The organism is Komagataeibacter rhaeticus, from assembly GCF_011611525.1.
In the GTDB taxonomy this organism is placed as follows: Bacteria; Pseudomonadota; Alphaproteobacteria; order Acetobacterales; family Acetobacteraceae; genus Komagataeibacter; species Komagataeibacter rhaeticus.
In genome coordinates this window covers 2004795-2061265 of sequence record NZ_CP050139.1, presented here as the reverse complement: position 1 = coordinate 2061265, position 56471 = coordinate 2004795, and the positions used below count along the sequence as shown (strand labels likewise).

Sequence of the window (56471 nt, the reverse complement as noted above, 5' to 3'; positions counted from 1 at the left end):
CACCAGCCCCGTACAGCCCAGCGCCATGACCCGGCCAAACCCGGGTTCTGCCACGCACCGCGCCAGCAGGCAGGCCAGGTAGCACACCAGCAGCACGCTGGCGGGAAAGGACACGCGGGCGGCCAGCGCCTCACGCGGGAACATGAGCAGGCAGGCCATGTAGGCCAGTGCCAGCGCCCCGAACATCCAGCCCCGTCCCGCGCGCAGGCAGGCGGGGAACGGGGTGTGCCCCCGGCCCATGCACAGCCCCACCCCGACCAGCAGCACGAAGGGCAGCCAGAACGGGTCAAACAGGCTGCCCAGGTTGCCCAGCAGCCCGTCCAGCCGGTCGGTCAGCGGGCTGGGGGTCATGGTGCGCATGCGCACGTAATTGCCCGGTGCCACGCCCAGCACCAGCGTGCCCGCCGCATGCGCCCCCAAAAGCGCCCATGGCAGGCGGCGCGCCTGTCGCCATGCCTGCACGGTAACACCCGCCAGTACCAGCGTGAGCAGCAACGACAGCGGCTCCAGGAACGTGGCGATCAGGAACACTGCCGCGTACTGCACGCCGCGCATGTCCATCCGCCCCGACACGATGCGTGCCAGCACCCACATCTCGCCCGCCACCGGCCACAGGTAGCCAATGGCCCCGGTCTTCCACAGCGCCACTTCGCCAATCGTGCGCGGCAGCCACCACAGCATGAGGAAGACCACAAGGCACTGCGCCACCCCGTACCCCGCGCGCGGCAGGGCGGGGCGGCCCGCCACGCGCCAGCACAGATGGCCCACCACATGGACCAGAAAGGTGAAAAGCCCCGCATTCACCACCGCAAAGGCCACAAGCCCGCCATAGGGCCGCAGGTCCAGCACCACGAAGGTGACCAGCGTGGTGAACCACCGTCCGGTCCAGAAATTGTAGTTGCCCCATACAATGCGCGCGATGGTGGGCAGGCTGAAGGGCATGCTCCGGCAGTAGTCATCCGCCCAGAGCGGGGTGATGGCGTTGGCCCACAGCAGGAAGACGAAACAGAGGACCAGCCCCGCGCCCTCGCCGGGGAACAGGCGGTCGCGCGCTGGAATGTGTGGTGGCGCCTGTGCGTGCATGGTGTAACTGGCCCTGTCCGGTGCAGCCCTGGCCATACCATATGGCCCTGCCCATGGAGACCGTTTCACTGAAAAGAAGTTTCTGGTGAAGTTTTTTTCCGGAAGGCCCTGGAAGAACGCCGCTTTATCCGGAAAATTTTATCGCTTTTTCGTCAACGGGTTGTGCTGAATCGGCCGCTAATCGGCCCGGACCGGGGTTGTGTCATGGATTGGGGGCGGGGGCATGGCCTATGCTTCCCGTCCGGGTGGCCCCGTCAATCTGGACGGTGCCGCGGAGCAGGGGATGGAATGACGTGTCGCAGCCTGTAAATTCGTCCGGTTCGCCTTTTGCCACTACGCCCGCCGCCCCGCCCGCGGGTTCGGGACGGGCCGGGCGCGCGGCGCTGACCACGGCATGCGCGGGGCTGCTGGTGGGACTGGATACCGGGCTGATTGCCGAAGCCCTTGGCTTTATCGGCCGTGATTTTCACGCCAGCGCCCGCATGCAGGAATGGATCGTGTCGGTGCTGATGCTGGGCGCGCTGCTGGGTTCGCTGGGGGCGGGGGTGTTCTCGCGCCGTTTCGGGCGGCGGATGGCGCTGGGCACGGCCACGCTGCTGATTGCGGTGGGGGCGCTGCTCTGCGCCACGGCGCCCGTGATCGGGCAGATCCTGGTCGGGCGGTTCCTGATCGGGGGGGCGATCGGCATCTGCACCTTTACCGCGCCACTGTATATTTCCGAACTGACCACCGGGCGCATGCGCGGCACCATGGTCACCACGTTTTCCATGCTCCAGTCCGCCGGTATCCTGCTGGGGTATCTGGCGGGGGGCATTTTTTCGGGCGGGGGGCACTGGCGGCTTATGGTCGGGCTGCCGCTGGTGCCCGCGGCCATCCTGTTCGCGGGGTGCGCCTTCCTGCCCTCCAGCCCGTCATGGCTTGCGGCGCGGGGCCGGTTCGAGGAGGCGCGCGTCGTGCTGCGCAACCTGCGTGGCGATGCGGCGGCGGCGGATCGGGAACTGGCCCATATCCGCACCGAACTGGACACGGACAGGGGGGTGGGCGGTTTTGCCCTGCTGCGCGCGCGGGGGTATTTCCGGCGCTCGGTGGCGCTGGGGGTGGGGCTGCAGGTCATGCAGCAGCTGACCGGCATCAACGTAGTGATGTATTACGCGCCCAAGATACTGGAGGGTGCGCATTTCGGCACATCCGCCGCTGCCTGGGCCACGGTGCTGGTCGGCGCGGTCAATGCGCTGGTGGGGGTTGCGGCCATTTTCATGGTGTCGCGCTGGGGGCGCAGGCCGCTGCTGATGACAAGCTGCGTGATCATGGCGCTGGCGCTGGGGGCGGCGGCGGCCATCGAGGGGCTGCATCTGGAGGGTATGGGGGCGACCCTGTCACTGATGGCGTCCCTGCTGGTCTTTGTCGCGGGTTTTGGCATGGGGGCGGGGCCGCTGGTGTGGACGCTGTGCTCCGAAATCCAGCCCATCGAGGGGCGCGATTTTGGCGTGGGCTGTTCCACGCTGGCCAACTGGGGCATGGACTGGGCGGTCAGCAACACGTTCCTGAGCATTGTGGCGGCGGTGGGTGCGGGCTGGACCTTTGCCGGCTTCAGCGTGCTGAACGTTGTCTTCGTGCTGTTTACCCTGCTTCTGGTGCCCGAGACGCGCGACGTGCCGCTGGACGAGATCGAGGCGCATCTGGAATCCGGCCGCCCGCTGCGCCAGATCGGCCGCTAGCGCGCCGGTTCAGCCCATGGGCGGCGTGCGCGCGCAGTACAGAAGCAGCGCGCCCACCGCCGCCATGTGCGTACCCGCCCCCAGCACCACCATCACATGCCACAGCACGTTGGAAAACGGCATGCGCGGGCGCATGTAGAACACCACCCCGATACAGTAGAACACCAGCCCCAGCACCAGCAGCGGGAACGTCGTGCCCGGCAGGCGCCAGACCGGCGGGTCGGGGCAGAGGAAGAAAACCCACGCCACGCACAGATAGGGCATGACATGGAACCGGCGCGACCAGGTGAAGAACCCCATTTTCAGCACCACGCCCGCCAGTGCCATGGCCCACAGCAGCCCGCAGAACCACCGGCTGGCCATACCGCGGCCCCCCAGCAGGATGAAGGGCGTATAGGTTGCGGCAATGGCGATGAAGATGACCGACTGGTCCACCCGTTGCAGCCCCCCTTTCAGCCGGCAGGACGGGCAGAAATTATAGGCGGCCGATGACAGGCAGGTGCCCAGTATGCCCCCGCAGTACAGCAGCGTGACCCCGGTTTCCACCGTCGCGTGCGACAGCAGCGCCGTATGGACCAGCCACATCACGCCACAGCCCAGCGCCAGCAGCCCCAGGATGTGCACAAGCAGGTCGGCCGCGCGTTCCAGCAGGGAATAGACGGGGAAACGTGTGTCGATCATCATGTCTGCGGGCAACGGGTCCTGTTTTCCGGGTGGTGCGCGGGGCACCGTTTTCCCGTGACGCGGGCAGGGAGAACCGGCGGCGCGGGCGTGTGGCGGGAAGGCTGGCCTGCCATCCCGCCGCGCCGTGGTTTCAGCGGGCCTTGCGTTCACCCGTGATGTGGGCGCACAGGGCCTGGATTTCGGCGGCGCTTACGCCTTCGGGGTTGTGCTGGGCCTTTTTGGCGATTTCATGCTCGGTGCCCGTGGCACGGCCATGTTCCTTGCCAACATGCTCGGCCAGGGCGATGACTTCTTCCTTCTGGAGCAGCTTGGGCTCCTTCAGGCCGCGTTCGGCCAGCTTGTGCAGGTGCTCGCTTGCGGCGGCGGTGGGTTTGTCGGTCATGTCAATCCATCCTGTCTGATAAGGGCGCGGTATGCGCGTGGCCGCACGTTATAACTTATGGCGCGGCACGAAAACCGATAGGATGCATGGGCTTGCATCGTATTTAACATATCTGGCCTGCCCCATCCGGCCCGCACCGGGTGGCGGAGGGGGAGAAACATGACCGGACCCACACCACCCGCCCGCCCCGACAGCGCGCTGGCCCGCCTTGCCCCCACCATGGAACTGACGCAGGGCCAGACGGCGCTGAAGGACGCAGTACTGGCCTTCTGCCGCGCCCACCGGGCGGACGCGCATGCGCTGTTCATCATCGAGGGCGATGCGGGCACCGGCAAGAGCCTGCTGCTCAACACCCTGTTCACCGCCATACAGGATGCCGCGCGCGGGGATGACGCCGCGGACCCGCTGCATGGCAGCGACAACCGCCTGCTGGTCAACCACCCGGAAATGATCAAGCTGTACCGCAACATTTCCGAAAGCGCCAGGAACCTGCGCAAGAAGGATTTCGAACGCCCTACCACCTTCATCAACCAGATGGACGGCACCGGACGGCGCGCCGATATCGTGCTGGTGGATGAGGCACATCTGCTGCTGACCCGCAGTGACCCTTACAACCGCTTCCGCCACGAAAACCAGCTGGCGGAAATCATCCGGCTAGCCCATGTGGTGGTGATCGTGTTCGATGCCCGGCAGGTGCTGAAATTCAAGAGCCTGTGGAACGATGCCACGCTGGCGCGTCTGGTGGCGGGCTACCCGGTGGTGACCCGCAGGCTGGAGCGGCAGTTCCGCATGCATGCCCATGCGGATGTGATGGCGTGGGTCCATGCCTTCCGTGACGGTATCCTGCGCCCGCTGCCCGCGCCGCAGGAATTCGACTTCCGTATTTTCGATGATGCGCAGGCCCTGTACGAAGCCATAAGGCAGCGTAACGCGCAGTATGGCCTGTGCCGCGTGCTGGCGACCTATGATTACCCCTATACCCTGAACGGGCGGGACCATTTCATTACCGAAGGGCGCTTCCACCTGCGCTGGGACCGCGCCATGCCGCAGGCGCGCCTGCCATGGGCCGAACGGCCGGATACGATTGACGAGGTGGGGTCAGTCTACACCATACAGGGATTCGACCTGAATTACGCGGGCGTCATCCTTGGCCCGTCGGTCACGTACGACCCGCACACCGACCGTATCGTGATCGACCCCGCGCGCTATGAGGACCGGGCCGCCTTTACCGGGCGCGACGGGGTGGCGGAGCCGGATGCGGTGATGGCGCGGATCATCCTCAATTCCATCAACGTGCTCATGACCCGTGGGGTCAGGGGGCTGTATGTTTACGCCAGCAACGCCGCCCTGCGGGCCAGACTTGCCACGCTGTGGGCGCGGCGGCAGGGGGCGTAACCACGGTGTGGACCATAAGGACGTGCCCGGCGCGCCGCCCTTTTTAAAAAAGGCGGCACCCGGAAATGTCTATCCGCGCTGGCCCAGCTTCTGCAGGTAGGGCAGGATTTCCGGTCCGGATTCAATGGCATGGCCCAGAACCGTTTCCACCAGTGTCGCCAGATGGGTTGCATCCATCCGGGCCAGTGTCACGCTCAGGTCATGCTTTTCGGCATCGGAGAGCTGGGGGGACTGGATGATGCGCCGTTCAATGGCCGACTTCATGGCGTCGGTGGTGAAGGGCATGTCGATGATCTGGTTCTGGGGCATGGCCACTGTGTCCTGTATCGTTAGGTAACAGGGGCCATGGTATGGACTGGCGGTTGCACGGCAACCACCTTTGCACGCGATGCGGTTATGCGTTCGCGCCCGGCGGGGCAGGGCGTGGGGTCAGCCCTGTTCCGCCGGTTCGGCGGCCGCCATGCGGTGCAGCCGGGCGGTCTGGGAAAAGCCACGCATTTCCTGCGCAATGCCCTGGCGTTCCAGCCGGCGCAGGCCCGTCGCATAGCCGATTTCCTGCTTGAGCTGGCCCATCAGCATGTTGGTCCGGCCGCGGAGCATTGTCTTGAAACGGTTCATGTCACATCTCCCGCTGGATGATGAAGGAAGGTGCGTCATACGCATGTCAGATAAAACCACAATGCATGGTCATGTGCAATGATTAATGCATATCTGCCCCACATTGAATGCATGCTGCGCGGCAGGCCGCCCGCATGGGGTCAGGTGTCGTGTCCCCGCAGATGATGGCCCGGCGCGTCACGGCGGCTGCCGGTGCCTTCTGGCGGCGGGGGGCGGCCTGTTATGACAGGAACCGCGCCCGGTCGCCGCGGCGGCATGGCGGGAGGTGACTGGTCGGTGGGAATGTTCCATGTCATTATGAACACGCAATAAACCAGACAGGAAGAGTTCCCGCATGCATAAAGTCCTTGCTTTCCTTGCCCTTGCGGCAGTTCCCGCCGTGGCGTCATCCACCGCGCTGGCGGATGTGGTGCCCCATCCGCAGGCGGACGGGCAGGCACTGGACCTGGCGCGCAAGGCCATCGCCCTGCGTTCGGTCGCAGGCCCCGGTGACAGGACGGCGGATGTGGCAAGGCTGTTCCGCAAGACCCTGCTGGCCGGTGGTTTTGCCAGCAGGGACATCACCATCACCCCCTTCAGGGACACGGTCTACATGACCGCAACATGGCCCGGCACCAATCCGGCGCTCAAGCCGCTGGTGTTGCTGGGGCATATTGACGTGGTCGAGGCGAAGCCTGCCGACTGGCAGCGCGACCCGTTCACCCCGGTGGTGGAGAATGGCTACCTGTTCGGGCGCGGATCGACGGACATGAAGCTGGATGACGCGATGATCATCGCCGCCGTGCTGGAACTGAAGCGGGAGGGATACAGGCCGGAACGCTCGATCGTGCTGGCCTTCTCCGGCGATGAGGAAACGGAGATGCGCAGCGGCGAGGCCCTGGCCGACAGGCTGGCGAACGCGGAGATGGTGCTCAATGTCGACCTGGCCAGCGGTGTGCTGGACGAGCAGACCGGAAAACCCAAATACTTCACATGGACCGGGGCGGAAAAGACCTGCATCGACTACCAGCTGACCGTAACCAACCCCGGTGGCCATTCATCCGAACCGCGGGCGGACAATGCGATCGACGTGCTGGCGGCGGCCCTGCTGCGGGTGCAGGCGCACCGCTTCCGCCCGGAGGTGAATGACCTGACGCGCAGGTACTTCACGCAGGCGGCCGACCTTCAGCCCGCCCCCATCGGGCAGGCGATGAAGGCATTTGCCGCCAACCCGGCGGACAGGAAGGCAATTGCCACCCTTTCGGCCGATCCCGCCATGGTGGGTCGCCTTGGCACCACCTGCGTCGTGACGATGGTCCAGGGCGGGCATGCGGTCAACGCGCTGCCCCAGCGCGCCACGGCCACGATCGACTGCCGCATTTTTCCCGGCCATTCGGCGCAGGACATCATGGCCGAACTGCAGCAGGTGATCGCGGACCCGCAGGTCAAGGTCACCAACGTGACGGCGGGCTCCGCCGTGACCGCGCCGTCGCCCATGCGGCCTGATTTTGTCAATGCGGTGACAAAGGCGGTGGACAGTGTCTATCCGGGCCTGCCGGTCATTCCCTCCATGCTGTCGGGCGCGACAGACAACATGTGGTTCCGTGCGCATGGCGTGCCCAGCTACGGGGCCAGCCCGCTGTTCATCAAGCCATCGGAAAATTTCTCCCACGGGCTGAACGAACGCACGCCGGTTGCCTCCATTGCGCCGGGCATGGACTATCTCCTCTCCATCATCAGCGATCTGTCGCATTGAATTGGGCGGCTGCCTGAAGGGGCCATTCAGGAAACGCCCTGTTGAAAAAGGCGTGCGGGCCGTGTCCCGCCTGGGGCATGGCGGAAGCGTGGGGGGCCACCTCCATCACGCGCGCGATTGCTGGTAGGAATGGCGGCCTATCCAGAACCATGCAGGAAGCCGTGATGCCCTCCACCCCCGTTCTCCATTCGCCCGATGACGTGCGCAGGCTGGCCGCCAGTGGGGATGCCGTCGTGATTGACGTGCGTGACCCGGCCGATTTCGCGGCCGGTCACATTCCCGGCGCGGTCAGCATGCCCGACATCTTCACCTACCTGGCGGAAACCACGCCAGAAGGGCTGAAGACCCTGCAGCAGACCTTCGCCACCCTGTTTGCCGACATGGGGCTGGATGGCAAAAAGACCGCCATCGTTTACGAGGACGCGCTGCACACCCGCTATGGTGCCTCGTGCCGGGGGTACTGGATCCTGCGCTATCTGGGCTATCCCGCCGTGGGCATACTTGATGGCGGGCTGAGTGGCTGGCGCAGGGCAGGGGGCACGCTTGTCACCGATGTCACGCATCCCACCCGCACGGAATTCCCGCTGCGCATCAATCCGGCCCTCATGGCCACGTATGCGGATGTCCGGGCCGCGCTGGGCAATCCCGCCATCCGCCTGCTGGACAACCGGGACCGGGTGGAATGGCTGGGCGAAAGCTCATCGCCCTACGGCGTGGATTTTGCCCCGCGCAAGGGCCGCATTCCGGGTGCGGTCTGGATCGAGTGGTATGATTTCATGAAGGTTACGGACGGCCACGCCGCCTTCCGCACCGCCGATGAAATCCGCCAGCTTGCCGCCAGTCGGGGCCTGACGCCCGATGATGACATCATCATCTACTGCTTCAAGGGCGCGCGGGCGGCCAATACCTATGTCGCGCTGGCTTCCGCGGGCTTTACGCGGCTGCGGATCTATATGGGGTCGTGGAACGAGTGGTCACGCAATGAAGCACTGCCGATCGAGCCGGGCCTGCCCAAGGCGGCCGCGCCCTATTGTGGGGCTGCGTGAAGGGATTGCGCCCTTTTTCCTTTCTGTCCCGCAGTCATGCCTCTGATCCCGTGAGGCGGCAGGCTGTGGGGTGGACTAAAAGACTATGAATAATCTGGATTTTCACTGATGCGTTATGAAGTCTACGGGCCATTTCCTGCGCCGCGTGTGCAGTCAGAAGCGAATGGTGAAGCTCTCGGTCGTTTCTGGAAAGATATTGAAGCTGTGTATTCCGGCCTGTCCAGAGCGATTGGTATTTATATTTTTCTACCCTTCACGGGGAAAAATACACGCCGTGGTACGTTGGCAAGACAGATGCGAAAGCAGGTTTTCGTGGCGAAGTGTTCCAGACTCATAAGCTCAATCATTACATCAACGCCAGTCAACGCAAGAGGGGGGCGCCAATCATTCATCTGATTGCAAAGGTTGAACCGGAACGGGGCAATTACTGCCGGGCTTCGGCACGCTCCGGCCGTGAGATAGATGAACTGGAAACAGTGATGATTGGCATGGCATTGCGCGCCAACCCGAATGTCCAGAATTCAAAAAAGACATGGTTCAACAAGAACTGTGTTGTTCCCGGCATCATGGGTGCGCCCCTTGCCGGGCGCCCGTCCGAGGCGGTCTCAACGTTACGGCACGTACTGGATTTCTGAATTCAGGACGGTTTTCCGCAACACGAAACGGCTGATCTTTCTGGCGGCATGAGCCTGCGGGACCTGCATTGAGCACAAAGAAAGCAGCGGCCCTATGGCCCTGCATGTGACGCCAGCCAGTCGGGATGATCGCGCCTGAAGCTAGGCACGGCTTTGTCCTGCTGCCGTGCCGATGGGTCGTAGAACGCGGTCTTTTGCATGGGCGACACGATGTCGCAGGCTCATCAAGGATTACGAGCGTTACACATCAATGCTTGCAAGTCTTCATAATCGCTTTTGCATGTTTCATGCTCGGAAACGCCACCATAGTCACTCACGGTGCATAATACCCTCTAGTTTTTTAATTCATGAAGCTGTGTTAGATTCTAACCCCATTGAACCGTTTTGGGGATAAGCATGATTAAACAACATCCGATTCTGGTGTTGCCGCCGGTTTCCCCGGTTGGCGATTATCCTCATTATTTTTGGGTCCTGCAAAAATGGCTGCATGCTTTTCGTTCTCAGAAATCAACAATTGTAATCCCAACCTGTTACATATCCGCATTTAAAGACAAAACGCGCTGGGAATACGGTCCATGGTCGGCCAAGTTTCATGGTTACAAACCAACCATGAAACTGGATGAGCAATTAATTAATGTGCAGTTTTATCCTTCTCTGCCAGAGGATGATGCCTTACGCAGTAATGTTCCTCCTGTTGCGCCGGCAGTGAAATTTTATGAAAGCGTCTATCATGAAGATGATGCACTCATATCTTTCTATAAGGACGTTTTCGAAAGTGCCAAGGATGAGGGGCAACCTCTGGCCATTGCATGGGTAAACAACACTTCCCTTCGACATGCTGCGTTTCAGGCTGGCGTAAAGCTGGTATTTAACGAAATCGGGCCACTTCGGCAGCCTTTTTATCGACAAACAGCCTATTGGGACTGTCATGGCGTAAATGGGGATACGTCCGTTGTATCGCGTTGGAACAAGGAGCGTCCTGCTTTCGAAGCCTGGCTTTCCGCACGGCAGGATTTGATATCTACTGATGATTTGCGTCATGTATTTACCGATTGGAATCCGCCGCCAGATGTAAAGGAAAAGGTAAAGGTCGGACTTGCGCTACAAATAGAAAGTGATTCTAACGCTTTATTATTCAGTCGAGGTTGGACAAACCTATCTCTTTCCGAACATCTTCGGGCTAATTACTCGGCTGATGATTACCGCATTCGCTATCACCCTAATGGAAAAGCTCTTTATGAGGGCATGACAGACCGCACAGAAAGTCCGTTGGAATTCCTGTTTCGTGTTGGCGAAATCTGGACGATCAATTCCAGCCTTGGAATGGAAGCCTTTTTCTGGGAACGTCCCGTGCGTTTTTTTGGTAAGAACCCGGTAGCTTCCATTACGACAATGACTGAAGAAGAAAGAAAATCTTTCAGATCATGGTTCTTTTTATGTTATCTTATTCCATGGCAATGTGTTTTTTCAATTGACTATTATATATGGCGACTAGAAGAACCATCCTGCGCAAAAATTGCTGAACGGCATCTCTTGCTCTATGCGCAGGAAGTTCAAACAACCCAATCCTCTAAAACAGGCATATCATCTGATATGAAGGATTTTGCAATTGCCAAGCCTTGGGAAATTATGGAAATGCTTGCTACCAATGGCGGAATGCTGAGCATTATCGAAAAGCAGCGTAAGCAGATACAGGATCGTGATGCCTGGATTTCAGAGCGAGACGAAGCAATCGCACTGATGCGTAGTCAAATTCAGGATCGTGATGCCTGGATTTCAGAGCGAGATGAAGCAATCGCATTGATGCGTAGTCAAATTCAAGATCGTGATATCTGGATTAAAGATCGAGATGGGTGGATTTCTGAACGGGATACATGGATTATTGAACGGGATGAAATAATAGCATTACTACAGAAGAAGAATAAGGAGGGGAGTTAAATTCTTTTTGACGTGGAAGATCAGGGAAAACCGTAAGTATTTTGGGAAATGATATGAATATTATAATGGTGTCCGATCCATAATCTCCATGCTCTTTTGTAGAATAATATGTCAATGCATCACGGGCACTACTTTGGCAGAAAATCCGGAATAAGGATTTCCAACAGAGTTTGGATGTTTAGTCCCGGAGGTTAATGCTGCATTATTTTTACGCGAGTGGAAGAACGCATTATGGGACAGGGGCGTCATAGCAGCGCCATGACCACGCACGCCATCCGGGCAGCAATACAGCGATCGCAGGCTTCGCTCTCGGCGCAGAGCGGAGAGTTCGGGATCAATCCAAAAACGGTGGTAAAATGGCGGAAGCGCCTCAAACGCTACCCGAGCGGGTTCTTCCACCTCGATATCGCCGAGGTCCAGACCGCTGAAGGCACGCTGTATCTCTTTGTGGCCATAGACCGGACAGGTAAGTTTGCGGTGGTGTAACCTGCGGACAAGGCCAACAGAAGAACGGCCTGGGCGTTTCTCGAACATCTTCTACGTGTCGTGCCCTATCGGATTCATACATCCTGACCGACAATGACATCCAGTTCGCCGAGCCGCCCCGTAAACCGGGGCATGGCATGGTCACGTTTCAGGCGTTTCGACATGCTCTGCGGGGCTAACGGGATCGCGCATAGCCAGGCCACCTGCAGGCCCTGCATGTCACGCCAGCCAGTCGGGACGATCGCGCCGAGGTCGGACGCCGTGCCACTGCCATTCAGGAGGCCACTGACGAAAGCGTCGTTGAACTGACCTATGTCGATCAGGGATACACGCGCCCAAAACCAGACGAGGCGGCTCGGAAAGAGGCGCAGCTTTGTCCTGCTGCCGTGCCGATGGGGTGTAGGACAGTCTTTCGCATATTTCATGCTCGGAAATGCCGCCATACTCGCTCACGGTGTATAACACCCTCTAAAAAAGAAACTATTGTTTCTGCAGGGGCTGTTGGGGATTATGCTTTTTTAAAGCATCTGAATGTGATTCAAAATCGGTATGGATCGCTTCATACTGACAGATGTGTAAATGCTGTTTCAAAATTCCCCACATGTGCTGTCGGAAAATTCCCCAGCACGGATATGGTGATCAGCCATTGAGGTGATCGATAGCTCCATGCTTTGGGGGCCTACCGCGGCGCTTTGGCGCTGCCGGTGGCATCAGATTGGCGTGGGCCCGTGTATGCTCGGGGATCAGATCGGCATGCTGGCGCAGGCGATAGCTGGCACCTTCGATGTGGACGACGACAGCATGGTGAAGTAGCCGGTCGAGCAGCGCGGTGGCGACGACCGGGTCGCCGAAGACCTCGCCCCACTCGGCAAAACCGCGATTGGAGGTCAGGATCATCGCTCCCTTTTCGTAGCGGGCATTGACCAGCTGGAAGAAGAGGTTGGCACCACCTGGCGTGATTGGCAGGTAGCCAATTTCATCGACGATCAGCAGCGAAGCCCGCGTGTAGAAGCGAATTTTCTCGGCCAGACGCCCCTCGCGTTCGGCTCTGGTGAGCGCCTCGAGCAGTTCTGCCAGAGAGCAGCGATAGACGCTGCGTCCGGCCCTGACGGCGGCCACGCCGATGGCTGTGGCCAGATGGGATTTTCCGGTGCCTGGCGGGCCCAGAAAATGCAACACCTCGGCCCGATTGATGAACTCGAGCTGGGCCAGCGCGGTGATGCGATGCCTGTCGAGTGAAGGCTGGAACGAGAAGTCGAAGCTCTCGATAGTTTTGATCGGCATGAGGCGGGCGGTGCGCAGTGCTACGCTGATGCGCCGTCCCTCGCGCAGGTTCAGTTCTTCGGCCAGCAGATCGTCGATGGCCTCGATGGCGCTGATCTCGCCCTTTTCCAGCCTGCCCAGCGTGTGATCAAGCGTTTCGAGGGCGCGTGCCATATGGAGAGCCAGCAGGCTTTGTCGGATGCGTTCGGTGACAGACATCATGCGGTCCCTTTGGCATTGATGTTGGCCAGGCGTTCACCCACCGCGCCGTAGAAAGCCAGAGGACGCTGGAGGATCGGCACCGCCGGTGTCGTCGGCAACATCTCGGCGTGTTGAACCGGTGGGGCCTTGCGGTGGCCTGGCTCGATCCGCTTACGGTTTTTGCCTTCCAGCACGGGATGCCGGGCGATGAGTTTCCCTTCCTCGAAGATCAGGACTTCATGTGTATGGTGCTGGATCTCGACCACGCGACGGCGGGCAGTGTCAGGCACACTGTAATAATTGCCGGCCACCGCCACCATCCCCTCGCGGCTGATCCGCCGCTCGACGCTCAGAACAGCATCGTAGCGCAGGGCAGGCAATGGATGCAGATGGGGCAGTCCGGGATAACTTGCCATCCGCTCCAACAGATAGGTTCGATAAGGTTCTGCTGCGCTGGCCACCGGTTTACGCGGTGCATAGGCTGGAGTCTCCAGCCCATTGGCCAGATACTTCTTCACTGTCTTGCGATCGAGCCCTGTCTGGCGCGCGATGGCGCTGATGCTGAGCCCCTGTCTTTTGAGTTCCTGGATCAAAACGACCTCCCTGAGTCCTATCACCTGCTCGCCCTTCCTTTGGCATCAGCAGGGATAAATGTGCCGCGTGATCGTCATGGGGGCATGCCCCCATGACGATCACGCACAGTCCTCAAACTGGGGAATTTTCAACCAGCACATTTGGGGAGATTACAACCAGCACTCACAAGATGTCCAATGGGCAAAGATGGAACCGTTATGCCTTGGGAAGAAGACGGATCGGGGACGCAGCGGGAAGGATAACCGCCTCTTCATCGAGGCGATCTTATGGATTGCCCGGACGAGCGGGCCATGGCGGGACCTGCCGCCGTATTTCGGACATTGGAACTCGGTCTACTCACGCTACAGCGACTGGACGAAAGTTGGCGTTTTCCAGAAGATTTTCGAGGCTGTCTCCGATGATGCGGACATGGAATACGTGATGATCGATGGCACGGTGGTCCGGGTTCACCGCCATGACCAGGGCGCGAAAGGGGGACCCGAAGCCAGGTGATCGGACGTAGTGTGCAGGGTGGTCCATCAGGATCATCGTCATGAGAAGCGATAAGACAGACAGGTCATTTGTAGCCATAGATCTGTCTTTCTGCTGCAATTATCAATTCACGATAATTCCCAGCAGGTCCCAATAAATCCATGTTGAAAATTGACCTATTGTAAGGTATGTAAGAGAACCTGTGTACAATTATTTACTATAATGGCGGCATAAAATGAATGAAATTAAATCCAGTCACACAGTGAAACTGCCTGTGAAAGATGGATGTGTATATAATAAAAGCATAGAAAAGTTTATTTCACACTTTGAAATTGTATCATTTGATGTGTTCGATACCCTCCTGTTCCGTAAAACATTACGCCCAGAAGGCATTTTTCATTATATTGAATGCAAAACAAATGATAAAGGCTTTGCCGAGCGCCGCATCAAAGCGGAAGAAATTGCACGTAATATCAATTTCATGCGTCATAAATCCCATGAGACGACGCTCACAGATATTTACCAAGTGCTTTACGAAGATTTTGTACAACAGACACAAGGTATGGAGCGTGAACTCGACGCCGAGCGCCATTTCTTGAGATGTTATACAAAAAATAAAGAAATTTATGATATAGCGCGCTCATTGAATAAAAAAATCATTGCCATTAGCGATATGTATCTTCCGGCCGAAACGATAAATGAGTTTCTTGAGGAAAATGGGATTTTTGTAGATGAAATTTTCTGTTCCTCTACATATTACAAAGAAAATATATACAAGGGAAATGGTAGTATTTATCCCCTTGTTTGCAGGGAACTGAACATATCGCCTGAGCAGATTGTTCATTTTGGTGATAATTATAATTCAGACTTGGCGCAATCTATATCATCCGGAATATCTGCTGTTCATACATCGACAGTAATGAAGGAATTGTTGTCAGATTCAAGATTGAATCTAGATACTATAAATATTATTAAAGATAAAAATAACTTTGAAAGCAATATCATTCTCGGCTTAATGGCAAAGCGCCATACTGAGGGATATTTTGACAAAAACCCTTCTATAAAAATGTTTGGCTATCTTTATAGCGGCCTACTTATGATAGCCTTTATAAAAAATATTCTTGAGATCAGCAAAAAAGAAAACATTAAAAAGATATTACTGATGACGCGCGATGGTTTTGTTATAAAGCGCGTCATGGATGCTCTGGGAATCTCTGATATTGATTATGAAATTTTCTGGTCCTCCCGTCGTATGTGTCTTGCTCCTCTGTTAAGTCAGCCCTCACAATATGATCTGGCATTTCCAATACTGTTCCCCTACAGGGATGGCGCCAGTTATAATCTGAAAAATGATCTAGAGCGACTTTATCTTAAGGTTCCAGTAGATTTTAAAAATATTGAAGAAGACGATTATGCAACTTATATTGATAAAATAAAGAATATGGATGTATTCTGGTCTCATGTAATTGATGATGAGCGTGATTGTTATTTAGGTTATCTGGAAGAGGAGATCGGTTCCACGCCATTGTCGCAGGTTGCTTTTGTTGATGTGGGGTGGGGACTATCTTCCCATCAGGCCATAGATGCTTTGTTAAACAAAGAAATCACAGGTTTTTATGTCGGTACCCGTGAGGGTGCCTACGCCACGCCCAAAATTCATGGCATTCTGTTTCAGGAAGGCAAGCCTACAGAATTGAGCAATGCGATCATGAGTGGTGTTGAACTGGTCGAATTGATGTTTTCTGATAGCAGTCCATCCGCCATCCGAATGAAAAAAGACGGTCAGAAATATTATCCTGTTCTTGAAACACGAAATGCTGCTGACGTATCGCGCGATTGGTATGTGCATGAAATCCATCACTATATGATGGATTTCATCTCGGATATTTCCCCTTATTTTTCAATTATGTCGGCTGATACGTTAAAAGACATGTCAGCTGAATCCATGTTTAACATCATCACCAATGCGACTTCAAATGAGCAGGAAGTTCTGGGGGAGATTCCCCATGCTCGAGAAGTCGGGCATAGCAATTTCCTTCCCATTTCCAATTGGTGGCGGATGGAAAAGCCACATGTGGAACCAGCAGATGAACCGCAGGACAATTCCCCTGATCCGCAGGCTGGCTGGACGCAGGCTGAAAAAGACAGCTTTGCATTGTATGGTCGAATTTTACCCAGATCAGAAAAAATCGGCCGTCAAGTCCTGAACCCGATTGTAGGTAAAAATCGAGCTGACTGGTTGATTAAAACATGGAATCGTAACAAAAGAAAAATTAAATCATATATGAAATAATTTAAGGGGCAGGCATAGGTAAGCCGGTAAAGGCTTGATATGTCCTATGAAAGCACGTCGTCGTAATCGGCTGCCTGTCAGCATCCAAAAACGGCTTCTGGAACACTTCGTTGCGGGCACGCCCGCGCGGAGTGCTGCTGACCTTGTGGGCGTCAATCGCAATACCGCGACCCTGTATTACCGCAAGCCGCGCGAAATCATCGCTGAACCGATAGCTCATGATGCGCCCTTTTCCGGTGAGATCGAAGTCGATGAAGGCTATTTCGGTGGACATCGCAAAGGCAAACGAGGCAGAGACGCTGCCGGAAAAGTCGCCGTCTTTGGTCTGCTGAAGCGGCCTGACCGCGTTCATGCGGTCATGATCCCCAATGCCGGGCACCAGACGCTGATGTCTCTCATCTGGGAAAAAATGATAAAATATTCAATTGCTTACAGTGATTTGTGGCATGCCAACGACAAGTTCGATGTGTATGCGTTCCATCACGAGCGCGTCGATCACAGCAGGCATTTCACCCAGGGAAGAAACCATATCAATGGCATCGAGAACTTCTGGAGCTTGGCCAAGCGTCATCTGCGACGATACAATGGAATACCACGCAAGGACTTCCATCTCTTTCTGGCCGAGTGCGAGTGGCGCTTTAATACCCGTTTTTCCGCAAAGCTCGTGAAAATCCTTACCGGATGGGCTAAGCTTTTCTCCTAAACTGTCCCAACACACGCTTACCTATGCCAGCCCCTTTTATTTATGACAGATTCCGCCCTCACGCTGGTCATCAAGGAAAGCATCACCAGTTCCGAAAAGCGGCCGTCGTGGGGTAGCCTGTCAGTCGCTGCGGCACATGCCATCCAGCAACACATCCAGCGAGGCCGGGACCGGCGCTGACCCGACTTTCTCCTCCAGCAACTGATTACTGATCGCCAGCATGGCCAGACCATGTACCTGCGCCCAACTGGCCGCTGCCAGCGCGCTGACGGCAACTGGCCGGAAGCTGCCGTCTTGCTGCCCGTCTCTCAGAAGCCGCAGAAGAATTCCGAATGTGTCCATGGCCGCATCATGCAACTGCGGATCTATCGTCTTGTCTGCATCGGAACTGAACATCAGGCGATAAAGACCCGGATTCTGACATGCAAATCTGATGCAGGCCTGCGCTGCGGCCGTGAAGCGCGCGCGCGTGGAAGCCAGGCCCAAAGACATGGCTTCTGTCATGCTCTCCCCAAGCCTGACGAAGCCGATCCGGGCCAGCTCCCGCAGCAGCATCTCGCGATCTCGAAAATGCTTGTAAGGGGCCGCATGACTGACACCCGTGCGCCGCGCCACTTCCCGCAGGGTGAAGGTCCAGTTCTGGTCCGTGGCCAGCATGTCCAGCGCCGTGCCGATCAGGGCGCGGCGCAGGTCACCGTGATGGTAGGGGCGGTTCTTGGTTTCACTCATTCGTGAGGTCCATGTTTACACAAGAAACTTTCATTGACAACAAATCATCATGCTCCATATCCTGCCCGCATAAGTTTCTCCTGTAAACATGGAGGACGCAATGTCCGATGCTACTCCCGCTGACCTGCACCACATTCTTGACAGCCAGCGCGCTGCGTTTCTGCAGGACGGGCCACCGGACCTGAAACAGCGCCGGGCCGATCTGCGCCGCCTGAAGGCTGAAATCCTGAAACGGCGCACTGAAATCGTGCGTGCCCTGAAAACGGATTTCGGCCAGCGGTCGGAGCGGGAAAGCGCGATTGTGGAACTGATTCCGCTGGTGCAGTCGATCAATTACATGATCGCGCATCTGGGGTGCTGGATGAAGCCGGAACGCCGCCATGTTTCGGCCTATTTCCAGTGCGGTCGTGCCTGGGTGGTCCGGCAGCCGGTGGGCGTTGTGGGCATTATCGCACCGTGGAACTATCCGGTCTCGCTGGCCCTCGTGCCACTGGCGACGGCGATTGCCGCCGGTAACCGGGCCATGCTCAAACCCTCGGAATTTACCCCGGCCACATCAGCTGTGATCGGCGAGATTGTGCAGGCCATCTTTCCGCCAGAACAGATTTCTGTCGTGACCGGCGGTGGCGATGTGGGAGCTGCGTTCTCGGCGCTGCCGTTCGATCATATCCTGTTCACCGGCAGCACGGCGGTTGGAAAGAAGGTGGCCGAGGCGGCTGCGCGCAATCTGACCCCGGTTACACTGGAACTGGGCGGCAAGTCGCCGGTGGTGATCGCGCCCGGCTTTTCCATGCAGCGGGTGGCGGACCGCGTGGCGTTCGGTAAGCTGACCAATGCCGGACAGACCTGCATCGCGCCGGATTATGTGCTGGTTCATGAAAACGACAGGGATGCGTTTGCCACGGCCTATCAGGATGCCGTGAAAAAGCAGCATCCGGGTGGTTATGTCGGGTCGCCTGATTATACGGCCATTCTCAACGCGCATCATTACGGGCGGCTGAGTGGTCTGATCGATCATGCCGAAGCACAGGGGGCAAGGGTGATCCGGCTGGGCAGTGATTCAGCTACGGATCACATCCTGGCCCCCGTGCTGCTGCTGGATGTAACGCCCCAGATGGCGGTAATGCAGGAGGAGATTTTCGGACCTGTCCTGCCCGTGCTGACTTATCGCACGCTGGAAGAAGCGATTGCCTTCATCAACGCGCGTCCCCGGCCTCTGGCCCTGTATTATTTTGGCGGCAACCGTGCTGAACGCGACAGGGTCTTGAAGAACACGGTTTCAGGAAACGTGACGGTCAACGGCACATTGATGCATTATGTGCAGGACGACCTGCCATTCGGCGGCGTGGGGGACAGTGGCATCGGGGCGTATCATGGCAAGGAAGGCTTCATGGCGCTCACACATGCCCGGGGTGTGTACCGACAGGGGCGTTTCAATGCGGCAACGCTGCTTCAGCCACCCTTCGGCAGGCTTGCCGACACCATCACAAATCTGATCCTGCGATGAATGACAACGCGCGTTCTGCTTACCCCGTCATAATGCCGAGACGATCCTGACCGGAGCAAACGGCAAGCCGTGGAAGATCGATCATTTCCGGCATGAGATGGGAGCGCAAATTCGCGCGGCCGGTCTTGAGGGAATTGTTACGCACGGACTGAGGACAACGGCGGCGAAATGGATGGCTGAGGCCGGATGCTCTGAACGTGAGATCATGGCAATTACAGGCCATACAAGCCCGGCCATGGTCAGTCGTTATGTGCGTGAAGCGGACCAGAAACGCCGGGCACAGAGCGCCGCAACAAAGGTCACCCGTTATCGTTTGGAACTGGAGAGTGCTAAAACGGGGGAATGTGGAGTGCTAAAACCGCTTTCGGCAGGTCCAGATAACGACCCGGAAAACGCCTGGAAATGTGAGGGAAATCAATCCTGACGCGGATGGTAGCGGTGGACGGATTTGAACCGCCGACCAAGGGATTATGATTCCCCTGCTCTACCGCTGAGCTACACCGCCATCGCGTCAGGATGAGTGGGGAGATACCCGCGCCGGGTGGGCAAGTCAACCCGTGTTTTGGGCACGGGCATGAAAAGACGCAAAAAATCCCCGCCATTTGTCACATTGCCCCAAAAGGGGGTACTGTCGGGCGCTCACCACAATACGGCATCAACCGGAAAAGGCTGCGCATCCTTCGTGAAAACCGAATTCCTCACCCTTCTTACCCATATCAGGCACCTGTTCGGATGGCTGCCGGGACTGCTGTCCTCCATCCTCATGCTGTGCGTGGCCGGTCTGGTTGCGGAACTGTTCAGCCGGTTCATCACGAAGCTGATCCTGCGCATTCCGGGGCAGAAGCGCGGGGCCTTCGTGCGCTCGTTCACCATGGCCATGCAGCGCCCGGTGCGCATCATGCTGGTCATTGTATTTGTCGGCACCGCGCTGCCGGTATCGGGCCTGCCGTATGACATCATGCAGGCCACCACCCACACGCTGGTGGTGCTGTTCGTGCTCATGCTGGGCTATGCGGCGGTGGTGGCCACGCGCATCCTGTCCGATGCCTATCTGAAGCGCATCAACGGCAAGGACGACAAGGACGACATCCTGCTGCGCACGCACATGACGCAGGTGCGCGTGCTGCGGCGCACGACGGATCTCATGATCGGGCTGCTGACCATTGGCGCCGCGCTGATGACATTCGAGCCGGTGCGGCAGTACGGGCTGAGCCTGTTCGCTTCCGCCGGCGCGGCGTCACTGGTGGTGGGGCTTGCCGCCCGCCCGCTGCTGACCAACCTGTTCGCGGGCATGCAGATCGCCATGACCCAGCCCATCCGCATGGAAGACCTGATCATCATCAACGGGGACTGGGCGTGGGTGGAGGAAATCACCTCCACCTATGTCGTGCTGCGGGTGTGGGACTGGCGGCGGCATATCGTGCCGATCTCGTATTTCCTGGAAAACACGTTCCAGAACTGGACCCATAATTCAGCAGCACTGATCGGGGTGGTGTTCATCCATCTGGATTTCAACGCGCCGATGGAGCGCATCCGCGCCCGCCTGCGTGAAATCGTGCATTCCGCCCCGCTGTGGGATGGCAAGGAATTCGCGGTGCAGGTGGCGGACTGCAACGCCCATGTCATGACCGTGCGCGTCATAGCCAGCGCGCGTTCGGCCATGCAGAGCTGGGACCTGCGCTGCGAGATCCGTGAGCAGATCATCGCCTTTCTGCGTGATGAATGCCCCGAGGCCCTGCCGCGCGACAGGCTTTCGCATGTGGCCTCTGTCTCGGGGCTGGATGTGATGGGCGATCCGGGCATGATGGTGCCGCCGGTGCGCCGCCCGCCGCCGGGTGCCTATACGGGCCCGCGCGATGGCACGGGGGGCGGCGGCATGGGTTCGGGTGATGGCGGCCAGGGACATGGCTGAATGCGCCCCGGCCTGATAATGGTTCAGAAGGACAGGTAGAGGAACGACAGCGCGCCCGCGCCAATGCAGTACCAGCCAAAGGGGCGTAGCGCCCAGTCCTCATGGTCATGGAAATAGCGCATCAGGATGCCGGTGCATACCAGCGCCACGACTGAGGCAACAACGGCTGCGATAATGGCCATGTGCATCTGCCCGGGCTGCGGCGGCGCATGGCGCAGCTTGAGCGCTTCCAGCACCGTTGCCGCCAGGATGACCGGCTGCGCCATGAGAAAGGCGAAGCGCGCCGAATTTTCATGCGAAAGCCCGCGCAGCAGCCCGCCCACGATGCACGCACCCGAACGGGACAGGCCGGGGAAGAACGCCAGGCACTGAAACAGCCCGATCAGCAGGGCTTCGCCAAACCCCAGCGAGGCCAGTGAACGTGCCCGTCCGGGCAGCAGGCCCGCGCGCATGCGGTCCACCACCAGCAGCATTACGCCATTCAGCGTCAGGAAGATCGCGGCATAGCGCGCCGTGCCGAACAGGCTGCGGATCGCGTGTTCAAACAGCCCCCCGATCACCACCGCCGGAATGGTTGCGACAGCCAGCAGCGCCAGGATACGGATGCTGTCCATCTGGGTGGCTTCGCCATGCCGGCCGGCCGCCCCGGTAAACAGCGCCACCCAGTCGCGCCAGAAAAAGACCAGAAGTGCCACGCATGTACCCAGGTGCAGCATGACCAGCAGGGGCAGGAACATCTCCCCATGCAGGTCCAGCGGCCAGTGCAGGATGGCGGGCACGATGGCCGCGTGCCCAAGGCTGCTTATGGGGAACTGTTCGGTCGAACCCTGTATGATTGCAATGATGATAGCCTGAAGGAGTGTCATTGTCCCCCCGTCCGTGACGCAGTAGAATAAAAGGATAAGGCAAGGCAGAGTGCCGCACCCCCATGGCCCGGCAATGCGGCGGATTTCGGGACGGTGCATGCGTTTATGGGGCAGGGGGCCGGTATGGCAAGGCAGAGAAGTGGCGCAATCATATCCAGCGGGCTGGTCCTTCTGGTTGCGGGCGGGTTCTGTATCTACGCCCGGGCATCGCAAAGCGGTGGATCACAAGACCGCTACCCCATGACCGCGCGCTTCGTTTCCGCCAACGGCCTGAAGGTGGGGGCGGATGTGGACATGGATGGCGTGCCGGTGGGCCGGGTGCTGTCCATAAAACTCGACCCCACAACCTACATGGCCAATGTGGGCTTCACGCTGGATCGCAACATTGCGCTGCCCGATGATACCAGTCTTGCCATCGGCAGCCCCACTCTTACGGCCGATACGGCGCTGCTGGTGCAGGCGGGGCAGTCGGCCGGGCGGCTTGCGCCGGGTGCCGTGGTGACCAATACGCAGGAACCGCTCAGCCTGGAACAGCGGATCAGCAACTACATCTTCGGCAATGGCGGCCTGCCGGACTGAGCGGCGCTCGCGCCCACCGCGTATCCTGCAGACCAGAAAAAGTTTCTGGTGAAGCTTTTTTCAAAAAGCTTCAGGAAACGCCGCCTTTTTGAAAAAAAAAGCGGCACCCAAAAACTTTTGTCTTTATTAATCAACATATTAATGAAGGCATTGCCTCAGTCATTAAGCGGGTAGGACGCCATCAGCCGGCGCTGGCGCAGCCACGCGCGCAGCATGGCCATGGCACCGCTGCTCTTCCAGCCCTCGCGCCGCTTCTTGGCGCCGATGCGGAAGGTCTCGCGGTAATGCATGAACTGCGTGGCATAGGCATGGCGCAGCGTGGTGCGCGCATCCCAGATATGGGTGGCTTCCGACCCCACGCCGTTGATCTCGATGATCTGGAAGTCCTCGCCCTCGCGCAGGGTTGCCAGGCTGCGGGCCTTGGCGTCGATCCGGCCGAAATGGAAGTCGGGTATGTCCCGCATGATCTCGTTCACGCGCGCTTCCAGCGCGGGGGTGATGTCGATGGCGCGGTCATGGAAGATCGAGCCCTTGCAGTGATTGCCCGCAAACACCAGCGGCAGTGACTGCCCCGCCGGCGGCACTTCGGCCAGGCGGGCGCGCAGGCGGGGGATGTAGATGTGGGGCACCAGCCGGGTCCGGGCATCGGCATGGAGCAGTTCCTCCACCGTGGAACGGCCATCGCCGGTCAGGCAGGGGACTTCCTTGTAGGTCAGGGACGTGATGCGGCCGTTTTTCTGGTCGGGGTGGCGGATGTAGAAAATCCCCACCTCATGCCCGTAGGGGATCAGGTGCTGGAGCATGACCGGCACCCCGCGCCCGAACGCCGCCATGCCCTGTGTCAGGCTGTCCACGTCGCGCATGATCCGCACGCCGGTGCCATTGCAGCCGATATCGGGCTTGAGCACGACGGGAAAGGACAGGCCCGCCCCGTCCATCGCCGCCAGCGCGCGCGCGGTGTCATCCGCGCCGGTGGTCAGCACGGCATAGGGGGCGATCCACCGGCGCGCCACGTCGCCCGCCATGTCCAGGATCGAGCTCTTGCTCTCCCCGCACAGGCCGCCGGTCTCGATACGCGGGTTGGCGGCGGTGGGCAGGCTGAAGTCACGGTACCACAGGCCCAGGATGATCCAGTACAGCACGATGGGCGTGTAGAAGATCCACCCCGGCCAGAACTCGAACGCGGAGACGGTGGGGGCGGCCTTCGTCGCGGCGGCTCTGCTGTCAACGGCTGTGGATACGTCGGTCATCGGGTCTCATTACTTTGCAAACGTGCGATCATGCGGCTGATCAGGAATATGGTCAGGACGAAACCGGCCATCCCCGCCCATTTCCATGTCCCCAGATGGTCGATCAGGAACTGCCCCACCTGCAGCGAGACAAGGAACAGCAGCGATGTCCAGATCAGCGTTGCCAGCACCGCGGCGATACAGAACAGCCCGAACCGCGCACGGAAGAAACCACACGCCGTGTAAAGCGGCAAGCGCGCGCCGGGCACGAAGCGGCTGATGAACACGATGCGGAACACGTTGCGGTCAAACCAGTGGCCTTCGCGCACATGGCCCGGCAGCGTGATCCAGCGCCGCGCGGGCGGCCACAGGGCGGCCAGCCGGCCCATGCCGTACAGCCCCATGTCGCCCACGACGATGCCGATATAAAGGGCGACCAGTGCGACACCCAGCGCCACATGGCCGGTGCGGACCTGCATGGCGGTCAGGATCGTTGCCGCGTCCTCCAGGATGAAGGTGCCGACAATGATCGCAAGCCCCTGCATGACGGGGGACGCGCCCGCCGCCGCAAGGAAGGCGGTCAGCGAGGGCATGCGGCGTGTTCCGGCGCGCCCTGGCGGGGCGGAAGGGGAAAACCGTAACTACGCAAGCACACGTCCTTCGCTCGGCCCGGCGCGCGGGCGGAAAAAACCATCGGCCATCAGGGTGAACGCGCCAGCGGCCGGTGGCGTTCTTGTGGCATGCTTCGCCCGCGGTCACAAACGCCAAATTATGTGGCATACTGTATCAGGCACGGGCGGGGGCGGGCTGTATGGCAAGTCAGTCATTGAAACGGGCGGGTGGCCGTGGCACAGCTTCGGGCATGCTCGTACGTCGTCGCTTCCTTCATGCCGCCGCCGCCTCCCTTGCCGGGGCGGGTGCGTTCGGGCTGCTGCCCGCGCGCGCGGCGCACCGCCACCCGGCCGCCGCGCGCCTGGCGGGTGACTATGCCGCCTTCGTGGCCGGAATCCGCCGCGAGGCGATTCGGCAGGGCCTGACGGCGGATGCGGTCAGCCACGCGCTTGACCTGTCCGCGCCCAACACGCAGGTCATCGCGCGTGACCGCAACCAGCCGGAATTCCACCTGACATGGGCGCAGTACCGCAGCCGCGTGCTGACCCAGCGCAAGATTGATGACGGGCGCGCCGCCTTTGCCGCCCGGCGCGCCATACTGGAACAGCAGGTCCTGACCCGCTACGACGTGGCGGCGGGCGCGGTGATGGGCATATGGGGGCTGGAATCGGCCTATGGCACGATCACGGGCAAATTCGCGGTGGTGGACGCGCTGTGCACCCTGGCGTTCGAGGGGCGGCGGGCGCAGTTCTTCCATGATGAACTGTTCCATGCGCTCACCATCCTCAACGCGGGGGACATTACCCCCGAACTCATGACCGGCAGCTATGCCGGCGCCATGGGCCAGCCGCAGTTCATGCCCAGCGCCTACCTGAAATACGCCGTCGACATCGATGGCGACGGGCGGCGCGACATCTGGCATTCCATGCCCGACATATTCGGCTCCATCGCCAGCTACCTGGCCGGTTCGGGCTGGGTCGCGGGCGAGACATGGGGGCAGGAGATCAGCGTGCCCGACAGCGTGGCCCAGTCCGCACTGGGGCGCATGCAGGTGCGCACGCTGGCACAGTGGATGCAGATGGGCATAACCCAGCCCGGCGGCGTGCCCTTCGCCCGGCCCGAGGCCACGGGGGCCGTGCTGCGCCCCGATGGGCCGGGGGGGGATGCCTTCATGGTCTATCGCAATTTCGCCGCGATCCGTCGCTACAATCCCTCTGATTTCTATGCGCTGGCCGTGGGCCTGCTGGGGAATGAAATCACGTGACGGACCACCCTGTCACGCCAGCCGGGCGCGCGTGCCCGGCCGGGACCTACCGGACCAAGGATGTAATGCACACCCGACGTTTCCTTCTGGCTGGGGCAACCAGCCTTCTTGTCTCCTCCACCGCGCTCGCGGCCCCCGCGGCCCGCCGCCGCCATCCCGTCGCCGCAGCCCCCGATGCGGCGGCGCCCGTCGTGCCCGCCACGCCGGCCAACAGCCTGATCGGCCCGATCGACACGCTTGCGCGCTGGGCATGCATCGTGGACTACACCACGGGGGCCGTGCTGCTGGAAAAGGCGGCCGACGAGCGCATGCCCCCTTCATCACTGACCAAGATGATGACGGCCTACATCGTGTTCGGCATGCTGCGCGCGGGCAGGCTGACGCTGGAACAGACCCTGCCGGTCAGTGAAAAGGCGTGGCGGATGCAGGGTTCGAAGATGTTCGTGCCGCTCAACGGCACGGTGGCCGTGTCCGACCTGATCCAGGGCATGGTGATCCAGTCCGGCAATGACGCCTGTATCGTACTGGCCGAAGGCATTGCCGGGTCGGAGGAGCAGTTCGTGGGCCTGATGAACGCCAAGGCGGCCGAACTGGGCATGAGCAACTCGCACTTCCTCAACGCCACCGGCTGGCCGATGGACGGGCATTACATGTCGGCGCGCGACGTGGCGACCATCGCCATGCACCTGATCCACGATTTTCCCGACTATTATCATTTCTTTTCTGAAAAAAGCTTCCGCTATAACAAGATATCGCAGGAAAATCGCAACGTGCTGGTGGTGCGCGGCGTGGCCGATGGGCTCAAGACCGGGCATACCGACGCAGGCGGCTTCGGCCTGTGCGCCAGCGCCGAGCGTGGCGGCAACCGCGTGGTCATGGCGATCAATGGCCTGCCCAGCAGCAATGCCCGCGCGCAGGAGGGCGAGCGCCTGTTCGAATGGTCGTTCGTCAATTTCGAGAACGCGACCCTGGTCCATAACGGCGCGGTGGTGGACAACGTGCCCGTATGGCTGGGGCAGGCCGCCACCGTGCCGCTGGTGGCCACCCGTGACATAACACTCACGCTGCCCCATGGCTGGCAGAACCGGGTGCATGTCAGCGTGGACTATACCAGCCCCGTGCCCGCACCGGTTGCGGCCGGGCAGCAGCTGGGGGAAATGGTGATTGCCAATACCGGCCTGGCCGAAATCCGCATCCCGCTCATTGCCGGGGCGGCCGTGGGCAGGCTTGGGCTGGTGGGGCGTGCCTCCGCCGCGCTGGGGCGCAAGCTGGGGCATGGCTAGCGCATGCGCGGGCTGTTCATCACGTTTGAAGGGGGCGAGGGGGCGGGCAAGTCCACCCAGGCCCGGCTGCTGGCCGATCACCTGCGCGCCCATGGCCACGATGTCGACCTGACGCGCGAGCCGGGGGGGACGGAGGCGGCGGAAGCGCTGCGCGACTTCCTGCTGTTTGGCGGCCATGACCTTTCGGCGCGTGCCGAGGTGCTGACCCATTTCGCCGCCCGGGCCGACCATGTGGACCGCCGCATCCTGCCGGCCCTGGCGCAGGGGCGGATCGTGGTCTGTGACCGCTTTGCCGATTCGACCGAAGCCTATCAGGGTTACGGCGTGAGCCATGCCGATACGGGGCTGCTGGACATGATCGGCCAGCTGCGCGCAATGCTGCCCGTGCAGCCAGACCTGACCTTCGTGCTGCAGGTGCCCCCCGACGTGGCCCGTGACCGCCTGCGCCAGCGCGCGGACGGGCGCGCGGACCGGTATGAGGCGGAGGATGCGGCCTTCCACGCCCGCGTGGCCGCCGGGTTCGACGCGATTGCCCGACGCGACGCCGCGCGCTGCCACCGTATTGACGCCAGCGGTGATGCCGGGGGCGTGCAGCAGGCCATCCGCGCCGTGCTGGCACCCCGCCTTGCGGGTCGGGGCGGTTGATGGAGGACCCGCGCACCTGTCGCCAGTTGGTGGGGCATGACGCGGCCTGGGCCGAATTCCTGTCCGTCATCCGCAGCGGCAGGCTGCACCATGCCTGGCTGCTGACCGGGCCGGAAGGGGTGGGTAAGGCCACGATGGCCTTCATGATGGCGCGTACGCTGCTGGGCGCGCGGGACCATGCCAGCGCCGTGGGCCGTCGTGTCAGCGCGGGCACCCATGCCGACCTGCTGGTCATTGCCCGGGGCGTGAACGAGAAAAGCCGCAAGAAAAGGAAGAAGGGCGCCCCGCCGCCCCTGCGGCGCGAGATCGTGGCCGATGACATCAGGCCCATCGGCACCTTCCTGCACCGCACGGCGGCGGAAGGCGGGTGGCGCGTGGTGATCGTGGATGGCGCGGACTACATGAACCGCACGGCGGCCAACGCCATTCTCAAGATACTGGAGGAACCGCCCGAGCGCGCGATCCTGATCCTGACCGCCGCCATGCCCGGCCGCCTGCTGCCCACCATCCGCAGCCGCTGCCGGGTGCTGAACCTGGCACCCATGGACAATGCGGCCATGCATGCGGTGCTGTCCGCCATGCCCGACGCCCCGCCCCCCGACCGGCTGGACGCCATCATACCGCTGGCCCATGGCGCGCCGGGCCGGGCGCTTGAACTGCTGCATGGCGGCGGTGCGGTGCTGGCGGGGCTGGTGGAACAGGTCATGGCGGGGCAGGTGACACCGGCCGGGGCCTATGACGTGGCGGCGATGGTACAGGAAGAAAATGGCTTTTCCGTCTTTTTCGATCTGCTCTGCGATGCCATATCTGACAGGGCCTGTGACCTGGCCCGCAATCCGGTCGCGCCGCAGGCGCGTGATCTGCGCCCGGCCCGCATGGCCCTGCTGTGGCAGGACATGGCCCGGTTGCGCGCCGAGACCGAACAATTCAATCTGGACGAACAGCAGGCGATCCTTACGGCGCTTGCACGGGTGAGTGAAACATGACACGGCGCTACTACGTCACAACACCGATCTATTACGTGAATGGGGCGCCACATATCGGCCATGCCTACACGTCCGTCGCGGCGGACGTGATCGCGCGCTTCAAGCGGCTGGCGGGGTTTGATGTCTTTTTCCTGACCGGAACGGACGAGCACGGGCAGAAGGTGGAGCAGGCCGCGCAGGCGGCAGGCATGACCCCCATCGCCTTTGCCGACCGGGTCGCGGCCGATTTCCGTGACATGTATGACACGATGGCCATTTCCTATGATGACTTCATCCGCACCACCGAACCCCGCCATGTGCAGGGCGCGCAGGCGCTGTGGAAGAAGCTGGAGGAAAACGGCCACATCTATCTGGATGCGTATGAAGGCTGGTACGCCACGCGCGATGAGTGCTTCTATGGCGAGGAAGAACTGATCGACGGGCCGGATGGCAAAAAGGTCGCGCCCACCGGGGCCGCCGTGGAATGGGTGAAGGAGCCGTCGTATTTCTTCGACCTGTCCAGATTCGGTGACAGGCTGCTCGAACTGTATGAAACCCGGCCCGGCTTTATCGAACCCGCCAGCCGCCGCAACGAAGTGATCAGTTTCGTAAAGCAGGGCCTGCGCAACCTGTCGGTCAGCCGCACCAGCTTCAGCTGGGGCATTCCGGTGCCAGGCGACCCGAAGCATGTGATGTATGTGTGGGTGGACGCGCTGGCCAACTACCTCTCCGCCGTGGGCTATCCCGATGCGGGGGCCGCGCGCTGGGGATTCTGGCCCGCCAACCTGCATCTGGTGGGCAAGGACATCCTGCGCTTCCATGCCATCTACTGGCCCGCGCTGCTGATGGCGGCCGGGCTGCCGCTGCCCGATCGCGTGTTCTCGCATGGCTGGTGGACCATCGAGGGCCAGAAGATGAGCAAGTCGCTGGGCAACGTGGTGGACCCGCGCGACCTGGTTACGGAGTTCGGCCTTGACCCGATCCGCTTCTTCCTGATGCGCGAGATGCCTTTTGGCGGGGACAGTGACCTCAGCCGCCGGGCCATCATCTCGCGCATGAATGTCGAACTGGCCAATGATCTTGGCAACCTGGCCCAGCGCACGCTGTCCCAGATCGCGCGCAACTGCGACGGAAAGCTGCCGCCGCAGGGCACCCACACGCCGGAAGACACGAAGCTGCTGGCCCCGGCCAGCCTGCTGGTGCAGATCATGCACGAACAGATCGACCGCCAGGCCCTGACCGATGCGCTGGAGGAAGTGTGGAAGCTGATCCGCGCCTGCAACGCCTATATCGACCATCAGGCCCCGTGGAAGCTGAAGAAAACCGATGCCGCCCGCATGGGCGACGTGCTGCGCGTGCTGGCCGATGCGCTGCGCATCATCGCCACCGTGCTTCAGCCCTACATGCCCGGCAGCATGGACAGGATGCTGACCCAGCTTGGTGTGGCGGAAGGCGAGCGTACCTTCGCATCCCTTGATGTCCCGCTGCCCGCGGGCCGCGCGCTGCCGGCGCCCCAGGGCATCTTTCCCCGTTATGTCGAACCGGAGGCTTCATGACCCGCACGGGACTGACCGACTCCCACTGTCACCTCGACCATTTTTCCGCCGGGGAAATGCCCGAAATCCTGGCCCGCACGCGGCAGGCCGGGGTGGATGGCATGGTGACCATCGGCACCCGCCTGTCGCACGCGGACCAGCAGAAGCGGCTGGCGGAACTGGACAGCCCGGAACTCAGGGTCTGGTGCACCATTGGCACCCATCCCGACCATGTGGATGAGGAAGTGCTGCCCGAGGTTACAGAACTGGTGGCGATGGCCGATGACCCGCGCGTGGTGGGCATCGGGGAAAGCGGGCTGGATTATTTTCACGGCCAGCCCGAAATCAGGCCGAAGCAGCACGAAAGCTTCCGCGTGCATATCGATGCAGCCCGCCGTACCGGCCTGCCGCTGGTCATCCACACGCGGGAGGCCGATGACGACACGCTGGCCATTCTGCGGGACGAGACGGAAAGCCGCGGGGCGTTCCCGTTCCTGATCCACTGCTTTTCCTCCGGGCCGGCGCTTGCGGCGGGCGCGCTGGAGCTTGGGGGGTATATCAGCTTTTCGGGCATCGCCACCTTCAACCGCGCGCAGGCGGTGCGGGACGTGGCGCAGGCGGTACCCGCCGACCGCCTGCTGGTCGAGACGGATTCGCCCTATCTTGCCCCCGTGCCCCGGCGCGGCAAGCGCAACGAGCCGGGTTACGTGGCCTATACCGCACGCAGGCTGGCCGAACTGCGCGGGATGGAGGACGCGGCCTTTGCCGAGATGACCACCCGCAATTTCAGCCGCCTGTTCAGCCAGGCGGTCTGACCGGCATGGAGATGATCATCCTTGGCTGTGCCGGTTCGGCTGGCGTGCCCATGCTGGGTGGCCCCGACGGGGCAGGGGACTGGGGTGAGTGCGACCCCGGCGAGCCGCGCAACCGCCGCACCCGCTCATCGGTCATCATAGATGACGGGCCGGGCCGCAGGCTGCTGGTCGATACCGGGCCGGACCTGCGTGACCAGCTTCTGGCCCAGCGGATCGGCACCGTGGATGCGGTGGTCTATACCCATGCCCATGCCGACCATATTGCCGGACTGGACGAACTGCGGACCATCAACCGCATCATTGGCGGCCCGCTGCCGGTTTATGGAACGGTGGAGGTAATGGACGAGATCAGCGTCCGCTTTGACTACGCCTTCCGTCCCTGGACACCGCCGCGTATTTTCCGCCCCGTGCTGGATGTGCATCACGTTGCCCTGCCGTCCACCCGCACCATGGCCGGGATGACGGTGCAGCTGTTTGCCCAGCGTCACGGCCGGACCGAGACACTGGGCCTGCGTGCCGGCCCCATGGCCTACTGTACCGACGTGGCGGAACTGGATGATACGGCGCTGGAGACGTTGCGCGGCGTGGATACGTGGGTGATCGGCTGCTTCCAGCGCGAGGTCCATCCCTCCCACGGGTGGGTGGCGCAGGTGCTGCGCTGGCGCGACATCATCCAGCCGCGCCGCACCGTGCTGACCCATATGGGGCCGGACATGGACTGGGGCTGGATGCAGGCCAACCTGCCCGATGGGGTGGAGGCGGCGTATGACGGTTTGCGCCTGCATGCATGAAAACGTGCCTGACGCAGCCAGATAATAAAAGGCTCCGGGTGCCGCCTTTTTTCAAAAAGGCGGCTTTCTTTGAAGCTTTTTGAAAAAAGCTTCACCAAAAACGCTTTTCTGATTTTAAGGGGGCAGGGGGCATTTTTGCCCCATCCGCACAATAAAGCGCATCGGGCATGCGCGTAAGGCTTGCAAGCGGGCACGCCGCCCCCTAAGAGGGAGCGCCAACGGTCGGTGACCCGAGGCGCGGGGAAGCCGCCATCTGCTGACGAGGCCCCTGCATCATGTCTTCCATACCGAAAAACACATCCGCCCCCCGGATCGAGGATCGCATTCGCGAGGCCCTCGCCTTTGATGACGTGCTGGTCGTTCCCGACGAATCGAACGTCCTGCCCGCGCAGACATCGACAAAAACCCGGCTGACCCGCACGATCACGCTGAACATTCCGCTGATCTCGTCCGCCATGGACACCGTGACCGAGGACAGCATGGCCATCGCCATGGCCCAGAATGGCGGGCTGGGCGTCATCCACAAGAACCTGACCGTTGAACAGCAGGCCGAGCAGGTCCGGCGCGTCAAGCGCTTCGAATCGGGCATGGTGGTCAATCCCGTCACCGTCTATCCCGACCAGACGCTGGCGGAAGTCAACGCCACCATGTCGCGCCACGGTATTAGCGGCCTGCCGGTGGTGGAACGTGAGACCAATCGGCTGGTCGGCATCCTGACCAACCGCGATGTCCGTTTTGCCACCGACCCCGCCCAGCGCGTGTATGAACTGATGACGCGCGAGAACCTGGTGACCGTGCGCAACAATGCCGACCGCGACCAGGCCCGCCAGCTGCTGCACCGCCACCGGATCGAGAAGCTGCTGGTTGTGGATGACGAGGACCGCTGCATCGGCCTGATCACCGTCAAGGACATGGACCGTGCGGTCCAGTACCCGCAGGCCAACAAGGACAGCATGGGCCGCCTGCTGTGTGCCGCCGCCACCGGCGTGGGAGAGGACGGCGTGGGCCGCGCGCGCGAACTGATTGCCGCCGGCGTGGATGTGGTGGTGATCGACACCGCGCATGGCCATTCCATGGGCGTGCTCAAATCCATCGAGCAGGTGCGCGCACTCAAGTCCGACATCCAGATCATTGCCGGCAACGTGGCAACGCCCGAAGCCGCGCGTGCGCTGATCGCGGCGGGGGCCGACTGCGTGAAGGTGGGCATCGGGCCGGGTTCGATCTGCACCACGCGCATCGTGGCCGGTGTGGGCGTGCCGCAGTTCTCCGCCGTGATGGAAACATCGGCCGCGTGCCATGAACTGGACGTGCCCGCCATTGCCGATGGTGGCGTGCGGACGTCGGGCGATATCGTCAAGGCCATTGGCGCGGGGGCCGACGTGGTGATGATCGGCTCGCTGCTGGCGGGCACGGAAGAAGCGCCGGGCGAGGTGTTCCTGTACCAGGGGCGGACCTACAAGTCCTATCGCGGCATGGGCAGCCTGGGTGCGATGTCACGCGGGTCGGCGGACCGCTACTTCCAGCAGGACATCAAGGACACGCACAAGATGGTGCCCGAAGGCATCGAGGGCCGCGTGGCCTACAAGGGCGCGATGGGTGCGGTTGTGCACCAGCTTGTGGGTGGCCTGCGCGCGGGCATGGGCTATACCGGCTCCGCCACCATTGCCGACCTGCAGCAGCGTGCGCGATTCCGTCGCATCACGGGGGCGGGCCTGCGTGAAAGCCATGTGCATGACGTGTCCATCACGCGTGAAGCCCCCAACTACCAGCAGGACTGATCCTGCCGGTCTTTCCACAGTAACGGTTCCCTGATCCATGACACCCAGCGCACGGCTTTCCGCCGCCATTGACCTGCTTGCCGCAATGGAGGCCACGCCGCAGCGCCCCGCCGATGCGCTGGCCAATGCCTTCTTCCGTGAACGGCGCTATATTGGCGGCGGCGACCGCCGGGCCATATCGGCGCGCGTGTGGCGCGTGCTGCGCCACTGGCGCAGGCTGCACTGGTGGATCGCGCGCGCGGGCGGCCAGGTCACGCCGCGTACACTGGTGCTGGCCATGATGGCGCTGGAACCCGATGGCCATGAAACCCCGCACACCCTGTTCACCGGGGAGCGGTACGCCCCGCTGGGGCTGATCGGGCATGAAAGCGCGCTGTATGACCGGCTGCGTGGTCAGGGAATGGTGCATGCGGATATGCCGCGCGCGGTCCGGCTGGAGGTACCCGACTGGCTGCTGCCCCGGCTGGAACGCACATTCGGCGACGGGCTGGAGGCCGAACTGGCCGCCATGGATGGCGAGGCCACGCTGGACCTGCGGGTCAACCTGCTCAAGTCCGACCGTGCCACCGCGTGCGCGGCGCTGGACAGGGATGGCATCCGGGCGGAGGAGACAGCCCTTTCACCCTGGGGGCTGCGGGTGGCGGGGCGCCAGCCGGTTACCTCCAGCACCGCATTCCGCAACGGACTGATCGAGATACAGGACGAGGGCAGCCAGCTTGTGGTTGCCGCCGTGGGTGCCCGTCCCGGCATGCGCGTGCTGGATTACTGCGCGGGGGCGGCGGGCAAGACGCTGGGCATGGCCATGACCATGGAGAATCGCGGCCACATCGTGGCGTGCGATGTATCCGAACCCCGGCTGGAGGGGGCCGTGCGCCGCCTGCGTCGTGCGGGCGTTCACAATGCCGAGCGCCACCTGCTGGTGGCGGGGGACCGCTGGGCGCGCAGGCGCAGCGGCAGTTTTGACCGCGTGCTGGTCGATGCGCCATGCACCGGCACCGGCACATGGCGGCGCAATCCCGATGCCCGCCTGCGCCTGCGGGAGCAGGACCTGCTGGAACTGACCGCCAAGCAGGCCGAAATCATCGACCGCGCGGCGGCGCTGGTCCGGCCTGGTGGACGGATGGTCTATGCCACCTGTTCCGTGCTGCGCGAGGAGAACGGGGACCAGATCGCCGCCTTCCTTGCGCGCAATCCCGCCTTTTCGCTGGTGGCCCCCGACGGGGCGCACGATGACCTGCCGCCCGGCCTGAGCACGGACGGACAGGTCAGCCTGACACCACGCCAGCACCATACCGATGGTTTTTTTGCTGCCATCATGCAGCGTGATGGCTGATATACATATCGGTTGAACGGATACGCCATGATCGCATTCCCTGCCCGTGAACGCGCAGCTGGCAGGCGGCTGGGGCGTTTGCAACAATGCGGGATACGGGCATGCAGGCAACCAACCTGGCAATAGGAATTCTGTGCGTTCTGGGCGGCGGGATCGCGGCCCAGTGGGTGGCGTGGCGCTTCAGGCTGCCGGCCATCGTGCTGCTGTTCGCCCTTGGGCTGATCTACGGGCCGGGGCTGGGGCTCCTGCACCCGGCGGCGGCAATCGGGCCTTATTTCCACCCGCTTGTGTCCATGGCGGTGGCCTTCATCGTGTTCGAGGGCGGGCTGGCGCTGGACCTGCGGCAATGGCGGGAGTCGGGCGAGGGCGTGCTGCGCCTGACGGCGGCGGCCCTGCCCATCAACTGGGTACTCGGTTCGATCGCGGCGCATTATATCGGCCACCTGCCGTGGGGCACGGCGTGGCTGTTCGGCGCGATCGTGGTGGTGACCGGCCCCACGGTGGTGCTGCCGCTGCTGCGCCATACCAAGCTGCGGCCACGGGTGGCGGCGTTCCTGCGGTGGGAGGCGATCGTCAATGACCCGATTGCCGCCATCCTGGCAACGCTGGTGCTGGAATGCCTGCTGCTGCGCCCGTCGCACACGGCGGGGATGTCGCTTGCGGCGGTCGAGATCGGGCCGCACCTGCTGTTCGCCACCATGTTCTCGATTGCCTGTGGCGTCTTTCCCGCCATGCTGATCAAGTTCCTGTCCGCGCGCGACCTGCTGCCCGAAATCCTGCGCATTCCCATCATCCTGGCCTTTGCCATGGGGGTCGCGGCATTCTGCAACCTGATCATGCAGGGGGCGGGGCTGATGGCCGCCACCGTGTTCGGCATGGCGCTGGCCAACCTGCAGGTCACGGGCATATCGGAACTGCAGCGCATCAAGGAATCGCTGGGCGTGATCGTGGTGTCCTGCCTGTTCGTGCTGCTGACGGCGGACCTGCAGCGCACGCTGCTGGCCCAGCTTTCGCTGCCCATCATGGCGCTGACATTCACGGTCATGTTCGTGGTCCGGCCGCTGGGCATCTTCCTGTCCACCATCGGGGCCAGCATGTCATGGCAGGAGCGGCTGTTCGTGGGCTGGATCGCGCCGCGCGGCATCGTGGCGGCGGCGGTGGCCGGTGTGGTCGGGCTGCAGCTGCGTGAAGCGGGCTATCCTGGCGCCAACCTGATCACGCCCGCCGTGTTCGCACTGATCGCGTCCACCATGATCCTGCACGGATTTTCGCTGCGGCCGCTGGCGCGCGCGCTGCGGCTGACACTGTCCGATGAACCGGCGCTGGCCATCATGGGGGCCAATGCCTGGTCCACCAACCTTGCGCGCGTGGTGCATGACCAGGGCATACCGGTGCTGCTGGTCGATACCTATGCGCCCGCGCTGAACAAGGCGGCAAAGCTTGGCGTGCCGATCCTGAGTGCCGAACTGCTTTCGGACGCGGGGCAGGAAAGCCTGGAGGAACGCCCGGCGGACTACCTGATCGCGGCAACGCCCGATGCCATCTATAACGGCCTTGTCTGCGCGCGCATGGCGCCCGATCTCGGGCGCCAGCGTGTGTTCCAGGTCAGTCCCGGCATTGCCCGGCTGGACCTGTACCATGGGCTGAGCCGGGATTCACGCGGCAAGGTCCTGGGGGAGCCGGGGTGGAATTTCTCGATGATCGACTCGCTTTACGCGCAGGGCTGGCGTTTCGCCAGCCACACCATGCGCGCCGATATGGGCGAGGAGCAGCTGCTCCAGGGTCCGGCCATGCTGTTCATGATCATCCGCAAGGGTACCGCGATCTGGATCTGCTCGGCCGAGGACGCGATTCCCGCCGAGGCCGCGGCGGGCGACATCATCATCCGCCTCGTGCCGCCCGATGCGGCGGTGGCCCGTCCCCCCGCCGGGCAGCGGGGCGTCATGCCGGCCTGACCTCGATCTCCCCCAGCCCCGCCGCCAGAAGCTGGCGCAGGAGCGCTTCGGCCACGGCAACGCAGCCTTCGGTCGGTCGGCCACCGCGTGGGGGCAGATGAAGGAAAATGGCCGAGCCCCGGCCCGATTGGACGGGATCGTCGTTATAACCAAGAACCACAAGAATGTCATAAACGTGATCATCGCGCCACAGCCGTTCGTGCCGGGCGGGGTGGGGCAGGGTGATGTGGCGGTTGTAGTCGGGATGCGCGGGGTCATCGCACCATCCATCGTGCGGACCCAGGGGTTCCACCGGCAGATGACAGACAGGTGATGGCACCCGGTCGGCGCGGTAGAAGACCCGCCGCAGCGGCCAGATCCCGGCAGGTGTGGCGTGATCCCCCTCGATCTTGTGGTTTTTTATGCCGCCCGCGCCGATAATCGCGGGCATGTCCGCACCCATGCAATGCAGTCGTGCATCCAGACCTGTATTCGTTTGTAAAATAGCGCGTATCATGAATTCCTCTGGATCGGGTCTTGTGTATGGTATCTGCAGCCTGATTCGACTGCACGCGGCATGATGGCCGTCGGGTCATGGGCCGGACGGGTTGCATGGCGGGGCATGAACGGCAAGACAGAAACCGGCCCGATAATGGGTCGGAACTAAAGTGATAAAGAGGGTTCGATGGCAGGAGCACGTCCCATACTGATAGCGGACGACGATCAGACTTTACGTCAAATGCTCGTTGAACAGCTACAGATTGATGGTGAATTTGAAGCGATCGAGGCAGGCTCCGTCGCCGAAGCGTGGGAAAAACTGCAGGTGCCGGGTGCCCGGTTCGATGCGATCATCCTCGACGTTTCCCTCCCTGACGGGGATGGCCGTGATTTCTGCGCCGATCTGCGGCGCAAGGGCAAGCGCATCCCCATCATCATCCTGACTGGCTCGGATGACGAGACGGATGTGGTGCGCGGGCTGGACGCGGGGGCCAATGACTATGTGGCCAAACCGTTCCGTATTGCCGAACTGCTGGCCCGCCTGCGCGCGCAGATGCGGATTTTCGAAAATAGCGAGGACGCGGTCTTCGCCATCGGGCCATACATCTTCCGCCCGTCCGCCAAGCTTCTGCAGGAAACGGCAAAGAACCGCCGCATCCGGCTGACGGAAAAGGAAGCGGCCATCCTGAAATTCCTGTACCGCGCGGGCACGCGCCCGGTGCCGCGGCAGGTGCTGCTGAACGAGGTCTGGGGCTACAACGCCGCCGTGACCACCCATACGCTTGAGACGCATATCTACCGCCTGCGCCAGAAGATCGAGCCTGATCCCACCAATGCGTCCCTGCTGGTGACGGAAGGTGGCGGCTATCGCCTGGACCCCGAAGGGGGCAAGCCCGCCCTGGCCTGATGGCAGGGATGGCGTGACGGCTTTTCATGACGGGCCGCCCGGTTTCGGGCGGCCCGGTCGTGTTTATGGGGCGTGCATCCTGCACACGTCCTGCCCGTCATGCGGACGTGTCCGGTGACGTGTTTTCCAGAACGCTACCGGCACCCGGGAACGTCCGTTTTTTCCCATGAATCGTTTTCAGACAATTCCCGCGGGGGCAGGACGCTCAGGCGTCCATATCGACAATGACCGGCACATGGTCGGATGGCTTGTCCCAGTCTCGCGCGGGGCGGAGCACCTGCATGCCGCGCAGCGCGTCCCTCAGGTCGGGCGTGACCCATACATGGTCCAGCCGCCGCCCCCGGTCAGAGGCACTCCAGTCACGGTTGCGATAGGACCACCAGGTGTAAAGCTTCTCCGCCGGGGGTACGAAGTGGCGCATCGCGTCGATAAAGCCGGTCTGCTGCCATGCCAGCAGGCGTTCGGTTTCCGCCGGGGTGTGGCTGACGATCTTCAGCAACTGCTTATGGCTCCACACATCGTGTTCCAGCGGGGCGATGTTCAGATCCCCCACCAGCACCGTACGCCGCATGGCGCGGGCGGAAAACCAGTGGCGTGCCTCTTCCACAAATGCCAGCTTGTGGGCGAATTTGGGGTTTTCATCCGGGTCGGGAATGTCACCACCGGCGGGCACGTAGAAATCATGCACGTCGATGGCCGTCTCCCCGCTGCCATGGCGTACGGCCAGGTGGCGGCAGTCGCCCCGCGCGCACCAGTCCGGCGTATCCTCCAGCACCTGCACCGGCTGGCGTGACAGGATGGCCACGCCATTATATCCCTTCATGCCGCGATAGGCGACATGGCCGAACCCCAGCGCCCGCACCGCCTCCAGCGGGAACAGGGCATCGGGCACCTTGGTTTCCTGCAGGCAGACCATGTCGGGCGCCGTTTCCGCGCAGAGACGGGCGAGCAGGGGCATCCGCAGGCGGAGGGAATTGATATTCCAGGTTACGATACGCATATCGGGTGCATTGCCGATCCGGGCGGGGCTGACAAGAATATTTTTCCGCCCCCGCCGGGCCGTGCAGGACAAAAACAGGAACGAATTGCAAAAGGCGGCTGATATTTCGTGCAAAAAGGAAACCGGACCCCGCCATCACACTGATGCCACAATTTGTCCACCTGTGGGGTTGACAGGCCTGAATCCGGCCAATCAGGGGTGGGATTTTTTTTCCGGCTGCGGGGTTCCCAAATATAATTGTTATAAAACAGTAGGTTATCTTTAGTGATGTTTTTTTGGGCAATCCAGTTGCAGGAAAGGAAAACCGCCATCCGCACGTTTTTTTCTGCTGCTGCTCCACAGACTTATCCACATCATCGGTGGATGAACGGCCACCAACCATGACAACGGCCATTTCAGCCCCCCCGACCCGGCCCGTGGGGGTGGCGGCGATCCACCATGCCCTGCAGACCATGCCGCAATCCCCCGGCGTGTACCGCATGCTGGGGGCAAAGGGTGATGTGCTGTACGTGGGCAAGGCGCTCAACCTGAAGAAGCGCGTGACGTCCTATACCCATGTCAGCCGCCTGACCGAACGGCTGCGGCGCATGGTGTCGGAAACCCACGGCATGGAAATCGTCACGACCCATACCGAGGCCGAGGCCCTGCTGCTGGAGTCCAACTACATCAAGCGCATGCAGCCGCGGTACAACATCCTGCTGCGCGACGATAAGAGCTATCCGTGGATCATGCTGACCGACCGGCATGAATTCCCCCAGATCAGCAAGCACCGGGGCAAGCCGGTGAAGGGGGCAAGCTACTGGGGGCCGTTCGCGTCCGCCTGGTCGGTCAACCAGACGCTCAACCTGCTCCAGCGCACCTTCCTGCTGCGCTCATGCTCCGACAGCGAGATGCAGGGCCGCACGCGCCCGTGCCTTCTGCACCAGATCCACCGCTGCTCGGCTCCCTGCACCGACCGCATAAGCCGCGAGGACTATGCCGGGCTGGCCGCCCAGGCACGCGACTTCCTGGCGGGCCGCAACCCCCATATGCGCGAACAGCTGGGGCGCGAGATGGAGGAGGCGGCAGGCGCGCTGGAGTTCGAGCGCGCGGCGGCGATCCGCGACCGCATACGGGGGCTTTCGGCGTTGCAGCAGGATTCCAGCGTCATCAATCCCTCTACCGTGACGGATGCGGACATCATCGCCATCTGGCAGATCGCGGGGCAGTCCTGCATTCAGGTGTTCTTCATCCGCGCCGGGCGCAACAACGGCAACCGGGCGTTCTTTCCCAGCCATGCGCGTGACGAGAACGCGCCCGACGTGCTCGCCGCCTTCATCGGCCAGTTCTATGACGACAAGCCGCCGCCGGCGCAGGTCCTGGTCAATCAGGACCTGCCGGAACTGGACGTGCTGACCGCGGCGCTGGGCCTGCGGCGGGGGCGGAAGGTGGAGATCATCCACCCCCGGCGTGGCGAAAAGCGCGGCGTGATCGAGCATGCCGAAATCAACGCGCGCGAAGCGCTGGAGCGCAGGATGGCGGAAAGCGCCGGCCAGGCCCGGCTTTTGCAGGGCGTGGCCGACCTGTTCGGGCTGGCGGAACCCCCGCGCCGGATCGAGACCTACGACAACAGCCACATCCAGGGCGCCAATGCCTATGGCGTGATGGTGGTGGGCGGGCCGGAAGGGTTTGACAAGCGGGCCTACCGCAAATTCTCCATCAAGGGGCCGGTCACGCCGGGCGATGACTTCGCCATGATGCGCGAGGTGCTGGAACGCCGCTTCCGCCGCGCGCTGAAGGACCGCGAGGAGGGCGTGCGCCCCGAGGACTGGCCCGACATCCTGCTGATCGATGGCGGTGCCGGGCAGTATACCGCCGTGCGCGGCGTGCTGGACGAACTGGGGGTCACGGGGGTGACGCTGGTGGCCATTGCCAAGGGGCCGGACAGGGATGCCGGGCGCGAATGGTTCCATACCGAAGGCCGCGCCCCCTTCCAGCTCCCGTCGCGTGACCCGGTGCTGTACTACCTCCAGCGCCTGCGGGACGAGGCACACCGCTTTGCCATCACCACCCACCGCGCGGGCCGTTCCAAAACGCTGGTGCGCTCGGAACTGGACGATATTCCGGGCGTTGGACCTGCACGCAAGCGTGCGCTGCTCAAGCATTTCGGCTCGGCCCGCAGCGTGCGCCAGGCGGGTCTGGGGGAACTGGAAAATGCACCCGGTATCAACCGTGACATGGCGCGTGCCATATACGGATATTTCCATCCCGACTGGACAGGGGACTGATCGGCTGTCATGCAGATGTGAGCGTAGAACCTGCCTGACAGGCGTTATCAGTATTTCGGCTTTTCCCCATCCTTGGCTATAGCAGTATCAGCATGCTTACCGACCTGCCCAATCTCCTGACCCTGTCCCGCATCATTGTGGTTCCCCTTGTTGTCGGGCTGGTTGTCCTGCACACCCCCCAGACCGACTGCGCCGCCTGCGTGCTGTTCATCCTGGCGGGGATTACCGACTACCTGGATGGCAAGCTGGCGCGGGCCTGGAACCAGAATTCCGACCTGGGCCGCATGCTGGACCCGATTGCCGACAAGCTGCTGGTCGGTGCCTCGCTCATGGTCATGGCGGGGCTGGGGCGGCTGCCGTACGGCTGCCTGTACCCGGCCATCATCATCCTCTCGCGGGAGATCCTGGTCAGTGGCCTGCGGGAATACCTGGCCGCAACCCGCGTGGGGCTGCCGGTAACCCGGCTGGCCAAATGGAAAACCGGATTCCAGATGACCGCCATCGGCTTCCTGCTGGCGGGCGACAGCACGGCGGGGCTGCTGCATATCGGCTGGCTGCCCGTCAACGCGCTGGGGGCCATCATGATGTGGATCGCCGCCGTCCTGACCCTGATTACCGGGTGGGACTACCTGTCCACCGGGCTGCGCCATGTCAGCGGCGCCGGGGCGGGGGCGACAAAATTATCGTCCTGATTACATGAAAAATTAACGCGCGGCGTGGTTGCTCTCTCCTGTGGGCTGACGGGTCCACCTTGTGCCGGACAGGCCGGGAAAGGGGAGAACACGGTGCGTAACGCCATGCTGCTGTCATTGCTGCTACTATGTCTGGCCGGATGTGGCGGCTTTGGCAAAATCCTGTCCGACAATACGGAACTGCCGGGCAGCCTGCCCAACACCCCGCGCACGGATGTGGAAAACATGCGCCGTGTAGCAGGCAGGGTTGCCCGGGTCCCGCCCATCGTGGCGCAGGAGCATAATATCTGGCCGGTCCTGCCGTCCGGGCAGATGGCGCTGGACGCCATTGGCGCGGGGCCGGACGGCCCGGGCAATGCGGCCGCGCGCTCCCGTCTGGTCGAGCGTGAGGTGGACCTGCCTGCCGGTGGCGAGATGCAGATCGGCAACGATCCGGCACCCGATGGCATGCAGGCGGAGGCACTGCCTGTTTCCGCATTGCCCTTGGCGGGGGAGGCGACGCATAAGGGCGTGTCGGATTCAACCATCATCGTGCCCAATGGCGATGGCACCAGTACCCTGGTTGGCGCCGATGGCACGGTTCACGAACAGCAGGCCCCCTGAGGGGTGGCTCCGGCCATCCGTCAGTCATGGCCCGCAGACAGGGAGATGAAACCGGAATGCTGCGCATTCTCTATTTTGCATGGCTGCGGGACCGGCTTGGCCGCCCCGGTGAGACACTGCCCCTGCCACCGGGCGTGGACTCCGTGGCGGGCCTGATCAGCCAGTTGCACGCCCGTGGCGGCGCGTATGCCGAGATCTTTGGCCGGCCGGAACTGATCCGTGTTGCCGTGAACCAGAGTTTCGCCACAAACGCGGCCACCATTGCCGCCAATGACGAGATTGCCTTCTTCCCCCCCGTTACCGGAGGCTGACCGCGCCATGTCCCGCGTTACGATCCGCGTTCAGGCGGAAGCGTTCGATTCCGCCCACGAGACCACGGCCCTGCTGGCAGGGCAGACGGAAGTGGGGGGAGTGGGCGCGTTTACGGGTTTTGTCCGGGGCGGCGGCGGCCTGGTGGCGCTGGAACTGGAACACTACCCCGGCATGACCGAGACCATGATGCGCCAGATTGCCGAATCCGCCTGTACGCGATTCGGGCTTGTGGGCTGCACCATCATCCACCGTGTGGGCCGGCTGGCGGTGGGCATGCCCATCGTGCTGGTGCTGTGTGCTTCGGCCCACAGGGGGGGCGCGCTGGGGGCGACGGAATTCATGATGGACTGGCTCAAGACCCACGCACCTTTCTGGAAACGCGAGGAATTTGCCGATGGAAGCACGGCCTGGGTCGCTCCGCGCGCCTGTGATGACGCGGCAACCGCGCGCTGGGGCACGCTGGGGGCGTGAGGGGCGGGCATGCCGAATTTAAAAAAATAAAAGATGCCTTTTGCATACTTGACGCAAGCTTGCCCGCTGATTCGGCGCAACGGTCCACATTTTGTCCCCACACATTATGTAGTGCAATCCACGGCAGTCTGATCCATATATGGGGTCATATTACAAATGGATGCTCCACCCGCACACAGGACCCGCCCGGTCCTGTGTGCGGCTGTGAGCGGGTTATGGAGAATGCAAATGGTCCTGGACGGTGTATCCGGCGGCATGGTCGATGGTGCTGCCAGCGGCGATGGAATCGTCCAGGGAAAGGACAGTGCCACGATGCCTGAAATGTCTGACATGCTGGACAATGTGGTCCAGTTGCCCGGCCACCATCCCGTGCGCGTGGACCACAGCCGCGACGCGCTGCTGACGGCGTTTGGCAAGGCCACGCTCGATAACCGCTACCTGCTGCCCGGTGAGAGCTATCAGGACCTGTTCGGTCGCGTGGCGTCCTATTACGGTGCGGACGCGGCCCACGCGCAGCGCCTGTATGACTACATCTCGCGCCACTGGTTCATGCCCGCAACACCCGTGCTGTCCAATGGCGGCACCACGCGCGGCCTGCCCATCTCGTGCTTCCTGAACGAGGCGAATGACAGCCTGCGTGGCATCGTGGACCTGTGGAACGAGAATGTCTGGCTGGCGTCCAAGGGCGGCGGCATCGGGTCGTACTGGGGCAACCTGCGCTCGATTGGCGAGAACGTGGGCCGCAATGGCAAGACTTCCGGCGTAATTCCGTTCATCCGTGTGATGGACAGCCTGACGCTGGCCATCAGCCAGGGGTCGCTGCGTCGGGGGTCGGCTGCCGTCTACCTGCCGGTCTGGCATCCCGAGATCGAGGAATTCATCGAACTGCGCCGCCCCACCGGCGGTGACCCCAACCGCAAGGCGCTCAACCTGCACCATGGGGTGCTGGTGCCCGACGCCTTCATGCGCGCGGTGGCGGATGATGATGAATGGGCACTGCTTTCCCCCAAGGACAACACGGTCATCCGCAAGGTCTCGGCACGCGCGCTGTGGATACGCATCCTGACCGCGCGCATGGAGCAGGGCGAGCCGTACATCATCTTTTCCGACCATGTGAACAATGCCCGCCCCGAACACCACAAGCTGGCGGGGCTGGAGGTCAAGACTTCCAACCTGTGCGCGGAAATCACCCTGCCTACCGGCATGGACCAGCATGGCCGCGAGCGCACGGCGGTGTGCTGCCTGTCCTCGCTCAACCTGGAGACGTGGGAGGAGTGGAAGGACAACCCGCAGTTTATCGAGGACGTGATGCTGTTCCTCGACAACGTGCTGCAGGACTTCATCGACCGCGCGCCGGACGACATGGAACGCGCCCGCTACGCCGCCATGCGCGAGCGTTCGGTGGGGCTGGGGGTGATGGGCTTCCATTCCTTCCTGCAGGCCAACAACGTGCCGTTTGAAAGTGTGGTGGCCAAGGGCTGGAACCGGCGCATTTTCAAGCATATCCGCGCGCAGGCCGATGCGGCATCACGCAAGCTGGCCGAAGAGCGCGGGCCGTGCCCGGATGCGGCGGATTACGGGGTGATGGAGCGGTTTTCCAACAAGATGGCCATCGCGCCCACGGCCTCGATCTCGATCATCGCGGGCAATGCCAGCCCCGGCATCGAGCCGATTGCCGCCAATGTGTTCCTGCAGAAAACCCTGTCCGGCTCGTTCACCGTGCGTAACCGCCACCTTGACCGCCTGCTGACCGAACGCGGGCAGAACACGAGCGAGGTCTGGTCCTCCATCACGCTGAACAAGGGCAGTGTCCAGCATCTGGACTTCCTGACCCGGCAGGAGAAGGACGTGTTCAAGACCGCGTTCGAACTGGACCAGCGCTGGGTGATCGAACATGCGGCCGACCGCGCGCCCTATGTGTGCCAGGCGCAGTCGATCAACATCTTCCTGCCCGCCAACGTGCACAAGCGCGACCTGCACCAGATCCATTACATGGCGTGGAAGCGCGGGGTGAAGTCACTGTATTACTGCCGCTCGCTGTCCATCCAGCGGGCCGATGCGGTCAGTGACGGGCAGGAGAAGCGCGACCTGTCGCACAGGGAGGGGGAGGACGCCGCCGGCACGGCGGGGCCCGCGACCACGACCGATTACGAGGAATGCCTGGCCTGTCAGTAACAGGCCAGGCAGCCCCATGCTCTCGCGGCCTGACGCGGGAGATTCCGATCATGCTTCCGCTGCCGGGCCTGTGCTTGGCAGCGTCATTTCCGTACAGGACAGCACGGCCATGACCGATACAGCCGCCCCCGTCGCACAGCCCCCCATGGAACAGAGCCTGTTGACGGCCAATCCCGTCTACAAGCCGTTCCGCTATCCATGGGCCTATGATGCCTGGCTGACCCAGCAGCGCGTGCACTGGCTGCCTGAGGAAGTCCCGCTGGCCGATGATGTAAAGGACTGGCACCGCACCCTGACCGAAAGCGAGCGGCATCTGGTGACCCAGATCTTCCGCTTCTTCACCCAGTCGGATGTGGAGGTGAACAACTGCTACATGAAGCACTACAGCCAGGTGTTCAAACCGACTGAAGTGCTGATGATGCTCTCGGCTTTTTCCAATATCGAGACCATCCATATCGCGGCCTACAGTCATCTGCTCGACACTATCGGCATGCCCGAGACCGAGTATTCCGCTTTCCTCAAGTATAAGGAAATGAAGGATAAATATGACTACATGCAGCAGTTCTCGGTCAGTGACAACTACCAGATCGCCCGCACGCTGGCAGCCTTCGGCGCGTTTACCGAAGGGCTGCAGCTTTTCGCGTCCTTTGCCATCCTGCTGAACTTCCCCCGGCACAACAAGCTCAAGGGCATGGGGCAGATCGTGTCGTGGTCGGTGCGGGACGAATCGCTGCACTGTGATTCGATGGCCCGCCTGTTCCGCGTGTTCGTGCAGGAAAACCCCGAAATCTGGACCGATACCCTGCGCGATGACATCCGCCAGATCTGCCGCGACATTGTCGAGCACGAGGATGCCTTCATCGACCTGTCCTTCGAGATGGGTGCTGTGGAAGGGCTGGATGCCGGACAGGTCAAGCGCTACATCCGCTTCGTGGCCAACCGCCGTCTGGGCCAGCTGGGGCTGGACGGGATCTATGACATCGCCACCAACCCGCTGCCGTGGGTGGATGAGATGGTCAATGCGGTCGAGCACGCCAATTTCTTTGAAAACCGGGCAACCGAATACAGCCGTGCCTCCACTACGGGCACATGGGATGAAGCTTTCGGCGACTGAATGACAGGGGAATAAAAGGCTTTGGGCGCCGCCTTTTTTCAACAGGGCGGCGTTTCCTGACGCTTTTTGAAAAAAGCGTCACCAAAAACTTTTTCCCGTTGTTTTTCAGGCACGAAGCGCTGCACCATCCTCCAACACCGCACGCGCGGCGGGGGTGAAGCGGCCATCCGTTTCATGCAGGATCAGGCCGGGCAGCATTTCGCTGCCCGCGCGCGTGTTGGCGCGTCCCTGTACCAGAACGATGCGCGCGGCCTGCCCGGTCCGGGGCCAGAACGGGAAAATCCTTATGCCACCCAGTCGCGCGGCCTCCATGGCGCTGATGCCTGTCGCCAGCAGGGCAGCGGGCAGGGCCAGCGTCAGCGTGCCATGATGGCGCAGCTGGGCCGCCAGCACGCGCGTCCACTCGCGCAGGGCACCGTCGGGCAGGCGGTGGGCCAGGTCACGCTGCCTGTGGGGCGAAGGCGTGGAATCGTGCCCGTGCCAGGGCGGGTTGGCAAAGGCGTGGTCGATCCGGCGCGTGCCGGGGCCGGACAGCAGCGGGTCATCGGGCAGGGCCGGCAGGGTGGCGGCGCGGGCCCGCAGGCCGTCGCGCGCATTGATCTGGAAATTATGGGCGGCAAGGCGGCCGGTGGCGGGGTCATGCTCCAGCCCGATTCCGGTCAGGTGTGGCACCCGATTCGCAAGGCAGAGCAGTCCGGCACCCGCGCCGCATCCGGCTTCCAACACCACCTGTCCGGGGCGTGCGGGCACAAAAGCAGCCATCAGGACCGGTTCCAATCCAGTCCGGTTTCCGGTCGGAAACTGGCGATAGAGCACCTTTCCTCCCAGCAGGGTGCCGGTTGTGACCGGGCCGCCATCCGTGGGTGGGGGGGGGAGTACCCGCGCTGTCGCACACCCCATGCCTGCGTGCTCCGGCTTGACCGTTATTCCAGCGCCGCCCATATACTCGTATCCATGTTGATACATTCGGAACCGGGAGAGTAACCTTTTGGCCCTAGCAGTTAGTCTGCCGGAATCCGACCAAACGGCAAGTCAGAAAGACAGAGGGGCTCGCCGCCCGATGGCAGATGGATCAGAAGTCGCCCTGCGCGATCTGGCGGAATATCTCGCGGATGACATGGCGGCGTGCAACCGCGCCATTGTCGAGCGGATGGACAGCCCCGTCGCACTCATTCCCCAGCTTGCGGCCCATCTGGTGGCCGCCGGTGGCAAGCGGCTGCGTCCGCTGCTGACACTGGCCTCCGCCCGGCTGTGCGGCTACCAGCCGGATGCCACGCACCAGCGCCATGTGGGGCTTGCGGCGTGTGTGGAGTTCATCCACACCGCAACCCTGCTGCATGATGACGTGGTGGATGAAAGTTCCCTGCGCCGTGGCATGGCCAGCGCGAATGCGGTGTTCGGCAACAAGGCATCGGTACTGGTGGGGGACTTCCTGTTCGCCCGGTCGTTCCAGCTCATGACGGATGATGGCTCGCTCAAGGTCATGAATATCCTCTCATCCGCTTCCGCCACCATCGCGGAAGGGGAAGTGCTGCAGATGTCCACGCAGAATGACCTTTCCACGCGCATTGATCAGTATCTGGAAGTGATTCATGGCAAAACTGCGGCGCTCTTCGCTGCTGCCTGCCGTGTGGGCGCGGTGGTGGCCGAACGGGACGAAACGGTGGAACGCGCCCTTGAATCCTACGGCACCAACCTTGGCATGGCCTTCCAGCTGGTGGATGACGCGCTGGATTACGCCGCTGACCAGGCCCGTCTGGGCAAGACGGTCGGCGATGACTTCCGCGAAGGCAAGATCACCCTGCCGGTGCTGGCCGCCTATGCGGCGGGATCGGAAGAGGACCGTGCATTCTGGCAGCGCGTGATCGAACGCAGCGAGCAGCAGCCCGAGGATCTGGATCACGCCCTGCAGCTGATTGCCCGCACGGATGCCATCCGCATTACCCTGGACCGGGCCACTGAATACGCCGATGCCGCGCGGGAAGCCCTGTCCATCTTCCCGCCCGGCCACCTGCGCCAGCTGTTGCAGGATACGGCCAGCTACACCGTCAGCCGCCTGCGCTAGCGCGGGGGCTGGCGTTATCCGTCAGCCCTTAAAGGCTGTCTGGAACAACGCATTGATAAAGGAATAAAAGCTTTTGGGTGCCGCCTTTTTTCAAAAAGGCGGCGTTCTTTGCAGCTTTTTGAAAAAAGCTTCACCAGAAACTTCTTTCAGTTTCCTATCGGGTGTGCGGCAGTGTTCTCCCCTGCCGTGAACACGGACAGGGCATCCGCCCCATAGCCCAGCCGGCCCAGGCCGGGCAGCAGGGCAGGGAAGTCGGGCGGCAATGCGGTAAAACAGACCCGTTCCCCCCCCGTGGCGCATGGTATGGCAGGTGCCTGCTCCGTCAGCACCCGTGCGGCCTGTCGTGCCACGGCGGGCGCAGGGTCCAGCCACGTTACGCCGGCTGGCCCGCTTTCGCGCAGGGCATCAAGGAGAAAGGTGTAGTGCGTGCAGCCAATGCCCACCACATCAATTGCCGCGCCGCCGGGTTGGCCGAACAGCCCGTCAAGCTCGATGGCAAGCTGCGTGCGGTCGGGGGGCAGGCCACGGAAGGCACGTTCCGCCATATCCGCAAGCCCGCGCGCGCCATGGGCCAGCAGGGTGCAGCGCGGGGCGAAGCGGGCGTGCAGGTCCTGCAGATAGGGCCTGCGCACCGTGGCGCGCGTGGCCAGCAGGCCGATGGTGCCGGTGCGGGTATGGTCCGCCGCCCATTTGATGGGGGGCACGCAGCCGACAAAGGGTATGCCATAAGTCGCGCGCAGGCTGTCCAGCGCCAGGGTGCTGGCGGTGTTGCAGGCAATGACCACAACGCTGGGCCGCAGGCGGGCAATGGCCTGGCCCAGCAGGGTGACGATCCGGTGCCGCAGCAGGGCATCGGGCTGCTCGCCATAGGGATAGACGGCGGTGTCTGCCAGATAGTCGATCGGTACACCGGGCAGCAGGGCACGAAGCTGGGCTACGACCCCCAGCCCGCCAATACCGGAATCGAAGGCAAGGATACGCGCCATCAACCGGCCTGCCGGTCAGGCCCCGGCGTCTCGTCTGGTTTTAAGTGCCAGGGCTTCCTCGGCACTGCCCACGCCGCCATGCTTTGCCGACCAGGCACAGGGATCTTCAAGGAAGCGGCGGACCTCGGCGGCGTCCTTTTCCGCGAAATAGGGCTTGCCCGCGCAGGCTTCCAGTACATCCCACCAGGTGCACAGCGCATGCAGGCTTATGTTCATGTCCGCCAGCGTGCGGTAGGCACCGGGGAACACGCCGTAGAAGAACACGACAAACGTGTGGTCCACGATCGCACCCGCGTTGCGCAGCGCGTTGGCGAACTGCACCTTGGACGAGCCATCGGTGGTCAGGTCCTCCACCAGCAGGGTGCGCATGCCTTCGGGCACATCGCCCTCGATCTGGGCATTGCGGCCAAAGCCCTTGGGCTTCTTGCGCACATAGGCCATGGGCGCCATCATGCGGTCGGCAATCCAGGCGGCGAACGGGATGCCCGCCGTCTCGCCGCCCACAACGGCGTCAATGCTTTCATAACCTACGTGGCGGCCGATCTTTTCCACCGCCAGTTCCATGATCTTCTGCCGCGCGCGGGGGAAGAAGATGATGCGGCGGCAATCGATGTAGACCGGGGATTTCCAGCCCGAGGTCAGGGTATAGGGATCATCGGGGCGGAAGTTGACAGCCTTGATTTCCAGCAGCAGGCGTGCCGTCATCAATGCGGCATCGCGGTCCCATGCGGTTGACCCTGTTGAAAGTCCGGCCCCGTTCCCCGTGGCGTCGTGCATACCCTATCTCCGGCCCAATAATGTCTACTGTCGTGAATGACTGCACAGACGATTAACCGCAACAGAGCCGAAAATCCATCTGTCTACGTCGGCCCGCCGCCGGAATTGCCAAAAAAAAGCCGGTATCGGAAATATAACGTGACCCGTTCAGCAGAGTGTGAGGCCACGCCTCCCTTGCCCCCACGGGGTATTCGCTCTAATATGCCAATACTGATAATCATTCTCACTAATGGATCATCGCATCGTGTCTGTTGAAAACAGTCGCATCCCTCGCAAGTGCGAGCGTGCCGTAATCACCGCCTACCAGGAACTGCGTGGCGTCGGGACCAGCGATGTGTCGGCCTTTCACGCCTGCACCACCCTGTATCGTATCCACCATCCCGAATCCTCGCTTAACGAGGCGCGGCGGCTGGTGTCGGAATGGATCGACCATCATGTCATCCAGCGGCGTCCCGGCCCCACTAACGGCTGCGAGTGCGACTGACCCGGCAGGGCCTTGCCGAAAAACCACCCTGAACAGGAAAAGGGGCAGGTCGCGGGTGCGGCCTGCCCCTTTTTATGTCTGTCCCGTTACGGGCCGTTACGCCCGGCACGGGTCCCGCCACCCGGCCGCGCGGTGCCGCCGGGTGGGGGTGCTGTCGTTATTCAGCCACGCTTGTCAAATGGCGTGAAGTCCCGCTGCGGGGAGCCGGTGTAAAGCTGGCGCGGGCGGCCGATGCGCTGTCCCGGCTCCTCGATCATTTCCTTCCACTGGCTGATCCAGCCGGTGGTACGGGCCACGGCAAACAGCACGGTGAACATGCTGGTGGGAATGCCCATGGCCTTGAGGATGATGCCCGAATAGAAATCGACATTCGGGTACAGGCTGCGCTTGACGAAATATTCATCGTGGATGGCGATCTTTTCCAGCTCGATCGCAAGGTCAAGCAGCGGATCGTCCTTGATCCCCAGTTCCCCCAGCACTTCATGGCAGGTGGCCTGCATGATCTTGGCGCGCGGGTCGAAGTTCTTGTACACCCGGTGGCCAAAGCCCATCAGGCGCACGCCGCTGTTCTTGTCCTTCACCTTGGCGATGAATTCGGGAATGTTGTCCTTGTGCCCGATCTCGGCCAGCATTTTCAGCACGGCCTCGTTGGCGCCACCATGGGCGGGACCCCACAGGGCCGCGATGCCTGCGGAAATGCAGGCGAACGGATTGGCGCCGGTCGAGCCCGCCAGCCGCACGGTGGAGGTGGAGGCATTCTGCTCGTGGTCGGCATGCAGGATCAGGATGCGGTCCATGGCGCGCGCCAGCACCGGATTGACCTTGTACGGCTCGCTGGGCACCGCGAACATCATGGACAGGAAGTTTTCCGCATAGGACAGGTCGTTGCGCGGATACACGAAGGTCTCGCCCTGGGTGTATTTGTAGGCCCATGCCGCGATGGTCGGGATCTTGGCGATGATGCGCAGCGCTGACTGGTAGCGCGTGGCGGCGTTCGAGACATCCAGCCCTTCGTGATAGAAGGAGGACAGCGCGCCCACCGTGCCGCACAGGATGGCCATGGGATGGGCATCACGGCGGAAACCGTTGAAGAAGTTGCGGATCTGCTCATGCAGCAGCGTGTGGTGCTTGATGGAGTTTACGAACGTGTCGTATTCCGCCTTTGCGGGCAGTTCGCCATTGAGCAGCAGATAGGCCACCTCCATGAAGGTCGCCTGTTCGGCCAGCTGCGCGATGGGGTAGCCGCGATGCAGCAGGATGCCCTTTTCACCGTCGATGAAGGTGATCTTGCTGGAGCATGAAGCCGTTTCGCCATAACCGGGATCATAGGTAAAGACCCCGGCCTGTGCCGGCAGCTTGCGGATGTCAACAACATCCGGGCCAAGCGTGCCCGACAGCACGGGCAGGGCAACATCCTTGCCATTCAGCGAGATTGTGGCGGTTTTCTCGGACTCGCTCATCTACAACACTCCTCTTGGGTGCCCCCGCTGCGTGCCCGTTGGCACGGGGCGGCACGTGTCTCCAACCTCCGGGCGGTCTGCCGTTCGTGCGGCAGTTTGTCAGTGTGCCCAAATTTTTTTACCCGGCTGCCGCTCAGGGCGCGGCTGGCATCGGGCCTCGGGACAGACGATAGGAACGAAACCCCTGCCGTGGCAATCCACCCAGCCCGCCCCGGGCAATGACATTATTGGCAATACAGGTCCCGCAGGTGAATTTCGCCATCCGTGGCGGTATTCCACGGTTTCTGTGTGCCCAGACAGGCAATCGAGGCGGGGGGAAAGCCCTGTTGCAGCGCTGGCTCCAGTGCCGCCGGGCACCGCCCGGCAGCCCAGTGCAGGACCAGTGCATACAGGCCGGGGTTATGGCCTAATATCATGATATTGCTGCATTTATCTGGAACTTCGTACAGCATGTCCCGAATGGTTGCGGGCAGTGCGTCGTACAATGCGTTCACATGTCGGATATCAGGTTGCCGATCGCCATAAAATGATCCGATCGCCTCCAGCGTCTGCACCGTGCGCAGTGCGGGACTGACCAGCACCAGGTCGGGTGCGAAGTGGCGCGCCCGCAGCCATGCCCCGCAGCGCGCGGCCATGTGCTGCCCATGGAGGGTCAGGGGGCGGCGCATGTCGGCATCCTGGCCCATCTCGCCAAACGGGGCAGGGGCGGCCTGGGCATGGCGCATCAGCACCATCTGGCGCGCGGGCAGGGCTTTCGGGTCGGTCATGGGCGGGTTCAGCCTTCCTTACCCGCGGCTATGGCCTCGTGGTGGCGGATCACTTCACGGATGATGAAGGCAAGGAATTTTTCCGCGAAATCCGGATCAAGCCGGGCGGTGGCGGCAAGCTGGCGCAGGCGGGCGACCTGCCGGGCCTCACGCGCGGGGTCGGCGGGGGGCATGTCGTTGGCGGCCTTGAGCCGGCCCACGGCCTGCGTGTGGCGGAAGCGCTCGGCCAGCATGTAGATCAGGGCCGCATCGATATTGTCGATGCTGCGGCGCAGGTCCTCAAGTTTCTGCTGCGCTGCCTCATGCCGGGCCTGGGTGCTGTTCATCGGTGTCGGTTTTCCTTTGCAAGATCGGATAAGGGGCTGGGTTTACAGGAGTGGCGGCAGGTCGATCCATGCCAGGTGGCCACCCTTGCCCGCCCCCGTATCGGTAAAGATGGCGCGGCCCCCCATGCGCCCGTGGCGGACCCATGGCCGCCCGTCGGTCGAACGGCGGTCATGCCCGCAATAGACCGTATAGCCCGCGGGAATATGGTCCACCCAGTTCAGCCTGCGCTCGGGGTAGCCATCCTTCTGCATCCGGCCCGTGGTCTCGCCAAACAGCGCGCGCGAAAGCAGGGGCGTGACCGTGCCCAGTCCCGGCGGTGGCGCCTCGCCCAGCATGCGGACATGAAAGCCCCCATGCACGAACACGGATCGCCCGATCACGATCCAGGCGGGGGCCAGGGCCAGATCGGCCAGGGCGCGCTGGTGCACGTCGGCATTTTCCTCGGCCATGAACTGGGCCAGCGTTTCCATGAGCGGGGGATCACGGCGCATCTTGCGGCCCTGCAGCGCACGGGCCAGCTTGCGGTCATGATTGCCCAGGATGAACAGGCCGCGCCGCTCGTCGATCAGCTGCTGCATGAGCCGGAACGCCCCCGCGCTGTCCGGCCCGTAATCAATCAGGTCGCCCAGCTGTATGACAAAACGGTCCGTGGCCGCCGCGTGGCGGAAGGCATGCAGGTCCCCATGCACATCGCCCACCACGCGCAGCTTCCTGCCCGCCAGCAGGTCCGCCAGCGGGTGCGCGGGCGTGATCAGGGGGGCGCGCGGCGGCGCACCCTCGCGCGCCGTGGGGGACGCGGTCGCGCCATCATGCGCCATGACGGGACGGGGAGAGGGAAATCGACGTCTCAAACGAAAATCCTCTCCTGTTGCTGCTGGCCGTGCCGTGTGCGCCGCTGCCCCTTGGCTGGGTCTGGTTTCCTATTATTCACAACATTGGCCGCCATGCACTAGGGGTATGGGCAAGAATGTAGCCCGGATGCCACAAAACGGTTGCATCCGGGGAACGACATTGTACAGGGGCGGCGCGCATGTTGCCAAAAATACATACCTAAAATACCCCGCGCACATGACCGGGACACGATGGAGCAAACGTGAAAGCATGAAGCGGAGTCAGGCCCGGGTGTCACACTCTTTTGTTGTGACGTAACCGGCGGGAGGGAGAACAGATGATGGCGTCATGCTGAAGTGGAACGCACGGTCGCGGCAAGGGGTGCAACGGGAATACCCACATCCGGCGCCGGGATGCGGGCAGGGCGGGCCGGTCCGGTTCATGATAGGGGAGACGTGCCCCGCCCGGGCGGCAGCGGCCAAGGCATACGACATATCCGGCGCAGGCTACGCCGGCTGGACATAACGATAAGAGTTTGAGGGAAAGTTCATGATCGACCACACCCGAATCCGGAATGCGGCGCTCCGGGCCAAGATCACCACCGCCGAGCAGGCGGCGTCCCTTGTCCGCCCCGGCAGCACGGTCGGCACCAGCGGCTTTACGGGCGCAGGCTATCCCAAGGCGGTGCCGCAGGCGCTGGCGGCGCTGATGGAGCGCGAGCATGCCAAGGGGAATGATTACCGCATCCGGCTGCTGACCGGGGCCTCCACCGGGCCGGAACTGGATGGCGCGCTGGCCAAGGTCAACGGCATCTCCTTCCGCATGCCCTATAATTCCGACCCCGGCCTGCGCGCGCGCATCAACAAGGGCGAGACGGAATACCTGGACATGCATCTCAGCCATGTCGCCCCCATGGCCTGGGCCGGATTCTTTGGCGAGATCGATACCGCCATCATCGAGGCCACCGCCATCCGCGAGGACGGCAGCATTGTCCCGTCCTCCTCCGTCGGCAATTCCAAGACATGGCTCGACACCGCCAGGCAGGTGATCATCGAGGTCAACAGCTGGCAGGACGCGGCACTCGAGGGCATGCACGACATCTGGTACGGCGCGGCCCTTCCCCCGCACCGCCAGCCCATCCCGCTGCTGCGCCCCGATGACCGCATTGGCGGCACGTCGCTCAAGGTGGACCCGGCCAAGATCGTGGCGATTGTCGAGACCGACGCGCCCGACCGCAACGCCCCGTTCTCCCCGCCCGACGAGACCGCGCGCGGCATTGCCGGCCACCTGATGGAATTCTTCCGCCATGAAGTGAAGATGGGCCGCCTGCCGCCCTCGCTCCTGCCGCTGCAGTCCGGTGTGGGCAACGTGGCCAACGCCGTGATGGGCGGGCTGGAGGAAGGCCCGTTCGATGACCTGACCGCCTATACGGAAGTCATTCAGGACGGCATGCTGGGCATGCTGGAAAGCGGCAAGATGCGGGTTGCCTCGGCCACCGCCTTCTCGCTCAGCCCGGAAGCCGCGGAATCGCTCAATTCCCGCATGCGTGAATTCCAGAAGAAGATCATCCTGCGCCCGCAGGACATCAGCAACCATCCCGGCCTGATCCGCCGCCTTGGCTGCATTGCCATGAACGGCCTGATCGAATCGGACATTTACGGCAACGTGAACTCCACCCAGATCATGGGTTCGAAAATCCAGAACGGCATTGGC

The 56471-nt window shown here is 62.2% G+C and carries 54 protein-coding genes, 1 tRNA gene and 3 pseudogenes (2 of these 58 cut by a window edge); 37 read left to right on the top strand and 21 right to left on the bottom strand.

What is annotated here, in order from left to right; all coding sequences use genetic code 11:
• Positions 1 to 1119, bottom strand: partial view of a DUF6056 family protein gene (locus GWK63_RS09375; protein WP_007400335.1) — the 5' portion only. The gene continues 258 nt to the left of window position 1, outside the view; only the first 1119 of its 1377 coding nucleotides appear in the window; its start codon is at positions 1117 to 1119; the stop codon falls past the left edge of the window.
• 257 nt (positions 1120 to 1376) lie between these two features.
• Between GWK63_RS09375 and GWK63_RS09370 the strand changes: the two genes are divergently transcribed.
• Positions 1377 to 2801 carry a sugar porter family MFS transporter gene (locus GWK63_RS09370; protein WP_050800810.1) on the top strand — a complete coding sequence of 475 codons (1425 nt, stop codon included), beginning with the start codon at positions 1377 to 1379 and terminating at the stop codon, positions 2799 to 2801.
• A 9-nt stretch (positions 2802 to 2810) separates the two neighbouring features.
• Here the strand turns inward: GWK63_RS09370 and trhA are convergent, their stop codons facing one another.
• Together trhA and GWK63_RS09360 are read right to left on the bottom strand one after the other, a co-directional pair.
• Complete coding sequence (gene trhA, locus GWK63_RS09365; protein ID WP_040000024.1) at positions 2811 to 3485, bottom strand: PAQR family membrane homeostasis protein TrhA; 675 nt, start codon at positions 3483 to 3485, stop codon at positions 2811 to 2813.
• A gap of 130 nt (positions 3486 to 3615) precedes the next feature.
• A complete protein-coding gene (locus GWK63_RS09360; RefSeq protein WP_007400339.1) occupies positions 3616 to 3867 on the bottom strand; it encodes a hypothetical protein in 252 nt (83 codons plus the stop codon).
• Between the two features lie 159 nt (positions 3868 to 4026).
• Here GWK63_RS09360 and GWK63_RS09355 point away from each other — a divergent pair, with 159 nt between their 5' ends.
• Positions 4027 to 5262 (top strand): DUF2075 domain-containing protein, encoded by a 1236-nt coding sequence (locus tag GWK63_RS09355; protein ID WP_007400341.1) that lies wholly within the window; start codon positions 4027 to 4029, stop codon positions 5260 to 5262.
• A 69-nt stretch (positions 5263 to 5331) separates the two neighbouring features.
• Here the strand turns inward: GWK63_RS09355 and GWK63_RS09350 are convergent, their stop codons facing one another.
• Positions 5332 to 5571 carry a hypothetical protein gene (locus GWK63_RS09350; RefSeq protein ID WP_034929778.1) on the bottom strand — a complete coding sequence of 80 codons (240 nt, stop codon included), beginning with the start codon at positions 5569 to 5571 and terminating at the stop codon, positions 5332 to 5334.
• Positions 5572 to 5691: 120 nt separating this feature from the next.
• Positions 5692 to 5880: a hypothetical protein gene (locus GWK63_RS09345; RefSeq protein ID WP_007400343.1), complete on the bottom strand. Its 189-nt coding sequence runs from the start codon at positions 5878 to 5880 to the stop codon at positions 5692 to 5694.
• Positions 5881 to 6214: 334 nt separating this feature from the next.
• Here GWK63_RS09345 and GWK63_RS09340 point away from each other — a divergent pair, with 334 nt between their 5' ends.
• The 7 genes and pseudogenes from GWK63_RS09340 to GWK63_RS17250 all read left to right on the top strand — a co-directional run.
• On the top strand, positions 6215 to 7615 hold the full coding sequence (locus GWK63_RS09340; RefSeq protein ID WP_007400345.1) for a M20/M25/M40 family metallo-hydrolase: 1401 nt from the start codon (positions 6215 to 6217) through the stop codon (positions 7613 to 7615).
• Between the two features lie 164 nt (positions 7616 to 7779).
• Positions 7780 to 8661 carry a sulfurtransferase gene (locus GWK63_RS09335; protein ID WP_040000026.1) on the top strand — a complete coding sequence of 294 codons (882 nt, stop codon included), beginning with the start codon at positions 7780 to 7782 and terminating at the stop codon, positions 8659 to 8661.
• Positions 8662 to 8981: 320 nt separating this feature from the next.
• Positions 8982 to 9296, top strand: coding sequence for a hypothetical protein (locus tag GWK63_RS17255; RefSeq protein WP_007400348.1), 315 nt, complete (start codon positions 8982 to 8984; stop codon positions 9294 to 9296).
• Positions 9297 to 9427: 131 nt separating this feature from the next.
• A pseudogene (locus tag GWK63_RS09325) lies at positions 9428 to 9622 on the top strand (transposase); the annotation flags it as partial.
• Between the two features lie 70 nt (positions 9623 to 9692).
• The gene (locus tag GWK63_RS09320) at positions 9693 to 11234 is read left to right on the top strand and encodes a GT99 family glycosyltransferase N-terminal domain-containing protein (protein WP_139064322.1); all 1542 of its coding nucleotides are present in this window, start codon (positions 9693 to 9695) and stop codon (positions 11232 to 11234) included.
• Between the two features lie 231 nt (positions 11235 to 11465).
• Positions 11466 to 11827 (top strand): annotated as a pseudogene (locus GWK63_RS09315) (hypothetical protein); the annotation flags it as partial.
• Positions 11828 to 11914: 87 nt separating this feature from the next.
• Positions 11915 to 12182, top strand: a pseudogene (locus tag GWK63_RS17250) (IS5/IS1182 family transposase); the annotation flags it as partial.
• 177 nt (positions 12183 to 12359) lie between these two features.
• Here the strand turns inward: GWK63_RS17250 and istB are convergent.
• The gene (gene istB / locus GWK63_RS09305; RefSeq protein WP_007396167.1) at positions 12360 to 13205 is read right to left on the bottom strand and encodes an IS21-like element helper ATPase IstB; all 846 of its coding nucleotides are present in this window, start codon (positions 13203 to 13205) and stop codon (positions 12360 to 12362) included.
• A complete protein-coding gene (locus GWK63_RS09300; RefSeq protein WP_166498081.1) occupies positions 13202 to 13801 on the bottom strand; it encodes a transposase in 600 nt (199 codons plus the stop codon). The genes istB and GWK63_RS09300 overlap by 4 nt, the downstream gene beginning before the upstream one ends.
• A gap of 34 nt (positions 13802 to 13835) precedes the next feature.
• Between GWK63_RS09300 and GWK63_RS09295 the strand changes: the two genes are divergently transcribed.
• From GWK63_RS09295 to GWK63_RS09285, 3 genes are all read left to right on the top strand, one after another.
• Positions 13836 to 14270 (top strand): IS5 family transposase, encoded by a 435-nt coding sequence (locus tag GWK63_RS09295; protein ID WP_112210038.1) that lies wholly within the window; start codon positions 13836 to 13838, stop codon positions 14268 to 14270.
• A 214-nt stretch (positions 14271 to 14484) separates the two neighbouring features.
• Complete coding sequence (locus GWK63_RS09290) at positions 14485 to 16542, top strand: HAD family hydrolase (protein WP_139064323.1); 2058 nt, start codon at positions 14485 to 14487, stop codon at positions 16540 to 16542.
• Between the two features lie 46 nt (positions 16543 to 16588).
• Positions 16589 to 17245 carry an IS1595 family transposase gene (locus GWK63_RS09285; protein WP_040000037.1) on the top strand — a complete coding sequence of 219 codons (657 nt, stop codon included), beginning with the start codon at positions 16589 to 16591 and terminating at the stop codon, positions 17243 to 17245.
• A gap of 120 nt (positions 17246 to 17365) precedes the next feature.
• Here GWK63_RS09285 and GWK63_RS09280 read toward each other — a convergent pair whose 3' ends face one another.
• Positions 17366 to 17974 (bottom strand): TetR/AcrR family transcriptional regulator, encoded by a 609-nt coding sequence (locus tag GWK63_RS09280; RefSeq protein ID WP_007400363.1) that lies wholly within the window; start codon positions 17972 to 17974, stop codon positions 17366 to 17368.
• Positions 17975 to 18074: 100 nt separating this feature from the next.
• Between GWK63_RS09280 and GWK63_RS09275 the strand changes: the two genes are divergently transcribed.
• The gene (locus GWK63_RS09275) at positions 18075 to 19481 is read left to right on the top strand and encodes a coniferyl aldehyde dehydrogenase (protein ID WP_007400365.1); all 1407 of its coding nucleotides are present in this window, start codon (positions 18075 to 18077) and stop codon (positions 19479 to 19481) included.
• Positions 19482 to 19524: 43 nt separating this feature from the next.
• Positions 19525 to 19905 (top strand): tyrosine-type recombinase/integrase, encoded by a 381-nt coding sequence (locus tag GWK63_RS17470; RefSeq protein WP_083824518.1) that lies wholly within the window; start codon positions 19525 to 19527, stop codon positions 19903 to 19905.
• A 6-nt stretch (positions 19906 to 19911) separates the two neighbouring features.
• On the opposite strand, the gene GWK63_RS09265 is transcribed toward GWK63_RS17470, so the two are convergent.
• A tRNA-Met gene (locus GWK63_RS09265) sits at positions 19912 to 19986 on the bottom strand.
• A gap of 177 nt (positions 19987 to 20163) precedes the next feature.
• Here GWK63_RS09265 and GWK63_RS09260 point away from each other — a divergent pair.
• Entirely contained in the window at positions 20164 to 21393 is a 1230-nt protein-coding gene (locus GWK63_RS09260) for a mechanosensitive ion channel family protein (RefSeq protein ID WP_007400367.1), read from the top strand.
• Positions 21394 to 21416: 23 nt separating this feature from the next.
• On the opposite strand, the gene GWK63_RS09255 is transcribed toward GWK63_RS09260, so the two are convergent.
• Positions 21417 to 22259 (bottom strand): undecaprenyl-diphosphate phosphatase, encoded by an 843-nt coding sequence (locus GWK63_RS09255; protein WP_007400368.1) that lies wholly within the window; start codon positions 22257 to 22259, stop codon positions 21417 to 21419.
• Positions 22260 to 22382: 123 nt separating this feature from the next.
• Between GWK63_RS09255 and GWK63_RS09250 the strand changes: the two genes are divergently transcribed.
• Positions 22383 to 22838, top strand: coding sequence for an MlaD family protein (locus GWK63_RS09250; RefSeq protein ID WP_007400369.1), 456 nt, complete (start codon positions 22383 to 22385; stop codon positions 22836 to 22838).
• 155 nt (positions 22839 to 22993) lie between these two features.
• On the opposite strand, the gene GWK63_RS09245 is transcribed toward GWK63_RS09250, so the two are convergent.
• Positions 22994 to 24088, bottom strand: a complete 1095-nt coding sequence (locus GWK63_RS09245) for an ATP-grasp domain-containing protein (protein ID WP_007400371.1) — start codon at positions 24086 to 24088, stop codon at positions 22994 to 22996.
• Positions 24085 to 24660 (bottom strand): DedA family protein, encoded by a 576-nt coding sequence (locus GWK63_RS09240; RefSeq protein ID WP_007400372.1) that lies wholly within the window; start codon positions 24658 to 24660, stop codon positions 24085 to 24087. The genes GWK63_RS09245 and GWK63_RS09240 overlap by 4 nt, the downstream gene beginning before the upstream one ends.
• A gap of 269 nt (positions 24661 to 24929) precedes the next feature.
• On the opposite strand from GWK63_RS09240, the gene GWK63_RS09235 reads away from it, so the two are divergent.
• The 10 genes from GWK63_RS09235 (at position 24930) to GWK63_RS09190 (ending at position 37043) form a co-directional block, all read left to right on the top strand.
• Positions 24930 to 25943 (top strand): lytic murein transglycosylase, encoded by a 1014-nt coding sequence (locus GWK63_RS09235; RefSeq protein WP_007400373.1) that lies wholly within the window; start codon positions 24930 to 24932, stop codon positions 25941 to 25943.
• On the top strand, positions 25940 to 27226 hold the full coding sequence (locus GWK63_RS09230; protein ID WP_007400374.1) for a D-alanyl-D-alanine carboxypeptidase family protein: 1287 nt from the start codon (positions 25940 to 25942) through the stop codon (positions 27224 to 27226). The genes GWK63_RS09235 and GWK63_RS09230 overlap by 4 nt, the downstream gene beginning before the upstream one ends.
• A 3-nt stretch (positions 27227 to 27229) precedes the next feature.
• Entirely contained in the window at positions 27230 to 27871 is a 642-nt protein-coding gene (gene tmk / locus GWK63_RS09225; protein ID WP_007400375.1) for a dTMP kinase, read from the top strand.
• On the top strand, positions 27871 to 28857 hold the full coding sequence (locus tag GWK63_RS09220; protein WP_034933740.1) for a DNA polymerase III subunit delta': 987 nt from the start codon (positions 27871 to 27873) through the stop codon (positions 28855 to 28857). Before tmk ends, GWK63_RS09220 begins: the two co-directional genes overlap by 1 nt.
• Positions 28854 to 30392: a methionine--tRNA ligase gene (gene metG, locus GWK63_RS09215; protein ID WP_007400377.1), complete on the top strand. Its 1539-nt coding sequence runs from the start codon at positions 28854 to 28856 to the stop codon at positions 30390 to 30392. The genes GWK63_RS09220 and metG overlap by 4 nt, the downstream gene beginning before the upstream one ends.
• On the top strand, positions 30389 to 31186 hold the full coding sequence (locus GWK63_RS09210) for a TatD family hydrolase (protein ID WP_007400378.1): 798 nt from the start codon (positions 30389 to 30391) through the stop codon (positions 31184 to 31186). The genes metG and GWK63_RS09210 overlap by 4 nt, the downstream gene beginning before the upstream one ends.
• A gap of 5 nt (positions 31187 to 31191) precedes the next feature.
• Positions 31192 to 31977 carry an MBL fold metallo-hydrolase gene (locus tag GWK63_RS09205; RefSeq protein WP_007400379.1) on the top strand — a complete coding sequence of 262 codons (786 nt, stop codon included), beginning with the start codon at positions 31192 to 31194 and terminating at the stop codon, positions 31975 to 31977.
• A 275-nt stretch (positions 31978 to 32252) separates the two neighbouring features.
• On the top strand, positions 32253 to 33755 hold the full coding sequence (guaB, locus tag GWK63_RS09200) for an IMP dehydrogenase (protein ID WP_007400380.1): 1503 nt from the start codon (positions 32253 to 32255) through the stop codon (positions 33753 to 33755).
• Positions 33756 to 33792: 37 nt separating this feature from the next.
• On the top strand, positions 33793 to 35088 hold the full coding sequence (locus GWK63_RS09195; RefSeq protein WP_007400381.1) for an RsmB/NOP family class I SAM-dependent RNA methyltransferase: 1296 nt from the start codon (positions 33793 to 33795) through the stop codon (positions 35086 to 35088).
• Positions 35089 to 35189: 101 nt separating this feature from the next.
• Complete coding sequence (locus tag GWK63_RS09190; protein WP_007400383.1) at positions 35190 to 37043, top strand: cation:proton antiporter; 1854 nt, start codon at positions 35190 to 35192, stop codon at positions 37041 to 37043.
• Here the strand turns inward: GWK63_RS09190 and GWK63_RS09185 are convergent.
• The gene (locus GWK63_RS09185) at positions 37030 to 37485 is read right to left on the bottom strand and encodes a L,D-transpeptidase family protein (RefSeq protein WP_083824519.1); all 456 of its coding nucleotides are present in this window, start codon (positions 37483 to 37485) and stop codon (positions 37030 to 37032) included. The two genes, GWK63_RS09190 and GWK63_RS09185, sit on opposite strands and share 14 nt — an antisense overlap.
• 222 nt (positions 37486 to 37707) lie before the next feature.
• Between GWK63_RS09185 and GWK63_RS09180 the strand changes: the two genes are divergently transcribed.
• Positions 37708 to 38427: a response regulator transcription factor gene (locus tag GWK63_RS09180; protein WP_034933727.1), complete on the top strand. Its 720-nt coding sequence runs from the start codon at positions 37708 to 37710 to the stop codon at positions 38425 to 38427.
• Between the two features lie 205 nt (positions 38428 to 38632).
• On the opposite strand, the gene GWK63_RS09175 is transcribed toward GWK63_RS09180, so the two are convergent.
• The gene (locus tag GWK63_RS09175; RefSeq protein WP_040000041.1) at positions 38633 to 39427 is read right to left on the bottom strand and encodes an exodeoxyribonuclease III; all 795 of its coding nucleotides are present in this window, start codon (positions 39425 to 39427) and stop codon (positions 38633 to 38635) included.
• 380 nt (positions 39428 to 39807) lie between these two features.
• Here GWK63_RS09175 and uvrC point away from each other — a divergent pair, with 380 nt between their 5' ends.
• The 7 genes from uvrC to GWK63_RS09140 all read left to right on the top strand — a co-directional run bounded on the left by uvrC (position 39808) and on the right by GWK63_RS09140 (position 47061).
• Positions 39808 to 41694 carry an excinuclease ABC subunit UvrC gene (uvrC, locus tag GWK63_RS09170; protein ID WP_040000042.1) on the top strand — a complete coding sequence of 629 codons (1887 nt, stop codon included), beginning with the start codon at positions 39808 to 39810 and terminating at the stop codon, positions 41692 to 41694.
• 92 nt (positions 41695 to 41786) lie between these two features.
• Entirely contained in the window at positions 41787 to 42386 is a 600-nt protein-coding gene (gene pgsA, locus GWK63_RS09165) for a CDP-diacylglycerol--glycerol-3-phosphate 3-phosphatidyltransferase (RefSeq protein ID WP_007400390.1), read from the top strand.
• Between the two features lie 93 nt (positions 42387 to 42479).
• A complete protein-coding gene (locus GWK63_RS09160) occupies positions 42480 to 42989 on the top strand; it encodes a hypothetical protein (protein WP_007400391.1) in 510 nt (169 codons plus the stop codon).
• A 56-nt stretch (positions 42990 to 43045) separates the two neighbouring features.
• Positions 43046 to 43300 carry a molybdopterin converting factor subunit 1 gene (moaD, locus tag GWK63_RS09155; protein WP_034933718.1) on the top strand — a complete coding sequence of 85 codons (255 nt, stop codon included), beginning with the start codon at positions 43046 to 43048 and terminating at the stop codon, positions 43298 to 43300.
• Positions 43301 to 43307: 7 nt separating this feature from the next.
• The gene (locus GWK63_RS09150) at positions 43308 to 43772 is read left to right on the top strand and encodes a molybdenum cofactor biosynthesis protein MoaE (RefSeq protein ID WP_007400393.1); all 465 of its coding nucleotides are present in this window, start codon (positions 43308 to 43310) and stop codon (positions 43770 to 43772) included.
• 321 nt (positions 43773 to 44093) lie between these two features.
• Complete coding sequence (locus tag GWK63_RS09145) at positions 44094 to 45947, top strand: ribonucleoside-diphosphate reductase subunit alpha (protein ID WP_263626869.1); 1854 nt, start codon at positions 44094 to 44096, stop codon at positions 45945 to 45947.
• A 109-nt stretch (positions 45948 to 46056) separates the two neighbouring features.
• Positions 46057 to 47061 carry a ribonucleotide-diphosphate reductase subunit beta gene (locus GWK63_RS09140; protein WP_040000053.1) on the top strand — a complete coding sequence of 335 codons (1005 nt, stop codon included), beginning with the start codon at positions 46057 to 46059 and terminating at the stop codon, positions 47059 to 47061.
• Between the two features lie 105 nt (positions 47062 to 47166).
• Here the strand turns inward: GWK63_RS09140 and GWK63_RS09135 are convergent, their stop codons facing one another.
• Positions 47167 to 47961 carry a tRNA1(Val) (adenine(37)-N6)-methyltransferase gene (locus GWK63_RS09135; protein ID WP_050800818.1) on the bottom strand — a complete coding sequence of 265 codons (795 nt, stop codon included), beginning with the start codon at positions 47959 to 47961 and terminating at the stop codon, positions 47167 to 47169.
• A gap of 160 nt (positions 47962 to 48121) precedes the next feature.
• On the opposite strand from GWK63_RS09135, the gene GWK63_RS09130 reads away from it, so the two are divergent.
• Positions 48122 to 49126, top strand: coding sequence for a polyprenyl synthetase family protein (locus GWK63_RS09130; RefSeq protein WP_007400399.1), 1005 nt, complete (start codon positions 48122 to 48124; stop codon positions 49124 to 49126).
• Positions 49127 to 49272: 146 nt separating this feature from the next.
• On the opposite strand, the gene GWK63_RS09125 is transcribed toward GWK63_RS09130, so the two are convergent.
• Both GWK63_RS09125 and GWK63_RS09120 read right to left on the bottom strand, forming a co-directional pair.
• Positions 49273 to 50112 carry a glutamate racemase gene (locus GWK63_RS09125; protein WP_007400400.1) on the bottom strand — a complete coding sequence of 280 codons (840 nt, stop codon included), beginning with the start codon at positions 50110 to 50112 and terminating at the stop codon, positions 49273 to 49275.
• Positions 50113 to 50127: 15 nt separating this feature from the next.
• Entirely contained in the window at positions 50128 to 50889 is a 762-nt protein-coding gene (locus GWK63_RS09120; protein ID WP_034933703.1) for an orotate phosphoribosyltransferase, read from the bottom strand.
• Between the two features lie 229 nt (positions 50890 to 51118).
• Between GWK63_RS09120 and GWK63_RS09115 the strand changes: the two genes are divergently transcribed.
• Positions 51119 to 51373: a hypothetical protein gene (locus tag GWK63_RS09115; protein WP_007400402.1), complete on the top strand. Its 255-nt coding sequence runs from the start codon at positions 51119 to 51121 to the stop codon at positions 51371 to 51373.
• A gap of 161 nt (positions 51374 to 51534) precedes the next feature.
• Here GWK63_RS09115 and gltA read toward each other — a convergent pair whose 3' ends face one another.
• The 4 genes from gltA to GWK63_RS09095 form a co-directional block, all read right to left on the bottom strand.
• Positions 51535 to 52833, bottom strand: a complete 1299-nt coding sequence (gene gltA / locus GWK63_RS09110; protein ID WP_007400403.1) for a citrate synthase — start codon at positions 52831 to 52833, stop codon at positions 51535 to 51537.
• A gap of 224 nt (positions 52834 to 53057) precedes the next feature.
• Positions 53058 to 53600 (bottom strand): SixA phosphatase family protein, encoded by a 543-nt coding sequence (locus tag GWK63_RS09105; protein ID WP_007400404.1) that lies wholly within the window; start codon positions 53598 to 53600, stop codon positions 53058 to 53060.
• Positions 53601 to 53608: 8 nt separating this feature from the next.
• The gene (locus GWK63_RS09100) at positions 53609 to 53926 is read right to left on the bottom strand and encodes a chorismate mutase (RefSeq protein ID WP_007400405.1); all 318 of its coding nucleotides are present in this window, start codon (positions 53924 to 53926) and stop codon (positions 53609 to 53611) included.
• Positions 53927 to 53968: 42 nt separating this feature from the next.
• Positions 53969 to 54745 (bottom strand): metallophosphoesterase, encoded by a 777-nt coding sequence (locus GWK63_RS09095; RefSeq protein WP_007400406.1) that lies wholly within the window; start codon positions 54743 to 54745, stop codon positions 53969 to 53971.
• 562 nt (positions 54746 to 55307) lie between these two features.
• Here GWK63_RS09095 and GWK63_RS09090 point away from each other — a divergent pair.
• Positions 55308 to 56471: the 5' portion of an acetyl-CoA hydrolase/transferase family protein gene (locus GWK63_RS09090; RefSeq protein ID WP_007400410.1), read on the top strand. It continues 354 nt past the right edge of the window; only the first 1164 of its 1518 coding nucleotides appear in the window; the start codon lies at positions 55308 to 55310; its stop codon lies off the right edge, out of view.

Coding starts and splice junctions, on each gene's coding strand:
- trhA (WP_040000024.1), bottom strand. CDS start 3,485: ATGATGATCGACACACGTTTCCCCGTCTATTCCCTGCTGGAACGCGCG.
- GWK63_RS09360 (WP_007400339.1), bottom strand. CDS start 3,867: ATGACCGACAAACCCACCGCCGCCGCAAGCGAGCACCTGCACAAGCTG.
- GWK63_RS09355 (WP_007400341.1), top strand. CDS start 4,027: ATGACCGGACCCACACCACCCGCCCGCCCCGACAGCGCGCTGGCCCGC.
- GWK63_RS09350 (WP_034929778.1), bottom strand. CDS start 5,571: ATGCCCCAGAACCAGATCATCGACATGCCCTTCACCACCGACGCCATG.
- GWK63_RS09345 (WP_007400343.1), bottom strand. CDS start 5,880: ATGAACCGTTTCAAGACAATGCTCCGCGGCCGGACCAACATGCTGATG.
- GWK63_RS09340 (WP_007400345.1), top strand. CDS start 6,215: ATGCATAAAGTCCTTGCTTTCCTTGCCCTTGCGGCAGTTCCCGCCGTG.
- GWK63_RS09335 (WP_040000026.1), top strand. CDS start 7,780: ATGCCCTCCACCCCCGTTCTCCATTCGCCCGATGACGTGCGCAGGCTG.
- GWK63_RS09320 (WP_139064322.1), top strand. CDS start 9,693: ATGATTAAACAACATCCGATTCTGGTGTTGCCGCCGGTTTCCCCGGTT.
- istB (WP_007396167.1), bottom strand. CDS start 13,205: ATGATGTCTGTCACCGAACGCATCCGACAAAGCCTGCTGGCTCTCCAT.
- GWK63_RS09295 (WP_112210038.1), top strand. CDS start 13,836: ATGTGCCGCGTGATCGTCATGGGGGCATGCCCCCATGACGATCACGCA.
- GWK63_RS09290 (WP_139064323.1), top strand. CDS start 14,485: ATGAATGAAATTAAATCCAGTCACACAGTGAAACTGCCTGTGAAAGAT.
- GWK63_RS09285 (WP_040000037.1), top strand. CDS start 16,589: ATGAAAGCACGTCGTCGTAATCGGCTGCCTGTCAGCATCCAAAAACGG.
- GWK63_RS09280 (WP_007400363.1), bottom strand. CDS start 17,974: ATGAGTGAAACCAAGAACCGCCCCTACCATCACGGTGACCTGCGCCGC.
- GWK63_RS09275 (WP_007400365.1), top strand. CDS start 18,075: ATGTCCGATGCTACTCCCGCTGACCTGCACCACATTCTTGACAGCCAG.
- GWK63_RS09255 (WP_007400368.1), bottom strand. CDS start 22,259: ATGACACTCCTTCAGGCTATCATCATTGCAATCATACAGGGTTCGACC.
- GWK63_RS09250 (WP_007400369.1), top strand. CDS start 22,383: ATGGCAAGGCAGAGAAGTGGCGCAATCATATCCAGCGGGCTGGTCCTT.
- GWK63_RS09245 (WP_007400371.1), bottom strand. CDS start 24,088: ATGACCGACGTATCCACAGCCGTTGACAGCAGAGCCGCCGCGACGAAG.
- GWK63_RS09240 (WP_007400372.1), bottom strand. CDS start 24,660: ATGCCCTCGCTGACCGCCTTCCTTGCGGCGGCGGGCGCGTCCCCCGTC.
- GWK63_RS09235 (WP_007400373.1), top strand. CDS start 24,930: ATGCTCGTACGTCGTCGCTTCCTTCATGCCGCCGCCGCCTCCCTTGCC.
- tmk (WP_007400375.1), top strand. CDS start 27,230: ATGCGCGGGCTGTTCATCACGTTTGAAGGGGGCGAGGGGGCGGGCAAG.
- GWK63_RS09220 (WP_034933740.1), top strand. CDS start 27,871: ATGGAGGACCCGCGCACCTGTCGCCAGTTGGTGGGGCATGACGCGGCC.
- metG (WP_007400377.1), top strand. CDS start 28,854: ATGACACGGCGCTACTACGTCACAACACCGATCTATTACGTGAATGGG.
- GWK63_RS09210 (WP_007400378.1), top strand. CDS start 30,389: ATGACCCGCACGGGACTGACCGACTCCCACTGTCACCTCGACCATTTT.
- GWK63_RS09205 (WP_007400379.1), top strand. CDS start 31,192: ATGGAGATGATCATCCTTGGCTGTGCCGGTTCGGCTGGCGTGCCCATG.
- guaB (WP_007400380.1), top strand. CDS start 32,253: ATGTCTTCCATACCGAAAAACACATCCGCCCCCCGGATCGAGGATCGC.
- GWK63_RS09195 (WP_007400381.1), top strand. CDS start 33,793: ATGACACCCAGCGCACGGCTTTCCGCCGCCATTGACCTGCTTGCCGCA.
- GWK63_RS09190 (WP_007400383.1), top strand. CDS start 35,190: ATGCAGGCAACCAACCTGGCAATAGGAATTCTGTGCGTTCTGGGCGGC.
- GWK63_RS09185 (WP_083824519.1), bottom strand. CDS start 37,485: ATGGGTGCGGACATGCCCGCGATTATCGGCGCGGGCGGCATAAAAAAC.
- GWK63_RS09180 (WP_034933727.1), top strand. CDS start 37,708: ATGGCAGGAGCACGTCCCATACTGATAGCGGACGACGATCAGACTTTA.
- GWK63_RS09175 (WP_040000041.1), bottom strand. CDS start 39,427: ATGCGTATCGTAACCTGGAATATCAATTCCCTCCGCCTGCGGATGCCC.
- uvrC (WP_040000042.1), top strand. CDS start 39,808: ATGACAACGGCCATTTCAGCCCCCCCGACCCGGCCCGTGGGGGTGGCG.
- pgsA (WP_007400390.1), top strand. CDS start 41,787: ATGCTTACCGACCTGCCCAATCTCCTGACCCTGTCCCGCATCATTGTG.
- moaD (WP_034933718.1), top strand. CDS start 43,046: ATGCTGCGCATTCTCTATTTTGCATGGCTGCGGGACCGGCTTGGCCGC.
- GWK63_RS09150 (WP_007400393.1), top strand. CDS start 43,308: ATGTCCCGCGTTACGATCCGCGTTCAGGCGGAAGCGTTCGATTCCGCC.
- GWK63_RS09145 (WP_263626869.1), top strand. CDS start 44,094: ATGTCTGACATGCTGGACAATGTGGTCCAGTTGCCCGGCCACCATCCC.
- GWK63_RS09140 (WP_040000053.1), top strand. CDS start 46,057: ATGACCGATACAGCCGCCCCCGTCGCACAGCCCCCCATGGAACAGAGC.
- GWK63_RS09135 (WP_050800818.1), bottom strand. CDS start 47,961: ATGGGGTGTGCGACAGCGCGGGTACTCCCCCCCCCACCCACGGATGGC.
- GWK63_RS09130 (WP_007400399.1), top strand. CDS start 48,122: ATGGCAGATGGATCAGAAGTCGCCCTGCGCGATCTGGCGGAATATCTC.
- GWK63_RS09125 (WP_007400400.1), bottom strand. CDS start 50,112: ATGGCGCGTATCCTTGCCTTCGATTCCGGTATTGGCGGGCTGGGGGTC.
- GWK63_RS09120 (WP_034933703.1), bottom strand. CDS start 50,889: ATGCACGACGCCACGGGGAACGGGGCCGGACTTTCAACAGGGTCAACC.
- GWK63_RS09115 (WP_007400402.1), top strand. CDS start 51,119: ATGGATCATCGCATCGTGTCTGTTGAAAACAGTCGCATCCCTCGCAAG.
- gltA (WP_007400403.1), bottom strand. CDS start 52,833: ATGAGCGAGTCCGAGAAAACCGCCACAATCTCGCTGAATGGCAAGGAT.
- GWK63_RS09105 (WP_007400404.1), bottom strand. CDS start 53,600: ATGACCGACCCGAAAGCCCTGCCCGCGCGCCAGATGGTGCTGATGCGC.
- GWK63_RS09100 (WP_007400405.1), bottom strand. CDS start 53,926: ATGAACAGCACCCAGGCCCGGCATGAGGCAGCGCAGCAGAAACTTGAG.
- GWK63_RS09095 (WP_007400406.1), bottom strand. CDS start 54,745: ATGGCGCATGATGGCGCGACCGCGTCCCCCACGGCGCGCGAGGGTGCG.